Source organism: Aquirufa sp. (assembly GCF_044239315.1).
GTDB lineage: Bacteria > Bacteroidota > Bacteroidia > Cytophagales > Spirosomataceae > Aquirufa.
On record NZ_JBIIBQ010000008.1, the window covers coordinates 1 to 57,671 of the forward strand.

Below are 57,671 nucleotides of genomic sequence, written 5' to 3' on the forward strand. Positions count from 1 at the left end.
TTACCAAAAAGATTTGGAAATCATTGGTGTTGGTTACAAGGCCGCAAATCAAGGAAATATTTTAGAATTAAGCTTGGGTTACTCTCACGCGATTTTCATGGCTATTCCTGCTGAGGTTTCTATCGCAACTGCAATGGAAAAAGGTAAGAATCCAATGGTTACTTTAAAGTCAATTGATAAGCAATTGATTGGTCAAGTAGCTGCGAAAATCAAGTCTCTACGTCCAGTTGAACCATACAAAGGTAAAGGTGTTCGTTTCTTAGGAGAGCAAGTACGTCGTAAAGCTGGTAAAGCGGGCGGTAAAAAATAAATAATAAGCGTGGGCCGGAAATCCACACAAACAAGTTAACAAATGGCAACAACCAAAAATTTACGCAGAACCCGCATTAAACGTGCGATTCGTGCTAAGATCGCAGGAACAGCGGAACGTCCGCGTTTAAGTGTATATCGTTCTAATTCTGCAGTTTACGCGCAATTAGTTGATGATTTAGCTGGCAAGACTTTATTTGCTGCTACTTCATACAAGAAAGATAAAGTGAATAACAACATTGAAGCTGCGAAGACAGTAGGTTTAGCAATCGCTGCAAAAGCGAAGGCGGCTGGAATCGAGAAAGTAGTTTTTGACCGTAACGGTTATTTGTATCACGGAAGAATTAAATCATTAGCTGAAGGTGCTCGCGAGGGTGGCTTACAATTTTAAGAAATAGATATGTCGCATTTACAAGCAAAACCAATAAAGGTTAACGAAGGTGAGTTGAAGGAGAAAGTAGTAGCCATCAACCGTGTTGCAAAAGTAGTTAAAGGTGGTCGTCGTTTTAGTTTCTCAGCAATCGTTGTCGTAGGTGACGGTGCTGGTATCGTAGGATACGGTTTAGGAAAAGCAAACGAGGTAACTGACGCTATCACAAAAGGTATCGAAGACGCTAAGAAAAACTTATTCCAAATTCCTTTATTGAAGAACACGGTTCCTCACGAGCAATTAGGAAAATTCTCAGGTGGTTTCGTTTTAATTAAGCCAGCTGCTCCAGGTACAGGATTGATCGCCGGTGGTGCGATGCGTGCCGTGTTAGAATCAGTAGGTGTGCATGATGTCTTAGCTAAGTCTAAAGGATCATCTAACCCACACAACGTAGTGAAGGCAACCATCGATGCATTAGTAAAGATGAGAGCTCCACACACTGTAGCATTCCAACGTGGAATTTCTGTTGCTAAAGTATTTAATGGATAATCAGAGCGCGTAAGCCTCTCTAATAGAACATACAATGTCTAAAGTTAAAATTACTCAAGTTAAAAGTGCAATTAAGCGCCCGGAAGTACAGAAACGTACGATCCAAGCTTTAGGATTAGGTAAAATCCGTAAGAGTGTTGAGGTTGAATTGAATCCAGCGATTGCAGGTATGATTCGTGCCGTAAACCACTTAATTGTAGTTGAAAATATTTAATTAACATGCGAGTTGCTGGAAACAGCAGCGCTAAGCCCCAATTAGAATGAAATTATCATCATTAAAGCCTGCTGAAGGCTCAGTAAAAGTAAGAAAAAGAGTAGGTCGTGGTCAAGGTTCTGGATTAGGTGGAACTTCTGCTCGTGGTCACAAAGGTGCTCAATCACGTTCAGGTTATTCTCGTAAGAGAGGATTTGAAGGTGGTCAAATGCCATTACAACGTCGTGTTCCTAAGTTTGGTTTCAAGAATCACAACCGTGTGGAATATAAAGCAATCAACTTAGATACCTTGCAAGCATTAGCTGACGCAATCGGAACTAAGGTGATCACATTTGAAACACTTTACACGAATGGTCTTGTATCTAAGTCTGACTTAGTGAAGATTTTATCTCGTGGATCTGTAACAGCTGCTTTAGAAGTTACAGTGAAAGGTTTTTCAGGTGCTGCTAAAGCTGCTATTGAAGCAGCAGGCGGTAAAGCAATTGTTGGTTAATCCTCTATTCTAATCGAATGAACAAGTTAATAACAACTTTCAAGCATATTTTCTCCATCGAGGAGTTAAGAGGCCGTATTATTAATACGCTTCTTTTCATTGCTTTTTTCCGTTTAGGTTCTTATATCGTTTTGCCAGGTGTAGATGCGACTAAGTTAACACAAGCAGGAGAAGGCGGTCTTTTCGGCTTATTAAATATTTTTTCTGGCGGTGCTTTAAATAATGCTTCGGTATTTGCTTTAGGTATCATGCCCTACATTTCGGCTTCTATTGCGATTCAGTTATTAACCATTGCCCTTCCGTATTTCCAAAAAATGCAGAAAGATGGTGAGTCAGGTCGTAAGAAATTAAATCAAATCACGCGTATCTTAACCATCTTCGTAACAGCAGCACAGGCCTTTACTTATTTACAAGTTTCGATTCCAACTGATGCGATTATGGTAGATCCTTGGTTCTTCCGCTTATATGGCGTGGCTATTTTAATTGGAGGCACGATGTTAAGTATGTGGTTAGGGGAGAAGATTACAGACAAAGGTATCGGTAACGGTATTTCTATGTTGATCATGATTGGTATCGTTTCGCGTTTCCCAGCATTTATTTTACAAGAAGCAGATTCACGTGGAATGTCGGGTGCCTTGATGTTTATCATTGAAATTATAGCCTTGTTCTTTATCGTTATGGGTGCGATTATGGTAACACAAGCCGTTCGCCGTATACCAGTTCAATATGCGAAACAAGTAGTGGGTAGCAAAGCAACAACCGTAGGTGGCGAGCGTCAATACATCCCTTTGAAGTTAAACGCTTCAGGTGTAATGCCCATCATCTTTGCTCAAGCTTTAATGTTTATCCCAGGATTAGTAGCTCAGTCATTTGCTGACAAATCAGAATTTGCTTCTTCGGTTGCGTCTGCTTTTGGCGATTTCACGACTTGGCAGTACAACGTTTTGTTTGCTTTTTTAATTATTGTGTTCACATTCTTCTACACAGCTATCTCTATTAACCCGACTCAAATCTCTGATGATATGAAGCGTGGTGGAGGTTTTGTTCCAGGAGTGAAACCAGGAGAAGAAACGGCCGGTTTTATTGCAACGATTTTAGATCGTATTACCCTACCAGGAGCGGTGATGTTATCGTTAATTGCGGTGCTTCCTGCGGTCGCTAACTTGTTTGGCGTAACGAGAGGATTTGCTTCTTTCTTTGGAGGAACATCTCTTTTAATCCTAGTAGGAGTAGTATTAGATACATTGCAACAAATAGAAAGTTATTTGTTGATGCGTAAGTACGAAGGCTTAATGCAATCAGGAAGAGTGAAAGGTCGCTCTGAACTGATTAACCGTTAAGATGATTTACCTAAAGACACCAGCTGAATTAGCCATCATTCAACAGAATGGTGAAATTTTAGCGAAGTGTCACGCGGAAGTAGCGAAGGCGATTGAGCCGGGAGTAAGTACTTTGGCATTAGATAAAATTGCTTACGAGTATATTAAAGATAATGGAGCGCATCCATCCTTTTTGAACTACCAAGTAGGAAGCCAAAAGTATGCATACTCTTTGTGTATTTCGGTGAATGATGTGGTGGTTCACGGTTTACCTGGAGAATTGATCCTGAAAGAAGGGGATATTATCTCGATAGACGGAGGAGTTTATAAGAATGGCTACCACGCAGACAGCGCTTATACTTACGGTATTGGCAATGTAGCTGAAGATGTAGTTCAATTGCTACAACGGACGAAAGAGTCCTTGTATTTAGGTTTGAATCAAGCCACACCAGGCAAACGAGTAGGCGATATTGGTTTCGCTGTTCAATCCTACACGGAATCATTTGGTTACGGTGTTGTGAGAGAGCTAGTAGGTCACGGTGTAGGAAAAAAGCTCCATGAAAGCCCAGAAGTGCCTAATTATGGTCGCCGCGGGGAAGGAGCTAAGTTAAAAGAAGGAATGGTCATTGCGATCGAACCGATGATTAACTTAGGCAAGCGTCAAATCTCAGTGGATAAGGATGGTTGGACTATCCGGACACAAGATCGCAAACCAAGTGCTCACTTTGAACACACCGTAGGCGTAGGAAAAGAAGGCCCGATCATTTTGACGACCTTCGCTCCGATTGAAGAAGTGATTAAAACATCAACAGTATTGTTGAATATATAAATTAATAATTATGGCCAAACAGTCCTCGATAGAAGTAGACGGAATTATTTTGGAAGCTCTTTCGAACGCCATGTTTCGGGTAGAATTGGAAAATACGCACCAAGTCATTGCACACATTTCGGGCAAGATGCGGATGCACTACATCAAGATTTTACCAGGTGATAAGGTGAAGTTAGAGATGTCTCCTTATGATTTAAGTAAGGCGAGAATTGTTTACAGATACAAGTAATTTAAGGTTTGATTTTATAAATACAGTTAATATGAAAGTTAAAGCATCTATCAAGAAACGTAGTGCAGATTGCAAAGTAATCCGTCGTCACGGAAAGCTTTACGTAATCAACAAGAAGAATCCTAAGTTCAAACAAAGACAAGGATAATTCGACAGAATTTTAAATTGATTAATAACAACAATTAATTACCTATATGGCTCGTATTGCAGGGGTTGATATTCCCGACAAAAAAAGAGGAGAAATTGCATTGACTTATATCTTCGGTATAGGTCGTAGCACTGCTCAGAAAATTTTAACGAAAGCTGCGGTTTCGTTTGACAAGAAAGCTGGTGAGTGGAACGATACGGAGGCTAGCGCTATCCGTGCGATCATCGCTGCTGAATTCAAGACGGAAGGTCAGTTGAAATCTGAGGTTCAATTGAACATCAAGCGTTTGATGGACATCGGTTGTTACCGTGGATTACGTCACCGTAAAGGTCTTCCATTACGTGGTCAACGCACTAAGAACAACTCACGTACTCGTAAGGGTCGTAGAAAAACAGTTGCTAACAAGAAAAAAGTAACTAAATAATAACTAGAGGGTAACACCTCTTCGTATTTCATTTCAAATTATGGCACAAGCAAAAAGAAAAGATAAAGCGAAGAAGAGAGTAGTTGTCGTTGAACAAAACGGTCAAGTACACATCAAAGCTTCCTTTAACAACATTATTATCTCCATTACTAACTCAGCAGGTCAAGTGATCTCTTGGGCTTCAGCAGGAAAGATGGGTTTCCGTGGGTCTAAGAAAAACACACCTTACGCAGCTCAGATGGCAGCATCTAACTGTGCAGCGGTAGCTGTTGAAGCAGGAATGAAGAAAGCGGAGGTTTTCGTAAAAGGACCAGGAGCTGGACGTGAGTCGGCTATCCGTACTATCCAAAACTCAGGAATTGAAGTTTCTATCATCAAAGATATTACGCCAATGCCTCACAATGGATGTCGTCCTCCGAAGCGTCGTCGCGTTTAATAATTTTCATGCAGGAGTAATTAGTAATTATTTTCTCCCGCTTTTATTCACAATTTAATTACTTCATTGGGCATAAGAGGTCCAATGACTTTTAAGAAAAAATGGCTAGATACACAGGTCCCAAATCCAAGATTGCACGTCGTTTCGGTGAAGCAATTCTAGGTCCGAGCAAAGCATTAGCTCGTAAAAACTATGCACCAGGTATGCACGGTAAAGGAAAGCGTTCAAAGGTTTCTGAATACGCAGTGCAATTAAAAGAAAAGCAAAAGGTAAAATACACATACGGTATTTTAGAGCGCCAATTCGAAAACTTGTTCCACAAAGCTGCTGTTAAGGCAGGGATCACAGGTGAAAACTTGATCAAATTATGTGAAGCTCGTTTAGATAACGTAGTATATCGTTTAGGAATTGCTCCTACTCGTCGTGCAGCGCGTCAATTAGTTATTCACAAACACATCATTGTAGACGGTGAAGTAGTAAATGTGCCATCTTACTCTCTACGTCCAGGTCAATTAGTAGGTGTTCGTGCAAAATCGAAATCTCTAGAAGTAGTATCTAACTCACTAGCTGCTCGTTCTCCTAAGAACTTCAACTGGTTAGAGTGGGATGGTGTTGAATTGGTAGGTAAGTTTAATGCTATGCCAGAGAGAGATCAGATTCCTGAAAACTTCAACGAACAAGCAATTGTCGAATTATACTCTAAGTAATCTCCTAACGAGATTGCTAGAGTTTTTAAAGAGTACCAATAACGTTTTTTCAGTATCATTTTAAGCTACGAAATATGTCAATATTAGCATTCCAAATGCCCGAAAAAGTTGTGATGGAAAAAGCCACAGACTTCCACGGGTTATTTGAGTTCAAGCCACTCGAAAAAGGTTACGGTGTTACCATTGGTAACGCACTTCGTAGAATCTTACTTTCTTCTTTAGAAGGATATGCTATCACAAGCGTTAAGATTTCTGGTGTGTTACACGAATTTTCTGCCATTGAAGGCGTTCACGAAGATGTCTCTGAGATCATCTTGAACTTGAAAAAAATTCGTTTCAAGAAGACACAAGAAATTTTGGATAACAAAGTTTCTATGAAAATTAAAGGACAAACAGCCATCACTGCAGGTGACATCGCTAAGTTTACTCCTTACTTTCAGATTTTAAACCCTGAATTGGTTATTTGCAATTTAGATTCTTCGAAAGAAGTTGAAATTGATTTAGTAATCGAAAAGGGTCGTGGTTATGTACCAGCAGATGAGCCTCGTGCAAACGAGTTACCATTTGGTCACATCGCTATCGATGCGATCTACACTCCAATCAAGAATGTTAAGTTCAGCATTGAGAATACACGTGTAGAGCAAAAGACAGATTATGAGAAATTAGTTTTAGATATCGAGACGGATGGTTCAATCCACCCAGAAGATGCATTGAAAGGTGCTGCGTATATCTTGATCCAACACTTTATGTTGTTCTCTGATCAAACAATGACATTTGAAACTCCTAAAGCAGAAGAAGATAATGTAGTAGATGAGGAATTACTTCACATGCGCAAGTTGTTGAAGACTTCATTAGCTGACTTAGATTTATCTGTACGTGCTTACAACTGCTTGAAATCAGCTGACGTTCGCACATTAGGTGAATTAGCGAAATTAGAAATCTCTGATATGATGAAGTTCCGTAATTTTGGAAAGAAATCATTAACTGAATTAGAGCAATTGATCGAGGAAAAAGGGTTGACCTTTGGAATGGATGTTTCTAAATATCGTTTAGACGAAGATTAATTAATAATTTAAACAAAGTAATAGGTGGCTTGCCGTGAGGTAAACTAACCGCAGCTCTTAAGAGCTTTTAACTTACGAAATAACACAATGAGACACGGTAAAAAATTTAATCACCTAGGAAGAACAGCCTCTCACAGAGCAGCGTTGTTATCAAACATGGCGTCTTCTTTGATCTTACACAAGCGTATTCAAACGACTGTGGCTAAGGCAAAGGAATTACGTAAATACGTAGAGCCGATGATCACAAAGTCTAAAACAGATAGCACTAACAATCGTCGTGTGGTATTCTCTTATTTACAAAATAAGGATGCGATCAAAGAATTGTTCTCTATCGTTTCTGAGAAAGTAGCGAATCGTCCAGGTGGATATACACGTATTATCAAGTTAGGTAATCGTTTAGGTGATAACGCAGAGATCTGCTTCATTGAATTAGTTGACTTCAACGAAACAATGTTAGCTGCATCAGCGGAGAAAGCGGGTAAAACTCGTCGTAGCCGTCGTGGTGGTGCTGCAAAAGCTACTGAAGCTGCGGCTCCAGTAGCGGTAGCAGAAGCACCATCTGCAGAAGTTGTTGAAGAAGCTCCAGCAGCTGAGGTAGTAGCTGAAGAGGCTGCGCCAGAGGTAGCAGAAGTAGAAGCACCAGCAGAAGTTGTAGTGGAAGAAACTGCACCTGAAGTAGCTGAAGAAGCTGCTCCAGAAGCACCTGCAACTGAGGAGTCCACTGAAGAAAAAGGAGAAGACGCTTAATCTTTCTCTTGCAATTTTTTTAAAGGGCTTCAACTTTCCGTTGAAGCCCTTTTTTTAGGTAATGAGTATTTGACCCTTATTTTATAACAGCATATTATGAGATTTACCGAGTCCACACCAGCGGTTTTATTATTACAAGACGGAACTATATTCCACGGGAAAGCACTAGGAAAAATAGGAACTCACGGAGGTGAGATCTGTTTTAACACCGGTATGACGGGTTATCAAGAAATTTACACGGATCCGTCTTATGCGGGTCAAGTGATTATTAATACCACAGCTCACATTGGTAATTATGGTGTGATGCAAGAGAAAGAGGCAGAATCCAATAAGGTCCAAATCGCTGGAATGGTATGTAACGAATTTGCTAGCGTTCACTCGCGTGAAACAGCAGATGGTTCTTTGCAAGACTATTTAGCCAATGCGGGCATCGTAGGAATCTCAGGTATTGACACACGTGCTTTAGTACGTCACATTCGTACGAAAGGGGTGATGAACTGCCTGATTTCTTCGGAGATTTTTGATGAAACAGAATTAAAAGCTGCTTTGGATAAAATTCCATCTATGGAAGGATTAGAATTATCTTCTCAGGTATGTACGCAAGAAGCCTATTTTGTGGGGGATGAAAAAGTAGAGCGTAAAGTGGCTGTTTTAGATCTAGGCGTGAAAAGAAGCATTTTGTCTAACATTGCTGAGCGTGGATGCTATTTAAAAGTATTCCCAGCGAAAACCTCTTTTGCGGAAATCGCAGCTTGGAATCCAGATGGCTACTTTGTTTCAAACGGACCAGGGGATCCAGCGGTGATGTCCTACGCGATTGATACGGTCGCGGAATTCTTGAATAGTGACAAACCTGTTTTCGGCATCTGCTTAGGTCACCAAATCCTAGCGCAAGTGGTAGGTTTATCTACTTATAAAATGCACAACGGGCACCGTGGATTGAATCACCCCGTGAAGAATTTAATCTCAGGTCTATCTGAAATTACATCCCAAAACCACGGTTTTGCTGTAATGATGGATGAGTTAAAATCTTCCGATAAAGCAGAGTTGACACACATTAATTTGAACGATCAAACAGTCGAAGGTTTACGTGTAAAAGGTCGCAAAGCCTTCTCGGTACAACATCACCCAGAAGCTAGCCCTGGACCACATGATTCTCGTTACTTATTTGATCAGTTTATTGATCTAATGAAATAAAAAAAAGCCCTGAGAGATCAGGGCTTTTTTTGTTAAGCTTGATATCCAAAGAGCGAGTGCTCTTTGATCAATTTAGAGACAGATTTAGGAACCATGGGGATCCAATCTTCTCCGCCAGATTGAATCATTTCCAGTACCTTATCGGTCCGAATATGCATGAGTTTTTCATCGTATTTCTGAATTTCAGCTAACTTCTCATTATCAATTAAATAGGTGAATAAACCTTTTAAATGAGTCTCTGGCTGGAAATTCTTCAGGTGAATTATCTCTCCATTCTCTGAGATAGTAGGGTAGAGGTATAATTTAATGTTTTGGCCAAACAAACAGCCAAAAGCACTCATAATTCCGCCTGGCACCTCCTTATAATGCTTCTCCTCGAAAATGTATTCTAAGTTAGGCATACCCATTACTAAGGCCATTTTTAACTTCGAGAATTGACTTAAAAAGTCGACTAATTTGAAATATTCGTGGAAATTAGAAATTAACACGGTTTGGCCTAAAGAACATAAAATATCCACGCGATCTAAGAAATCTTTCTCATCGATCTTGTGTGTCTCATTCTCTAAGCTTTTTAGCGTTAACTCTGAAAGCACACAGATTTTATCATCGTCCACATCCGGCTCCTGCTCAAACTGTGCCACGCCCTTCTTTAACATATCAGAGAAGATATTCGTCACCGGGCGGAAACGACCGCGAACGGCCACAATGTGTTTTTTCGATAAGGCATCATAAGGTTGCATCACCTTGCCATCTGGCCCAAAAACCGCCGCCTGTGTATAGCCATGCTTCACAAGATACAATGACATTAATCGATTGTCCACCTCTTTAAAGTCCGGACCTTCAAAACGGATCATATCAATCTCGATACGGTCTTTATTCAAATCATCCAATAAGGATAACAACAATTTTTCTGGATCCTCATGGTAATGGTAGCAGCCATACAACAGATTAACACCAATTATACCGAGTGCCTGTTGCTGTAAGATATTGTCATTATCCAGCATATTCACGTGAATAACCACATCGTTAAACCCACCATTCGGAGTTAATTGGAAACGAAGTCCAATCCACCCGTGGGCATCATTTGTCTTTTGAAAATTCAAGGCAGAAACAGTATCTGCAAAGGCAAAAAAACGTTTCTCTGCTGCTGTTTCTGTTAATCGAACGTTCAATAATTTGAACTCTCGATTTAGCATCTTCATTAAACGCGTTTCGCACACATATTTCCCTGACGCCTCTTCGCCATAAATGGCATCCGAAAAAGCCATGTCGTAGGCAGAAATGGTTTTAGCAATGGTGCCTGAGGCTCCACCGGCTTTGAAGAAATTAGCCGCTACATCTTGACCTGCCCCGATCTCCGCGAAGGAGCCGTAGATACTGCGATCTAGATTGATTTGAAGTGCTTTTTGTTTAGTTCCTATGGATTTAATATGTGATGTCATAGGTAGTTTTTCTAGTTTGTTGACTTAGGCTTTTTAGAATTGCCGCAATTTACGAATTTATGGCCAAAACTCCCCCTTGTGATACAAGCAAAGTCCCGCCATAGGGCCCTCACTAATGTGACCAATGGGTAAACCATTTTTTTTCATGACTTGTTTCAAGATATCGGAATAATAGAAGGCTACTGAACCTGTGAAATGAAAAACGGGGGCCTCTTTATACCTCTTTAAATACAGGGAAATAAATGCTTCAAAGGATTGCTCGATCAATCCATAGCAGAATGCCTCTTTGCGGTGGTCAAATAAAAATTTCGAAAAGCTAGCAAACCACCGATTCGGAAAGGCTTGTTTATAGGCTTTATCTAAAATGGTCAACCGGTCAAATACCCCGTACCGCTTTTCGAAAATAGCACGTAAATCCGACGGCATTTGACCGTGCAAATAACTCAGCATTAAACTCTTGCCTAAATGTCCTCCGCTACCTTCATCCCCTAACCAAAATCCTAAAGGGGGAATTTGAGCTGAAATACGAGTTCCATCCCAATATCCGGAATTAGATCCTGTTCCTAAAATACATGCAATGCCCGCTTCTTTCCCACAAAGCGATCTTGCTGCTGCTATGAGGTCGTTTTGTATTTCAAGGGAACAATTAGTGGGGAAATAGGGCCTAAAGGCGGCAGCAATAACTTCGCATTGCGCATCCCCGGTTACGCCAGTGCCATAATAAAAAACGGCTGAAATGGGTAGCTCAGTAAACCCAGCTAAAACCGAATCCTGCGATGCTTTAATTTCCTCCGTCGTTTGGTAGTAGGGATTAATCCCAGAACTAGAGAAACTTTCATACGGTGCTGTGGGATCTTTTATGAGTCGCCATGCTGTCTTAGTCGAACCACTCTCAACAATTAAAATCATCTTATTCTAGTATCCCAATGGGCGTAAATTTTTCAAATACTTTTTCACTATGTGGGGCATCTGCAATCTCAGGAGTTAAATCTTGACCTGCCCAGTGTTCGTAATGCTTACCGTTTTTCCACAATTTGGAATTTGTCATATCATAGATGAGCCCCCGAAAGGCCACCCAAATCTCAGGCTTATCCTGCCCATTTCGTAGGGCTAATTGTCCGCGTGTGTAGGTCTTCATATTTTACACGAAGCTAAATAAAAAGGGTCAAACCCGATTTTTTTTCAGAAAGATTTTTAAATTTACATTGTAAATTAAATACCTATGAAACAATTCATTGTCTTTTTGTTTGCCATTTCAGTAATGGCTTGTAGTGGAGGAGGAGATCCTGCACCTGCGCCAATACCACAGCCACCTACCATAAATGTGGCAGACTTAGTGAAAAAAGTGTGGAGCGCTAGTTCTGCTCAATGGGATGGCGTAGCAAAATACGATAAATCAAGTACTTCTAACGTAGTACAGGGCTATTCTCAGTATAAATTAGATCTTTCTACAGCGGGTTCAGTTAAATTAACAGAATTTGATGGTAAAGTATTTACTGGAAACTATTCTGTTGCGACAGATGGGAAAACGTTAACCTTAAGTTCATTAACAAGTGCTGAAGGGGCTCCTACGGGAACAGGCGGGACGATCACGTTCACCATTTTAACAACCCCTACTGCTACTACATTAAGTTTACAACAAACGGCTGCCTATGTTAAGGCGAGCAGTGCGATAGTGAAACTAGCTTTAGTAAACCCATAATTAGATATTTTAAAATAAAAGCCGTCCTTGTGGCGGCTTTTTGCGTTATATATGGAAAAGAGAACTGAAATTGGAGAAATTGGTGAATTTGGATTAATTAATCACCTAGCTGCTCAATTAACAGAAAAACAAGACTGGACGGAAATAGGAATAGGAGATGATACGGCTGTTTTAGATCCGAAGGGAAATAAGGTAGTGACCACGACTGAATTGTTAATTGAAGGGGTTCATTTCGACTTAGCCTACACTCCATTGCAACATTTGGGATTTAAAGCCGTTTCAGTCGTACTTTCTGATATTGCTGCGATGAATGCTATCCCTACCCAGATTATGATCGGATTAGGATTATCAAATCGCTTTTCAGTGGAATCGGTAGATGCCCTGTATGAAGGTATTCGTTTAGCCTGCGAAGAATACAAAGTAGATGTGGTAGGAGGCGATACAACTTCAAGTCCGAACGGCCTGATTATCTCTATGACTGGAACAGGCGTGGTAGAGGCTAATAAATTAGTAAAGCGGGGAACAGCAAAAGCAAACGACGTTCTTTGTGTTTCCGGGGATCTTGGTGCCGCCTTGATGGGCTTACATTCCTTGGAAAGAGAAAAGCAAGTGTTTTTGGCTAATCCGGATATGCAGCCAGAATTAGAAGGAAAAAGTTATGTGGTATTACGTCAGCTGAAACCGATGGCCCGATTTGATATCATTCATGAATTAAGAGAATTAGGAGTGGTACCTACATCGATGATCGATTGTTCGGATGGATTAGCGTCTGAGATTATTCATTTATGTAACGCATCTGGCTTAGGGGCTCGTATTTTCGAAAAAAATATTCCTATTGATGATGAGACTTATCTCTCAGCAACAGAATTCAATGTGAGTCCTTTAACTGCCGCCTTAAATGGAGGTGAGGACTATGAGTTATTATTTACGGTTTCTCAAGAAGATTTTCCCAAAGTGGAAAAAATCGCAGATGTGACTGCCATTGGTTACATGACAAATGTAGGCAAAGAACGTGTTATGGTTATGAAATCGGATGCAATCGTCGATTTAACGGCTCCAGGCTTCGGTAAATCATAGTCCATTCGTCTACATTTTTCGCCGTTTAATAAATTTAGGTATACTTTCATGTTTTAATTTGTAATTTTGGACGTTGGCTAACTACCATCTAAGTTTTATAAGTTTGCCCGTGTTTTTGTACAATCTATTATGACGAAGTCTTCCTTCATTCGGAAATATTCGAATCGCTTTCTCTCGAGATGGCTCGTATTAGTTTTTGATTCACTGATTGTCATCTTCTCATTCTCCATTGCCACCCTATTGCGGATGAATTTCCAGTTGTCGGAAATTGATTTAAGCATATTTGCCTCCCAATTAGTTTTTGTTTTAGGATTGCGCTTACTAGCGTTTTTGTTTTTCCAATCCTATGCAGGTATTATTCGGCATACGAGTATTGAGGATGCCATACTTATTTTAAAGGCTGTTTTCACGGGTACATTAGGGGCAGTTGTAGTCTCCGGAGTGATTAGAAATACGTTAGGATTTGAACACGTATTTAATTTATCAGCCTCCATATTAATTATTGACTTTTTTATCTGCCTATTCTGGATGGTTATTCTTCGCTTTTTTGTGAAGAGTTTTTACGAATCATTCATTAATCAGTTTAAACCCACGATAGGCGTTCTAATTTATGGTGCAGGTTATACAGGGATGTTGACTAAGAATGTGTTCCAAACGGACCGTTCCACAAACTATAAAATTTTAGGTTTTATTGATGATAATGAATCTAAGATTGGTAAAACGATTGAAGGAATAAAGGTATTTAGTTTGCCAGAGGTATTAGATAAGTTTGTTGGCTCAAATGAGGGTTTGGAGGTTATTATGGCCATCAATAATATGTCAGCTAAATCGAAGCGCAAAATTTCTGATATTTTCTTAGATCGTGGCGTCGTAGTGAAAGCCTTACCTCCTGTTGATAAATGGGTGGAAGGGGAGTTTGCCATGAATCAGATTCATAATGTAAAGATTGAGGATCTATTGGGTCGTGAGGTGATCCAGATGAACAATAAAAGAATTGGTGAGGAGATTTCAGGTAAAGTTATCCTAGTGACTGGAGCTGCGGGATCCATTGGAAGTGAAATTGTGCGTCAACTCATCGCCTATTTCCCAGCTAAACTTGTACTAGTGGATCAGGCTGAGTCAGCTTTATATGATTTAGAGTATGAACTAGCAGGTAAAGTTCCCGCCAATGTTCAAATGATTGTAAATGTAGCCGATGTGTCAGATACGAGACGTATCAGTAAAATATTTAAGAACCATCGGCCTGATATTATCTTCCATGCGGCGGCCTATAAGCATGTACCCTTGATGGAAAATAACCCATATGAGGCAATTAAAACGAATGTCATCGGAACTCGGATTTTAGCTGAATTAGCGTCAGAACTCGGTGTTGATAAATTTGTGATGGTTTCTACGGACAAAGCAGTTAATCCGACAAACGTCATGGGGGCTACTAAGCGTTTAGCGGAGATGTATACCCAATCGATGAATCAATTGGAAGGGGTAAAAACGAAGTTTATTGCGACTCGTTTCGGTAACGTATTAGGATCTAATGGGTCAGTAATTCCTCTATTTAAGAAGCAAATTGAACGAGGTGGTCCGGTAACTGTTACACATCCAGAGATTACGCGGTACTTTATGACCATTCCTGAAGCGTGTGAGCTCGTACTAGAAGCGGCGACCATGGGACAAGGTGGAGAAGTATTTGTTTTTGATATGGGCGAATCTGTGAAGATTATAGATCTAGCTAAGAAAATGATTACCTTAAGTGGATTGAGAGTAGATAAAGATATTGAAATCAAGTATACGGGTTTGCGTCCTGGGGAAAAGCTATACGAAGAGTTATTAAATAACGATGAAAATACGCTACCTACTCACCACCCTAAGATCTTAATTGCCGAGGTAAATACGCCTTCTTATGCCTACATGGAAATAGCGACTAACGACTTAAATCATTTATTATCAAGTGGGAATAATAATTCAATTGTTGCGAAAATCAAGGAGATAATTCCGGAGTACAAATCAAACAATTCTGTGTTTGAGACGCTAGACAAGAAATCGCTTAAATAATTCCTGCTTTTTTAACAATCCAGATAGCTGCTAGGGTAAATACTGGTGCAGCAGCTATATCTAAACTATAATGCACGTGTTGTATAAGTAAGAGGGTCACGAGGATTATACTTAGTCCGATGGCAATTCTTCTTTCTCTCGCGGTAGGCAAAAAGTAGCACACAAAAACCATAGTGGCTGTATGTCCAGAGAAAAATAAGTCTTTCGTGATGGCCATATTCTCCCCATAGATGAAAATTTCCGCTAAAGGGTCATGTAAATCTACGAGGCCTGTTGGGGGATTTAAGGCCACCAAATAGATGCTTAAAAAACGGAAAGCAGTTTCAATATTGAAGGCCCAGGCGAACCAAAGGAATTTTTTCGGATCTTGTAATAACCGATATAACAAGTAGATAACCGAAAAATAAATGATACCAAAAATCGGATAGGAAACATTTAAGGCAGGAAGGAAGTTAAGTAGTGGATCGTTCCACTGAATGCCTTCGCGCAATTGAATCCATTGGAAATAATCATCCGCTTTAAAGGGGAAAATAAGAAACACAGCTAAGGCTCCTATCAACTTTAGGGTGAAGTTACGGTCAGTAAAAGCAGCTTTCCAGGATTGTTTCAAGTTTGAACGAAAATTGGGTAATTTGGGAAGCGAAATTAGTGCTAAAAAATAATATAAGATGAAAAAGATCTCAAAAATTACATTAATTGTGTTGAGCATCATCACAAGCGCTTTTCATTTTTCTTGTGGAAGCGCGGCAGAGCAAGGTGGGTCAATTCAAAAAAATCAAGCAAATAAGATGGATCAGAAATTAGAGAAAATTACGTTTGGAGCTGGATGCTTCTGGTGTGTTGAGGCTGTTTTTCAGCGTGTGAAAGGGGTTAAATTAGTTACATCTGGCTATATGGGTGGTAAGATGAAGAATCCAACCTACCGGGAGGTTTGTTCCGGACTTACAGGTCATGCGGAGGTTTGTCAATTAAGCTACGATCCGAGGGAAGTGAGTGTTGCGACCTTGTTGGAGATTTTTTGGCAGACACATGATCCTACTACTTTAAATAGACAAGGAGCAGATACGGGTACGCAATACCGAAGTGCGGTATTTTTCCATACTCCAGAACAGCAAAAAGAGGCAGAGTCCTGGAGGCAAAAACTAAATGATCAACGTGTTTTTCCTAATCCTATAGTAACCGAGATTACACCGGCGTCAGAATTTTATGTCGCTGAGGATTACCATCAGAATTATTTCAATGAGAATGGGACGGAACCTTACTGCCAAATCGTCATCAAACCTAAGATGGATAAATTCTTGAAAGCCTTTAAATCCAAGTTAAACTAGAATCCACCTTTGTCATAGAAGCTGCGTCTACGCGAAAGCTTTAAGTCTTGAAGCAGGGTTGATTTAACCCTCAGGTCAAATGAATAATTACTTGCACGCCCAAAGAATGGGCTAGCAATTGGGGTCCAGTTAAAATTCATCTCCCAGCAATGCAAGTCGCGGTGAACGGACATGTTTGTGTAGGTTAATCCTTTGTACTTAAAATCAAATCCAGAATTCATGGAGATTTTCCATTTTTCGGAAATACTGATGTCACCTTGGAAACTGAGACCACTAATATTTTGTGGGGAAGCTAACCCAGTCTTATTCATACTGAATTGATAGGAGAAAGAGAAATTCCAAGGCACATTCCAGTCGATAAAATCGTCTAGATTTCGGTTAATTTGATTCATCTGTGCATCACTAGCATTTTTATTTTCCTTCGGTTTAGGCTTTGTAGGTGAGAAGCGTCGACCTATAGAGAAATTAAATCCTTGCAAGCGCGCTAATCCTGCTCCTTGGCTGTACATTAAATCTGGAGTCCTTCTCCCGACATCAAAAAACAACGGATCCTTTACATATAAATAGGGATCAAAGCTACCACTCAAATTGATGTCAAACTCCTTCACCCTTGACGCTGCATTAAATCCAATGTTAGATAAGCCAAATTCTTTTGCCAATAAATTATAGCTTCCGCTGATACCGAAATTATCCAGAATTCTAACCTTCTCGGTGAGCATGCTTGCGGTATCCGACTTGGTCTTCAATTTCGCTTCTAACGTATTTTGAATACCAAAAGAAATGGCTCCTGAAGCCCCTCCATAACTTAATGTACGTGGATCAAATGTGCTTATGCGCCTAATATCACCTATTTGTTCTTTCCCTTCGGTATTAATGAATTTCCGGTTGTTGATTCTTACATCTTGGAAAAAGCCAAAATTAGGGTCTGAATAATCTGGGGTATAACTTAAACTAACAGCGGGAACCATCGTATGGCGAATGGCTTCTAAACGACCCTTTTTAAAACGCAAAGTTCCAAATAACCGGGTATTCATACCCGCTGAGTAGGAAATTTGGGAGTTAAATTTAGGTAAGCCACCTACTGTATCAATTCTGACTGTTGAATCTGCCGGCACGTAGGTGTATTTGTACGATCTTGTGTACATATTACCAGACAAGGCTACTCCTGGTGTTAGATTGATATGTTTCGTTAACTTCAAATTAGGCAAGGATAGTGGGATGCTATAATTAAATTTTGTCTGGGCTTTTTCCCAAAGAATCGGAAGCGTACTCGCATCCACAGGAATTACTCCAGCGGGTACATCATTCGCACCTGTTGGAATAAATGGTCTTTGGATGGTTCCCCTTAGCGAATTAGAAGAACGGGGAAATACATCGAATTCGTAGCGTGTATATGGATCACCTACCTGGTTAGTCATTGAAATACCACCAGAAAAGTCTAAACCGATTCGGAATTGATCAATGAAGCGATCTCCAAGTGAGTTTTTCTTTTTGAATGGCTGAATTTGGTTTAGGCCAAAGTTAAAATCAGTTCCTGCATCAAATACGCGCGTACTCGTGTTTTGGTTGATTCGAAGGCTGACACTTGTGCGAATTGTTTGACCAAAATTTTTGGAATATTGAACGGATGAACCAATTGTATTTGAAAGGTATTGCTGCGTATTAAATGAATTGAACTGGTTATAGGAATTAGAGGCAAGATTCACAGAGGCGGAAAAACTAGAATTTCCTAAGCTTCGTGGTGAGTGAGCCCATTGAAGTGCAAAGTCCGTTCTTTTTGTGGGATTAAATTCGTCCCCATTGGTATTTCGATTTAAAGCTAAATTAAAACTACCTGTATATCGATAGCGTTTATTGTATTGAGAATTAACGCCCAAGCCCCACCCACCTTTTGAGTATACTTGACCCGTAAATCGGATGCCAATATTTTCACTGGCTGCCCAGTAATAGCCACCATCTCGTAAATAAAAACCTCTACCAGTGGGCTCTTCACCATAGGTAGGCATAAGAATACCTGATTTTCCAGCCTCTTTTGGTTGGGAATAAGGGAAAAAGCCAAAGGGTAAACCGATGGGCAATGGGATATCATTTAGTTCAAAATGAAATGGTCCTGAAACGATCTCCTTCTTTCCCACCACTTTAATCTTATTCGCTTTAATGTGAAAGTGTGGATGGGTTAAATTACAAGTGGTATAAATGGCATTTCGGATGTAGAGATTTTCCTCTTCATCTTTTTTGACATTTTTTCCCTGAACAAATCCTTCGCCTTGTTGCGTGACAATTCCTTTAATAATGGCCCGTTTGGTTTTGAAATTATAGCGAATCTCGTCGGAATCGTATTTGTCGCTACCCTGTAAGAATACAGGTAGTCCAATCATTTTTTTCGTCAGTGTATCCTGTGTTCCAATGGCGTAAACCTCATTCTTAGCCCAATCTAGACGTATATAATTAGCCTCTAGAGAGATTTCACCGTATTTTACTTTGGCACCTCCATACAGATTAACGATTTGTTTTTCCGCATCTAATATTGTGGAGTCTAGCGCAGAATAGAAAACGGTAGTCTCTAATTTAGCGGCCGTGTCTTTAGGAATGGATTTTTGTAAAGTATCCGTCGAGATAATCCTTTGCGCTTTCACTTCTGAAATAGAGGCAAAAAGGACAAACAGCGTAATAAAAAGGTAATATGTGGATTTCTTTACCAAATGGAATTTAAAAATTATATTTGTACTTATTAAATACAAGCCTACAAAATTACATCTTTGCTTGTTATCAACGTGTAACAATTAGAAAATAATGTTTAATCAGATAAAATCTATCGTTTTAATTTTTTCGTTGGGTTTATTGCTGACTGCTTGGACACCTAGTGGTTTTCAGAAGGGGGACATTAAGAATCGAATTAAAGTTGTTTGTTTAGACGCTGGTCACGGAGGAAAAGATCCTGGTTGTTCTGGTCCTAAAGGCTCTCATGAGGGGATTGTGACATTAAAAATTATTCAGGAGTTAGGCAAAAAGTTAAAAGCTGCCCATCCTGATATAAAGATTGTCTATACACGCGATACGGATACCTTCATCGAATTAAATGAACGGGCTAATATCGCAAACCGCAATAAAGCTGATTTATTCATTTCAGTGCATTGCAATGCCGCGGTGAATAAAAATGCCTACGGAACAGAAACTTATACGATGGGTTTGCATAAAACAGATGGTAATTTAAATGTAGCGAAGCGAGAGAACTCGGTTATCTTGCAGGAGAAGGATTACCAGAAGACCTATGATGGTTTTGATCCTAGTTCTCCATTAGCTCATATTATGATGGCAAATTACCAGAGTGCATTCATGGCAAGTTCGGTAAAATTTGCTTCGAAAGTTGAGGAACAATTTTCCAAGACCTATCAACGTAAGAGTTTTGGGGTAAAACAAGCTGGATTTTTAGTAATTTGGCGTACGGCAATGCCCAGTGTATTAGTAGAGACGGGATTTTTAACGAACCCGGAGGAAGAGACTTATTTAGCTTCTGAGAAAGGACAAGGCGAGGTAGCCACTGCGATTGCCACTGCGTTTAAAGCATACAAAGAAGAAATCGAAAAATAGATACAATGTTCAAAAGCAATGAATTAAAAGTAGGGTTTTTGGCATTATTAGCCTTCTTAATCCTCTATTTCGGATTTAATTTTCTAAAAGGGAACGACGTATTCTCCTCAGCTCGTATCTATTACGTAGAATATGAAAATGTAGATGGATTGATGGTTTCAAACCAGGTAATGGTAAATGGAATTGAAGTAGGGAAGGTGAAGAAAGTCGAGATTCAACCCACTAAGGCAAATAAAATTCTCGTTACGCTGCGATTTAGTCAGGACATCGTCATCCCAGATAAAACAGTGGCTGTACTTTCAGATGGAGCCTTATTAGGAGGTAAAATTATTCGTTTGCGATTAGAGGGGAAAGGCAATTTGCCTGAAGATTCTTTCTTGAAAGGTGAAACAGAGGTAGGAGTAACATCCTTGTTAAAAGAACGGGCTATTCCTGTGATTGCAAATGCGGACTCTTTATTAGTTTCTTTCCGCCAAATCTCCACTAAGTTTGATAATACTGGAACGTATTTGAATACCTTGTTGAAAACATCTAATGAGACGGTTTCTAATATCAATGGTTCCGTAAATGGAATCGTAGCTGATAACCGCGCAAATGTGGCGCAAATCTCTGCTAATATGAAAATATTATCTGCAGATTTGATGGAGACAGAGAAGCAATTACGTCCTTTATTGACGAAATTCAATACAGTAGCGGACTCTTTACAGGCTTTAAGAATTGGCAAAACGTTAAGAGAAGTGGATTTGGCCGTCGTTTCATTGAAGAAAATTGTGCAAGGTTTAGAACGAGGAGAAGGAACTGCGGGTAAATTAATCAAGAACGATAGTTTATATGTAGGATTAAACAAAACACTAGTGGATCTAGACAAGCTCTTGCTTGATTTTAGATTGCAACCTAAGCGCTATATCGGTATTTCTGTTTTCGGAAAGAAAAATACGCCCCCTTCTAATTAATTTCTATGTCTACGATTCAAGTGAAAATTACAGCCAGTCCTGAGCTGTCTGATATTTTAGTCGCTGAGCTAGGCGAAATTCAATTCGATATATTTGAAGATTCCGATACCGGTGTGGTTGCCTATTGCCCGGAGGTAGATTTTTCTGAAGAAGCCTTGACAGAAATCATGTCTCGCTATGGTTTAATGACCTACGAAACGAATCGCATCGAGAAGCAAAATTGGAATGAGGTGTGGGAGAGCAATTATGATCCCATTCGAATTGAAGATTTAGTCTTAATTCGCGCGAGTTTTCATCCTTCTGAACCAGGATTTCAAATGGAGGTGGTGATTAATCCCAAAATGTCATTTGGCACTGGTCACCACGAAACAACTTCGTTGATGACTGCAGCACTATTTGATTTCGATTTGGCTGGTAAAAGTGTGTTAGATGCTGGAACGGGAACCGGGTTGTTGGCTTTTGTGGCAAAGAAGCGTGGTGCTGGTTTCGTGCGTGGTTTTGACATTGACGAATGGTCAGTCGAGAATTCGTTGGAGAATGCGGGATTAAATGACTGTGAAGAAATTCCTTTTGGACTGGGCACTATCGTGGACGAAGATGACACACAATACGATGTTCTTTTAGCTAATATCAATCGCAATATCTTACTTGCTGAAATGGCTGAATATGCCGTTCGCATTAAGCCCGACGGCCTACTATTTTTGAGTGGTTTCTATACCGAAGACATTCCACTTTTACTGGAATCCGCTGAAAAGCAGCAACTTAATTTTATAGCACAGGCATCAAAAAACAACTGGGCTTGCTTGCAATTGAGAAAAAAACCTTAATTTTAAAGGTTTGACTCTTGTAATCCGAGAAATCGGGTGTTTTAAAAATGAAAATCTCCCCTAACAAACCTTTCCAGGTTGTTTATTCTTTGTTGTCTCACGAATGCCTTGGATATTTGTTCGAAGTCTTTGTGGTGCAATTAAATGAAAAGAGTCAGTTGACATGGGAGTACCAAACGCTTACTTCCCGGAATTTTCACGAATTTGAACATGCGCTAGATGACCGTGATCGCACGGCCGTAGGTTTGATCGAGAGCATGAAACCCGTAGCCGTTTTCGAAAAGTTCAATACCTCGAAGCGGAAGACGATGGAGGAATTCTTTTTGAAGACTTGGGATGCGGAGAAAGGGGAGAAAGAGATTCAAGAGGCGGTGATGTCCGTGATTGAGAAAAAAAGAGGTCAAGTTTTTGGATTAATCTGTCCAGATAAGACGCTTTTCATCATGGGAAATGATGGAAATCCGATGCGTCAAGCCGTGCAAATCGAAGCGGAGGCGGTAGATGTCTTGTTTCACTTCATGCGTAATGAGGAGAATACACATTATTTTCCTACGCTTAAGTACCTAGGTAATAAGCTCGAGTTCCAGTACAAAGACGCGGTCGTTTTATGCGATGAGCCGGCTTGGATGCTGATGAACCAAAAATTATACCACTTCAATCCAGAATTAGAGGGCAAAAAATTGCGCCCATTCTTAAATAAGAAATTCGTTGCGATTCCCAAGAACATGGAAGAAGATTACTTCCGCAAATTTGTGAAGGCAATGGTAGCTCGTTATCCGGTGCATGCAAAAGGGTTCGAGATTACGAATACAGAAAAACCGGTTCAATTCTTACTTTCTTATGGTCCTTTGGCGCCTAAGCTAGAAGAGTCAGAGTTGATGAAAAAGAAGGCAGCCCTAGAAGCAGCAGATCGCTGGTATTTTGTGCTCTCCTTTCAATATGGCAATAACCGCTTTCCTTGGGATGGATTATCCTCTGAGGCTAACGTACTTTTTGAGAAGAAAGCGGATAGTTTTGCCTTCCAAAAGATCATGCGTTCACACGTAAAGGAAAAACGCGCTTTTCAACAACTGAAGACCTTAGGTCTAAAGATGGAGAACGATGGACGTGCCTTTATGCAACGTGGTGAGGCGGTTCAGTGGTTAACGGCGAACAAAGAAGCTTTGGATCAAGCAGCATTTGTGGTGCAGTTCAAAGGGGATGGTCAAGCTCCCCGCTATTTCTTAGGAAAGCCAGAAATCAATATTCGCATTGGTGAAAAACTAGACTGGTTTGACATTCAAGCCATTATTTCGTTTGGGGAGTTCCAAATTCCCTTCTTGAAAATTCGTCAGTTGATCTTACAAAAGAAGAAAGAATTCCATCTGCCGGACGGGTCCATTGCGATGATTCCGGATAATTGGTTCCATGATTACCAAGATCTATTCTATTTCTCCGAGACACGTCCCGGAGAAGAAGGCGTGTTCTTGCGTCGTCAACATTACCAGCTAGTTCAAGAGTGGGAGAATCAGGATCTAGTGAAGACAGCCTTGCGCTCGAAAACGGTGAACGATTTAGCGCTCGAAGCGAAAGAATATCCTGTACCTAAGAACTTTAAAGGAACTTTACGTCCTTATCAATTGGAAGGCTACCGTTGGATGCGCACGCGTCAGGCGGCTGGCTTAGGGGCTTGTTTAGCGGATGATATGGGTCTTGGAAAAACGGTGCAGACCCTATGTTTATTACAGAGCCTGAAGGAACAAGGCGAGACCTTGCCTACTTTGCTCGTGATGCCTACTTCTCTTTTATATAACTGGGAGATGGAGGCGAAGAAATTTACACCGCAGTTACGCGTTTTAGTCTATAGCGGGCCACAAAGAGAGAAATTGCAGGCGCAAATCGGAAAGGTTGACCTACTATTGTGCTCATTCGGTATGGTGCGTTCGGACATTGAATGGTTCGAAAAGCAAGCCTTCTCGTACGTGATATTAGATGAGTCCCAGGCGATAAAGAATCCTTTAGCGAATATTACCAAAGCCGTTCAGAAATTAAATGCGAAATTCCGCCTTGTCATGACGGGAACTCCGTTAGAGAATTCGACGATGGATCTTTGGTCCCAAATGAATTTCGTGAATACCGGATTACTCGGAACCCAACGTTATTTCAAGGACCATTTCCAATTGCCTATCGAGAAGAAGGCTGATATGGAGAAGAAAAAGCGTCTATATTTCTTAATTAAGCCTTATTTATTACGTCGCGAAAAACGTCAGGTAGCGGCTGATTTACCTGAGAAAATGGAATCGGTGACGTATTGCTCGATGACCGAGGAGCAGGAGCGCTTATACGATAAGACGAAATCGTTCTACCGTGACGTATTATTGAAGCAGATTAAGGACGAAGGTTTACAAAAATCGCGCTTCTCTGTCTTGCAGGGTTTGACAAAATTGCGTCAGCTTGCGAACCATCCATCGCTGTGCGAGGAAGGCTATACTGGCGATTCAGGAAAAATGGAAGCCGTTTTAGAAAAATTAGAGACGGTCTTAGAGCAGCACCATAAGGTGTTAATCTTTAGTCAATTTGTGCAGCACTTGAACTTGATCAAAGCGGCCCTAGAAGAACGTGGAATTGCCTATGCGTACCTAGATGGTAGTACGGTAGACCGGAAGGGTCAAGTAGAAAGTTTCCAAAAGGATGATGGGCAATCCGTTTTCTTAATCTCCTTAAAGGCAGGTGGGGTAGGATTGAACTTAACCGCGGCAGATTACGTGTTCTTGTTAGATCCGTGGTGGAATCCAGCAGCGGAGGCTCAGGCCATTGACCGTGCACACCGTATAGGCCAAAAGAAAACCGTATTCACCTATAAGTTCATTTCGAAAGAAACGGTGGAAGAGAAGATTCTGGCGTTACAACAACGCAAAAAGGATTTAGCTTCAGAGCTTGTGACATCCGATGAGAGTATCCTACGCGCTTTGAGCGAAGACGAGGTACTCGATTTATTAAGCTAAGATTTTTACGAGGATATTTTTCGCCACTTCATGACTAATGAAAATGGGAGCTGTGTCGTTAATCGAAACGAAGATAGATCGGTCGAATTCGTTGATCTCTTTTATGTCTAACTTTGCCCCTAAATTCAGATTTAATTTAGTTAATAACTGAAGGAATACGGCTGAATCTTGTGCCACCCCCATCAGTTTACAGGTTTTAGTTGCCTTGATATCAGATAGATGAGAATAGGCTAATTCAGGTAGAATTCCGTCCTTGTTTGGGATGGGATCGCCGTGTGGATCCGTCTTAGGGAAACCGAGGTATTCATCTAATTTGTTTACTAATTGATCTGATTCGATGTGCTCGAGTTGTTCTGCAATTTCGTGCACCTCATCCCAATTAAAGCCCATTTTGTCTACTAAGAAGACTTCCCAAAGTCGGTGCTTTCGTACAATCGACAACGCAATTTTTTCGCCCTCTGCACTTAGACGAACCCCTTGGTATTTTTGGTAATTCACCCAGCCTTTATCGGCAAGTTTACGCAACATATCCGTCACCGATGCGGCTTTCGTCTGCATTAACTCTGCGACTGCGTTCGTTGAAATGTCCTCAGAAGTTGCCTCTGAGAGCCTGTGAATAACCTTTAAGTAGTTTTCCTCTGTGAATGAAATTGCCATGCGGTAAAGATAGCAAATTAAATTTTTAGGTTAATCTAAAAATTATTTTTAAATTGTACAAAATTTTGAGTTATGTCGAGTCCATGGCGTTCTAGTCCTAAAATGAAATCCCTCTCCGAAGTGTTTGGGACGATTCCCGTGCCTACGGGGAATGGATTTTGGAAGAATTTACGTGCATTCATGGGACCGGGCTTTTTAGTTGCGGTAGGCTATATGGATCCGGGTAACTGGGCGACGGATTTAGCAGGAGGAGCCTCCTTCGGATATACGTTGTTATCTGTCATCCTTATTTCAAGCATTTTTGCGATTGTTTTACAGCATTTAGCCTTAAAGTTAGGGGTCGCTTCAGGTCGCGATTTAGCTCAGGCTTGTGGGGATGCCTTTTCTAAACCGGTGGCTATTTTTCTCTGGGTGGTCTGTGAAATTGCCATTGCAGCTTGCGATTTAGCCGAAGTTATCGGGTCAGCATTAGCGTTGCAATTGCTCTTCGGAATCCCGATTCTGGCCGGTATTGTCATCACAATATTAGATGTTTTTCTGATTTTATACTTCCAAAACAAGGGCTTCAAAGTCATCGAATCCATCGTTTTATCCTTGCTCATTGTCATCGTCTGCTGCTTTGCCTATGAGTTGTTTATTTCTCAGCCTTCTATTTCGGGCATAATGGCAGGCCTTGTTCCGCAATCCTCCGTCGTGATGAATCCAAGCCAACTCTACGTGGCGATTGGTATTTTAGGTGCGACAGTGATGCCTCATAACTTGTATTTACACTCGAGTATCGTCCAAACCAGGGCCATCAAGGACACGGAAGAGGATAAGGAGAAAGCCATTAAATATGCTACCTGGGATTCGACGATTTCCTTAGGTTTAGCCTTTTTTATTAATGCGGGGATATTAATCTTAGCGGCAGCTGCTTTCCACGGGAACAATTTGACGCACGTTGCTGATATTCGGGATGCCTATCAATTATTGGATCCAGTATTAGGTAGTCAGCTCGCTAGTATCCTGTTCGCTGTAGCCCTTTTAGCTTCAGGCCAAAACGCTACCCTCACCGGAACCCTAGCCGGCCAAATCGTCATGGAAGGTTTCCTAGATCTACGGATTGCCCCTTGGTTAAGGCGTTTGATTACGCGTTTGATTGCTATCATTCCGGCCTTTTTCATTACCTGGATTTACGGTGAATCGAAGATAGGGGAGCTGTTGGTTTTCTCTCAGGTCATCTTATCAATGCAGTTGAGCTTTGCGGTAATTCCGCTAGTCATGTTTACTGGGGATAAACAGAAGATGGGTAAGTTCGCAAATTCACCTCTGTTACAAGGAATCGTTTGGGTGATCACTGCGATTATTCTGGGCTTGAATATGTACTTGCTGGGGCAGGTTTTAGGACTGCTTTAAACCAGGTATCATCCCCTAGGTAATCGATCGCTCGCCATTTCACAGGTAGTTTCGGCTCAGGAATTCCTTCATTTAATGATTTAGGACTTCTTATTTTCCAAATCTCATCCACAATACCCTCCACAAACAATCTTTCCATCGTCTTCGCTCCTCCTTCTACTAGGATTGATTGAATTCCAAGCTGTGGTATTTCCGAAGTGGACTTTAAAACACGTGTTTCCCCGCCATCCTGTAGGACTTTTGCCGTTGAGGGTATTCTGCCAGACGGATCTAAGACGATTCGGATGGGATTCGTACCAGCCACCAAACGAGTGGTTAAAGAAGGATTATCGTTGATGATCGTTTGAACGCCTACTAAAATTCCTTGGTGCTCTGCTCGCATTTGATGTACGCGAATGGCTGAAAGTTCAGTAGATATTTGAACGGGGACACCCGATGGGCCTGCGATGAAGCCATCGGAACTAACCGCGTATTTGAAGGTAATATAGGGCCTTCTTAGTCGATGGAAGGTGAAGAAATGGCGATTCATCCATTCACCTGTTTCGGCCAGTAGTCCGATATGGCAGGTGATACCCGCCGCCTCTAGTTTCTCTACTCCTTTACCCGCTACGAGTGGATTAGGATCCAAGTTTGCGATGTAGACTCTAGCGATGCCAGATTGAATCAATAAATCTGCACAGGGGGGTGTTTTGCCAAAATGCGAGCAAGGTTCTAAAGTCACAAAGGCTGTCGCGCCTTCAACTGATTCGCTAGCGTTATGAATCGCATTCACTTCAGCATGTGGACCTCCAAACTGTTGGTGATAACCTTCACCTATGATGTGCTCGTCTTTAACGATTACACAGCCTACTAAAGGATTAGGTGCAACACGCCCTGAGCCTAATAGGGCTAGGTCAAAGGCGCGTTGCATCCAAATTTCTTTATTCGGCATGTACTGGTTTGCGGTTACTCGATAAATAACTGTAAATCGCTGGAATGATGTACAAGGTTAAGGTTGTAGAGAATAACATGCCACCTACTACCGCGATACCCATAGAAACTCTACTTTGAGATCCTGAACCTAGAGCTAAGGCAATTGGCAAAATACCTAAGATGGTACAAAGCGAGGTCATGATAATCGGACGGAAACGAGCAACTGCCGCTTCTTGAACCGCTTTTGTTTTCTCTGAACCGGTCTCCTTCCGCTGGTTCGCGAACTCCACGATCAAGATACCATTTTTGGTTACTAGACCGATGAGGACGATGATACCAATTTGGGAGAAAATATTCAATGTTTGGCTAAAGTCCCAAAGCGTTAATAAGGCACCTGCCACTGCTAATGGAACGGTAAACAAGATGATAAATGGATCGATAAAGCTTTCGAATTGGGCAGAAAGGATTAAATAGATCAATAAAATCGCTAAAGCAAAGGCGAAAAGAAGGGAAGAGCTAGACTCTTTGAATTCCTTACTTTGGCCATCATAAGCAGTAGAGAAAGATACGTCAAAAGTCTCCTTCGCTAATTTATCCATCTCGTTTAGGGCTTCCCCTAAGGTTACCCCTTTCGCCATTTGCGCGGTCACCGTAGCGGCCACGTAGCGGTTATAGCGGAAAAGTTGCGGCGGCGTACTTTGCTCCGTAATCTTTACTAAATTGTCCAATTGGATCAAATCACCCCGGTTATTTTTCACATAAAGTGACTTTAAATCGGTCACATCATTCCGCATCGGACGGTCGATCTGACCGATGATTTGGTATTGTTTACCATCCATCACGAAGTAGCCAAAACGTCTACCAGATAAACCTAATTGTAAGGTTGTCGCCACATCTTGAATGGAAATCCCCAAATTTTGCGCTTTATCTCGGTTGATTTCTAGACGTAATTCTGGCTTAGTAAAACGTAGGTTGACATCTGCCACCTCGAACTTCGAACTCTCGCGTACTTTAGCCATGAACAAGGGGATGTTCTTTTTCAAGCTTTCGAAGGTTGATGCTTGAATAACGAAAGCCACCGGCAGACCGCCACCTCCACGCTGACCTGTAGAAAGGGTAGGTTCTTGAATTAAAGTAGCACGCGCACCCGTAAATTTCTTAATCTTTGGCTGAATTTCTTCCGCAATTTGTTGCTGCGTTCTGCGACCTTCCGGATCAGCTAAAATCACTCTCATAGTTCCTGTATTCGAACCACCACTTCCAAAAGGAGGGGAGGTAATCGAATAAACAGCATAGCGTTCTTTAGCAGGGATGGCGGTCATTAAGAATTTGGCCATCTCATCCGTGTAGTTCAGCATATATTCAAAGGTTGCCCCTTCTGGAGCCACCGCATTTACACGAAGACCACCTCGATCCTCTAACGGAGCTAATTCCGATGGAATCGCTTCGTATTTAAATAGGGCAAAAATAATGCCAAACAGGGAGAACATAATCACCCAAGCCATCCAGCGAATCTTAATAAAGGCGGCTAGCGAATCTTGATATCCTTTTGTTAAAGCAACAAAGAAGGGTTCGGTTACGGTATAGAACCAGGGTTTCGTATGGTTTCCTTTTAATAAACGCGAGCTTAACATCGGGGTTAAGGTCAAGGAAACAAAGGCAGAAATAATCACAGAACCTGCCACCACAATTCCGAATTCACGGAATAAACGCCCCGTAATTCCTTGCAAGAAAATCACCGGTAAGAATACCGCAGCAAGGGTTACAGTCGTCGAAATGACAGCAAAATAGATCTCTTTCGACCCTTCGACCGCGGCTTCCCACGGGCTAAGGCCCTCTTCAATTTTGGTATAAATATTCTCTAATACCACAATCGCATCATCCACTACGAGTCCAATCGAAAGTACGATACCTAATAAGGTCAATACGTTGATAGAGAAGCCTGCTAAATACATAAAGAAGAATACCCCGATCAAACTGACCGGAATAGCGGTTAATGGGATGATGGTTGATCTCCAGTCACGCAGGAACAAGAAGATAATGATGGTCACCAATAAAATCGCCGTCAAGATAGTCTCTTCCACCTCTTCAATTGATTTGCGAACATATTTCGTATTATCAAAACCTTCCTTCATTTCCACATCAGCTGGCAAAGTCAAGCGAATTTGTTCTACTTTTTTATGGATGGCATCAACGATTTGAATTTGGTTTGAGCCTGGCTGTGGAATAACGGCGATGGAAATCATCGGCTTTAAATCACGCTTAAAAAAGGTTTTATTGTTTTCTGGCGATAATTCTGCTCTACCTACGTCCGAGAATTTCACCGAGCGATCGCCTTCCTCCTTGATAATCAAATTATTGAAATCCTCCTCTGTGGTCATTCGACCTTGCGTTCTCACAGTTAATTCTGTATTCGCCCCTTCGATACTACCTGAAGGCAATTCGATGTTTTGTTTTGCCAAAGCATTCACAATATCAGGTGCAGTCAAACGGAACGAAGCTAAGCGTTCTGGATCGATGTGCAAACGCATGGCATATTTCTGCTCTCCCCATAATTGGACAGAGCTTACGCCAGGAATCGTTTGAAACTTTTCCTTAATATTACGCGTAGCTAATTCATTTAATGACAGCAAGTTACGCGTAGAAGAGAATACGTTAATGTTATAAATAGGGTTAGCGTCCGCATCGGCTTTCGCTACGATAGGTGGATCTACGTCCTTAGGCAATTGCCCCATCGAGCGAGATACCCGGTCACGTACGTCGTTCGCTGCATCTTCGATGTTAACCGACAAGTCAAACTCGACGGTGATACTGGAACGTCCATCCCGGCTCGAGCTGGAAAGGGTACGAATACCAGCGATACCATTGATGGACTCCTCTAAAGGCTCCGTGATTTGGGATTCAATAATATCTGCATTTGCTCCAGTATAGGACGTTTGCACGTTTACCACTGGCGGATCTACGGAAGGATATTCCCGAACACCTAAATAGGTATATCCGATGATACCAAATACAATGATCGTGATGGACATCACAATCGCAAGTACCGGTCTTTTTATGCTAATCTCTGAGAAAGATGCCATAGTTAGTTTATTTTACGACTTCTTTAATTTCTACATCCCCATCTGGTTTCACTTGAATGATACCGTTCGTTATCAAGGTATCTCCGATAGCTAAACCATCTAAGATTTCCACTGTCTTGTCTCCACGCGTCCCTAATGTCACTTTCGTAGAAATAGCTTTACCATTTTTAACGACAAAAACTTTGTTTCCTTTTGCCTCAGGAATGATGGATTCGGTCGGTATTAGAATGGCCGATCCTTTTGTTTTTAAGATCAAATTCACTTTTGCAAAGGCTCCCGGAACTAATTGATTTCCAGGATTGGGTGCTTGCGCACGAATTTGCAAGGTTCTTGTTTGTGGGTCTATCTTCGGGTCGATGGCATATACTCGACCGGTAAAGGTCTTCTCCTCGTTCTCCGTTAAAAACTCGATGGTTCCACCATTTTTAACCTGAGTCGCATATTTCGCAGGGATGGAGAATTCGATTTTTGCGGGATTCGTATTAGTCAAGGTCGCAATTTGTGTGCTAGGTGAGATATAACTTCCCATACTCACATAACGGAATCCGATTCTTCCCGCAAAAGGAGCTCGGATTGTTGACTTTAAAATTTGCGCTTTTAAGTCTTCGATGTCTGCCGAAATGGTATTGACCGAGTTCACGGCAATATCATATTCACGTTGAGAGATGGCTTCTTTTTGAAGTAGTACTTTTTGGCGGGCCTCATTATCTTCTGCTAATTTCTTATTAAAACCAAGTTTGCGAAGACGAGCCTGCAAATCATCATCGTTGATGCGTAGTAAAACAGTGCCTTTTGCTACTATATCACCTTCTTTAATGTTAAGTAAAATGATACGTCCAGCGATTTCTGAACGAATTTCGACCTCTTCATTAGGTAAAATAGACCCTGTCGAACTAATCATGTCATCTAAACGAGTCGATTTTACTACGGTCACAATCACGGCTGTTTTGCCTCCTTTGCCACCTGGGCCCCCTTTTTCTTTCCCTTTTTCTTTGGTTTCAGCAGTGAAAAAAGTCTTTTTGATCTTCGGATAAAACGCCAAACCTAAGATCAAGGCAATGGTCAATACCGACAAGATAGTCTTTGTAATTTTATTCATAGTAATAGGTTTTCATACTAAGGTAATCAAATCCGAGGAAAAGTTTACCCTAACTTATAGGCTTAATTGGTTAAAGAATTTGAAATCCAAGGCATAAAGTGCTCATTTTCTACTTCGTTCATGACGAAATGGCTCTGTGCATTGCCAATATTTTTTATGCTCGCTAATTTGTGCAAAATGAATTCACGGTATTCGTCCATGTCTGCAACCACAATTTTTAGAAGAAAATCGCTTTGGCCTGAGACGCAATAGCATTCCGCAACTTCTTCTAGGTTCATTACATCCTTTTCGAATTGGTTCAAATAAGCTGCGGCATGTTCTTTTAAGGAGATATCACAAAAAACGGTTAATGTTTTCCCCAGTTTAGCTGGATTGATCATTGCACGATATCCCGTGATGACACCTTCTTTTTCCATTCGTTTAATACGTTCATGGATAGGAGTGGCACTCATTCCTAGTCGTTGCGCCATCTCTTTATTAGAAAGAAACGCATCTTCGTGTAGAAACGAGAGGATTTTTTTATCGATATCGTCTATTTTTGCCATGCTAGTTTTTTTCTAAAAGCAGTCCAATCGAAACCATTCCTGCTAGTGTATCTACCCGCATCGATTGTTCAATTTGGATTTTATAGGCCCCTTTTTTAGGAAATTTTAAGGACGGATATACTAAGAATTTTTTCTCATAGATATCGCCAAAGCCAGCGCCTTTCGGTTTTCCCGTTTTCGGGTCATATAAAATGGCTTCGGCTAATCCTCTCTGTAGTGTTTTGCCGCTTTCATCTAATATGCTTGGACTGAAATATAAATTGTAAAAAGGGTAGGCGTTATTTTGGCGCACCACCACATAGAGGGCATAACTTGCGGAATCTGCTGGAATAGTCACATTATACTGCAGAGGCTGTTTTTGTATCCACCCAGATGCAGAAAAGTTACGAGACTCATCAATAAGTACACCGGAATCACTACAGGCAAAAAACAACAGCTCCAACAGGAAAATGAATCCTAGACTAAGCTTCAGGGGTAGGCGCTGCACCATCTCTCGGAGGTCTTGGTTTAAACTTCTTTTTCTTCTTGAATGGTTTAGGTGTAGCCGATCCACCTTCAGATGCTGGCACTGCTCCGTCTGGGCGATTTTGCCCTTCCGGTCTTGGTCCGCGGTTCTCACCTTCTGGTCTTGGAGGGCGCGGTCCACGTTCTGGACGAGGTCCTCTATTCTGGCCTTCCGGTTTTGGTCCACGGTTTTCACCTTCCGGTCTTGGAGGGCGCGGTCCGCGATCAGGACGTGGTCCGCGATTTCCACCGTCACGATTTCCGCGGTTGTTTCTGTTATTACGATTGCCTGATTTCGCAGCACCACCGTATTTCTTATCCATCCGCTCTAAATCAGAGTTTAATTCGGATAATGTAGGTTTTTCCACCGCAGGAGCATCTGGATTTAGATCCTCAAACGACTCTGGAATGATTCCTTTCTTATTTAGATCAACAATTTCCGCTACGCGATCACAGCTCACTGGAATCCAGATTGCCTCTTCGCCCACAATCCCAAACCACATCATTCTTTTGAAGATATCGGTCTTCTGTAAGACGGCCTCGCCACGTTTAGTTTTCAAGCGCCCCTCGATCGTAGGGATATTCTTTAGAGCATCCATATAGGTCTCTAACTCGTAGTTCAAACAGCATTTCAAACGACCACATTGTCCACTTAGTTTGACAGGATTCAGTGACAAGTTTTGATAACGAGCCGCTGAGGTGGTCACATTTTTGAAGTCAGTTAACCAGGTCGAGCAACATAATTCGCGCCCGCAAACCCCGATTCCGCCTAATCTTCCCGCCTCTTGGCGAAGGGAAATCTGTTTCATCTCGACGCGAATCTTGAATTCGGTCGCGAGTAACTTGATTAATTCACGGAAATCGACGCGGTCTTCTGATGAATAATAGAAGATTGCTTTCATGCCATCGGATTGAAATTCGACATCCGAAAGCTTCATATTTAGCTTTAAATCACTAATGATTTGACGACCGCGGTACATCGTAGGCAGGTCGCGTGCCATGGCTTGCTCATGCTTTTCGATATCTTTATCTGTCGCTAAGCGGAATATATTTTTGACCTTATCATCGTCTTTAATGTTCTTCTTTAACAATTGAAGTCGAACAAGTTCACCCTGAAGGGAAACGACGCCTAGCTGGGTTCCGCTGCTCGAATCGACCATGACGGAGTCCCCTGTATGTAGTTCTAATTGATCTACATTGCGGAAATATTCTTTTCTACCTCCTTTGAACTTCACTTCCACGATGTGGTAGCGTTGAAAAGAAGGGACGTCTAAGTCTGACAACCAGTCAAAAACGTTCATTTTATTGCAACCACCTGAGCCACAACCGCCATTACTTTGACAGCCTTTTACCTCTCCGCTAGTGCTGGTAGAGCCACATGACCCACTGGAACACGATTTACATGCCATATCTTAATACATCTAATCCGATGTCTCTTCTAAAGTTTTTACCTTCGAATTGAATGGTTTGGGCGGCCTTCTGTGATTTTTGGATCGCTCTCTCCAAGGTATTCGAAGTTCCAGTTAAGGCCATAACTCGACCGCCACTGGTACTAATTTCGCCGTCTTTTGACGTCGTTCCTGCGTGGAAAACAATCGCGTCTTCCACTTTTTCTAGACCCGATAACACATCGCCTTTGCGGTATTCCTCTGGATATCCGCCCGCCACTAACATAGTCGTTACGGCGTATTGGTCCAAAATGGAAATTTTTTGTTCGCTCAGCGTGCCATTCGAGGCCGCAATTAGCAAAGATAGGAAATCTGATTCGATTCTAGGTAAAACCACTTCCGTTTCCGGATCTCCCATTCTTGCGTTATATTCGATGACGTAAGGCTCGCCTTCATGGTTCATTAATCCGATGAAGATGAATCCTTTGTAGTCAATATTTTCTGATTTTAAACCTTTCACTGTCGGTTCTATCACTTTCACGCGAACCACTTCCATAAACTTCGCGTTTGCGAAAGGAACGGGAGAAACTGCTCCCATACCGCCGGTATTTAAACCTTCGTCGTTTTCTCCAATGCGTTTGTAATCTTTCGCCTCAGGTAAAACCACATAGTTTTCGCCATCGGTTAACACAAATACGGATAATTCAATTCCACGAAGGAATTGCTCGATGACCACTTTAGAACTTGCGTCACCGAATTTGGCATCTAACAGCATTTCATTCAAGGCGGTCTCTGCTTCTGCTAAAGTCAAGGCAATTATTACGCCTTTCCCTGCTGCTAAGCCGTCTGCTTTTAAAACAATCGGTAAGGATTGTGTCTGTAAATAGGCTAAACCGTCCGCGATCGTGTCTTTGGTAAAGGTTTGGGAAGCGGCAGTTGGGATGCCATACTTGTGCATAAAATTCTTTGAGAAATCTTTGCTGCCTTCGATTTGGGCACCTTCCGCACCTGGACCTACGATTCCTACGTGTTTCAGATCTTCCTGTGATTCAATGAAATCACGAACCCCTTTCACTAGGGGCTCCTCTGGCCCTACGACCACTAATCCGATATCATGTGTGCGAATCGCCGCGGCGATCCCTTCAAAATCCGTTATGCTAATCGCTAAATTCGTTCCGCATTGTGCGGTACCTGGATTACCAGGTGCAATGTAAAGCTTACCTAGGATAGGGCTTTGGCTAATCTTCCAAGAAAATGCGTGTTCACGGCCTCCAGCACCTAAAATTAAAACGTTCATATGTTGATTAATTGGCTAATTCACTCAAAAATTTAATGCGCATTAAACGAAGTTCTTCCTCTGTTACGTCTTCAATATCACAATTTTCTAAGGCCTCTACGATATCATCCGTGTCCGCTGACATAAAGTATTCGTAGATTTCTTCTTGTTTATCAAGCTCTATAACTTGATTAATATAGTAATCGAGGTTTAATTTCGTTCCCGAGAAGCAAATGGTCTCAATCTCTTCGATTAATTCTGCCATGCTTACCTCTTTCTGTTCGGCGATCAGGTCTAAATCGATTTTGCGATCGACTTGTTGGATGATGTAAATCTTGATTTTAGACTTGTTAACAGTGGATTTTACCACTACCTCTTTCGCCGTCTCAATCTCGTTTTCTTCCACGTAGCGATTAATCACATCTAGGAAAGGCTTACCGAATTTCACGACCTTACCCATTCCCACACCGTTGATTTGGGCCATTTCATCCTGTGTAGTCGGATAAGTGGTGGCCATTTCTTCCAAAGATGGATCTTGGAAAATCACGTAAGGCGGTAAATTTTTCTCCTTCGCGATCTTCTTGCGCAAGGTTTTTAATATATCAAAGAGGGCATCATCGTAGGCTTTGGCCCCTAAAGCAGCCCCTTCGTCTTCATTTTCAGCTGGCTCCGCCTCTTTTTCGTAATCATGGTCTTTGTAGAAAGTCACCGGGAAGGATTGCTGTAAGAAAGCTGCGCCTGCTTCGGAAATCTTTAGAACTCCATAATTCTCGATATCCTTATCGAGTAGCCCGAAAATGGCCATCTGCTTAATGAATGAAATCCAAGCCGATTTTTCATCTTCGATGGGTACCGGTTTCGATGCTGTTTTTCGCATCTTGGACTTCTTAGGTGTGTCCTCATCTCCATCTTCATCCTCGTCGTCATCGTCCTCTTCATCTATTTCTGGAGAGATCCAAGAAACCGTTTTCCCTGTACCGAACAAAGATAATTTCTCCTGCTCGTGGCTTTGAATAAAGGAATTTGATTTACCTTCTAAGAAGTCGGCAATATGCTCCGCATCGAATTGCTCGCCGGTTTGTTGCACCGCTTTTAGGACAAGGCTTACCTCGTCTTCCGCCTTAAATGTAGGTGTAGGGTGCATACAATTATCGCAGAAACCACAGTTTTCTGCCATATGCTCCCCAAAATAATGGAGTAATTGCTTTCGGCGACAAACACCAATATTTGTATAATACACCATTTCAGAAAGGAGGATTTTCGCATTCTCCTTCTCAGTTACGGCTTTATCTTTATTAAACTTGTCTAATTTCAGGATATCATCGTAGGTGTAGAAAAGAATACACGTACCATCCAAACCATCGCGCCCTGCACGCCCAGTTTCCTGATAATAGCCCTCGAGGGACTTAGGGGCATCATAGTGAATCACAAAACGCACATCTGGTTTGTCTATTCCCATTCCAAAGGCAATGGTCGCCACCATCACATCTACTTCCTCATTCAAGAAGGCTTCTTGGTTCGCCATACGCACTTGCGGCTCAAGACCTGCGTGGTAGGGAAGGGCTTTCACGCTATTTACGTGCAATAATTCAGCAATTTCCTCTACGCGCTTTCTCGAAAGGCAATAAATGATACCCGCCTTGCCGTTGTGCGATTTAATAAAACGAATTAATTGTTTATCGATATCCTTCTTCGAGCGAATCTCATAATACAGATTCTTACGGTTGAATGATGATTTGAAAACGGTCGCATCTTCCAGATTCAGGGTCTTTTGGATGTCGATTTGCACTTTAGGTGTAGCTGTTGCTGTTAAAGCAATTATAGGCATTTTCTCATCGATGCTCTCGATGATCGTGCGTATTTTACGGTATTCAGGTCTGAAATCGTGCCCCCATTCGGAGATACAGTGGGCCTCGTCGATCGCTACAAATGAGATTTTAGCCTGTTTTAAGAAGTTTAGGTTCTCTTGTTTATTCAGTGATTCCGGGGCGATGTACAATAATTTTACGGCTCCTGAGATTACTTCGGCTTTTACGCGATTGATTTCTGCGCGCGTTAAAGAGGAATTTAAGAATTGGGCATTAATACCAAACGCCACCATTTGATCCACTTGATTCTTCATCAAAGCAATCAAAGGCGAGATGACAATCGCCGTTCCTTCCATCACAATCGCAGGCAATTGATAGCAAAGTGACTTGCCAGCGCCAGTAGGCATTAATACAAAGCTGTTTTTACCTTGGATGGTATTCAGAATGATGGCTTCTTGCTCTCCCCGAAATTGGCTAAATCCAAAGGTTTTTTTTAGCTGTTCCTTTAAGCTATCGATGGTCATTGGATGGGGCATATATTGTTTGATGTGTTGTTTCGGCGATTGTTACAGTCTGAGGGCTTCTACTTATCTTTGCCCTACAAATTCTTCTAACATTGAAATTAAGCAAAAATATCCAATCCACAGCAAAAAAAGTTTTAACACAAGAAGCTGAGGCTATTCTGCAAGTGAGCGCCGGAATTAATTCGGATTTTGAGGCCTGTGTGGAACATTTGTTGAGTATTCCCGGGCGTATTGTGTTCACGGGAATCGGTAAGTCAGCCATTATTGCGCAGAAAATTGTAGCTACGATGAATTCCACGGGGACGCCAGCCTTGTTTATGCACGCGGCGGATGCGATTCATGGGGATTTGGGAATGATTCAGGAGGGGGATGCGGTGATTTGTATTTCGAAATCAGGAGATACGCCGGAAATTAAGGTGTTAGTGCCTTTGATAAAGCGCTTGAAAGTAAAGTTAATTGGGATGGTGTCGAATAAGAATTCTTATTTGGGACAGCAATCTGACTATATATTACATGCATTGGCAGACCAGGAGGCAGATATGTTGAACCTGGCGCCTACCACGTCTACTACAGTAGCACTGGCTTTAGGCGATGCTTTAGCCGTTTGTTTGTTAGAGTGTAAAGGATTTACAGCGCAGGATTTTGCCAAATACCATCCAGGCGGCGCCCTAGGTAAACGGCTCTATTTAAAAGTGGGTGATATTTACCCGACCCACGATTTTCCTGCCATAGTAGAAACGGCCACCATTCAAGAGGCCATCCATGAGATCTCTTCGAAGCGTTTAGGCGCGACGGCGGTGCTAGATCCGAAAGGCGATTTAGTAGGAATCATTACCGACGGAGACGTTCGTCGTACCTTAGAGAATTCAAAGGATTGGTCTGCGATTTCGCTAGTTCAGATGATGAATACGACGCCGAAGACGATAGATGCGGAGGCATTTGCCACGGAGGCTTTGGCCATCATGCAAAGTAAAAATATCACACAACTGGTCGTGACGGCAAATAAAAAGGCCGTGGGATTTGTACATCTCCACGACCTATTGAAAGAGGGTATCGTCTAAAATCTAGCTTAGCGCATTCTGTTCGACGATTGCACTAACATCTCATCCTTGCGGATCAAACGGTTCGCAATCATATTCGCTAAAAGTGAAACCACTAAAGCGTAGAATCCATAGCCATATTTTCCTTGAATTTCTGGTTCAAATGTAGGCATGGCCTCCTTGAAAATCACCCAAAAAGCATAGCCCATCGCTCCCGCTAAAACTAGGGAATTGACCAAGCCTAACATCATTTGACGCATGCGGTTTTTGAAAGAGAAAATCGTTATTAGCGTGATAACCGTCGATAAAGTCACTAAAAGAGCGATCGCGATGTTGCTGTGTGCGGCTACTTCTTTACCATTTTGGAATAATTGCCATTGGTTGGAGAAAAGCTCCACTTTTTGGCCTGAGGTGCCTATTTTTTGCCAAATAGAAATGCCTGACGTCGCGATGGCATTGCCAATAATCGCTAAGGCTAAGAAAAGGGTTTGTGGTCTTTGAATCATAATTATATATCAATGAATAGGCGAAATTACGCATTTTCTGCAAAAAGCTTCGCCGCAATTTTTGCCGAAGATAAACAAAGCGGAATTCCACCGCCGGGATGAACGCTACCGCCTACCCAATAGAGGTTTTTGATGGCTTTTCGGTAATTCGGATGACGTAAAAAGGCCGCAAAGCGGTTGTTAGAGGCATTTCCATACAAAGCTCCCCCAGCTGACGAAGTTCTGGCCTCGATGCTGCGTGGGTCTAATAGGTCCTCGGCGACGATGTGTTTCTCGATGTCTACGCCTAAGTTACGCGATAATTTTGCAATCACATTTTTGCGCATTTTCGCGACCAAGGCATCCCAGTCCTGTCCCTCATTCGCAGGAACATTCATGAGGATAAACCAGTTTTCGCCGCCTTCCGGGGCATCCGCTTTCTCCACTTTCGAAGAGATGTGCAGGTAAATCGTGGGGTCGTCGTTGATGGTTTTGTCTTCGAAGATCGCTTTGAATTCGCCCTGATAATCGTCTGAAAAGAAGATATTGTGCACCCCTAATTCGTCGAAACTGCGGTCCATTCCCCAGTAGAAGATGATGCCGGAGCTGGATTTGGGCTGGTTTAATAGCTTCTTGGGTGCCGGTTCTTGGGTTAGTAATTTCTCGTAACTCGGCCGAATATCCGCGTTGCTGGCAATGTAATCGAAGTCATACGAGCCTTTATCGGTCGCAAGACCGGTGGCGGTATTATTCGATGTGGTGATTTGAGATACCTTTTCTCCTAACTGAAACTTCACGCCTAATTCCGTCGCTAGTTTGTGCAGGGCACGCGGAATGCTGATGATGCCTCCTTTTGGGAAAAAGGCGCCTATGTTGTATTCTAAGTGCGGAATGATCGATAATGTCGCGGGCGTTTGGTAAGGATCAGAGCCATTATAGGTCGCATAGCGGTCGAATAATTGCACCGTTTTCGGATTTTTAAAGCGCTTTTCGTGCGAGCGGTGCATCGTGCTGAATAAGCCAAGACGCGGGATATTGAGGTAACCTTTGAGGGCTTTTGGCCCTGTCCAGGTGGACAAGGAATGCAAAGAGTTGTCTAAAAACAGTTCGCTGATGATGTGGTAGTTTTCTCCGATCTCGCGTAAAAAGGCGGACACGTTTTCGGCTGATTCGCCCAATTGAGAAGCAATCGCCGCCGCTGTTTCTGCGGGTGCGGCATTCGTCTGCAATCGCGTGCCATCTTCCCAAAAGTAGCGGCAAATCTCCGGCAATCGCTCATAGCTGAAATAGTCACGGGGATTTTTGCCTGCTAGCGTGAAGAGTTCATCTACTAAAAGAGGCATCGTGAAGAGGGAAGGACCGGCATCAAAACGGAAGCCGTCTTTTTCAATCTGAGCAAGCTTGCCGCCCACGTAGGGATTCGCCTCAAAGACAGTCACTTCATGTCCTGCCACCGCGCTGCGAATCGCTAGACCTAGACCGCCCATTCCTGAACCAACAATTCCGATTTTGCTCATGTTCAAAATTAAGTAAAAAAGAATAAAGCCCTAAATGTTTTTCACTCCCTGACCTTTTCCGTAATTTTGCCCGAATTTTAATATTTACTATGCTACGTACACATACAAATGGCGAATTGCGCATCGAGCACGCCGGCACCGAGGTAACTCTTTGTGGCTGGGTTCAGCGTTCACGAGATAAAGGGGGGATGATTTGGGTGGATCTTCGAGATCGTTACGGGGTTACTCAATTGATGTTAGAGGAAGGGAAATCGTCTGCGGAGGCTTTGGCATTAGCAAGAGGTTTAGGTCGTGAATTCGTTGTAGAAGCAAAAGGTACAGTGGTAGAGCGTTTGTCTAAAAATGACAAGATGCCTACCGGCGATATTGAAATCAAAGTGAGTGAGTTACGCGTATTGAATCCCGCTAAATTGCCTCCTTTTTTAATCGAAGACGAGACAGATGGCGGTGATGATATCCGCATGAAATACCGCTATTTAGACTTGCGTCGTAATCCGATTCGCGAGAGTTTGCAGTTGCGTCACCACGTAGGTCGTGAAGTGCGTAACTACTTAGATAAGCAAGATTTTATAGAGGTAGAAACGCCCGTTTTAATCAAATCAACGCCAGAAGGTGCGCGCGATTTCGTGGTGCCTTCTCGCATGAATCCAGGTGAATTTTATGCTTTGCCTCAGTCTCCACAGACCTTCAAGCAATTATTGATGGTATCCGGTTTTGACCGTTACTACCAAATTGTGAAGTGTTTCCGTGACGAAGATTTACGTGCAGATCGCCAGCCAGAATTTACGCAGATCGACTGTGAGATGTCCTTCGTGGAGCAAGAAGATGTCTTGAATATGTTTGAAGGATTAATTCGTCATTTGTTCCAAAACGTAAAAGGCCTTGACATCGGCCAAGTGCCTCGCATGACTTACGCGGATGCGATGAAAAACTACGGTTCGGACAAGCCTGACATTCGTTTTGATATGAAATTCGTGGAATTGAAAGGCGATGGCGTTGACTTGACATCTGGCAAAGATTTCCAAGTTTTCGATGCAGCGGACACGGTAGTTGGTATTTGCGTGAAGGGTGCAGCCGAATATACCCGCAAGCAAATCGATGAATTAACTGATTTCGTTCGTCGACCACAAATTGGTGCAAAAGGATTGATTTATGCGCGTGTTCAAGCGGATGGCGTAGTGAAATCATCCGTAGATAAATTTTACTCAGAAGAAGATTTAGCGAAATGGGCTGCAGCGTTTAATGCAAAGCCAGGCGACTTGATCCTTGTGCTTTCTGGAGAAGGAGATAAAGTACGCAAGCAATTGAATGAATTACGTTTAGAAATGGGAACGCGTATGGGATTGCGTGATCCGAATAACTATAAAGTACACTGGGTAGTGGATTTCCCACTATTAGAATACGGTGAGGAAGAAGATCGCTGGTTCGCGATGCACCATCCATTTACGAGCCCGAAGCCGGAGGATATTCCATTGATGTTAGCGGGGGAATTCGGTAAAGTGCGTGCGAACGCCTACGATTTAGTCGTGAATGGCGTGGAAGTAGGAGGAGGTTCGATTCGTATCTTCCAAAAAGACCTGCAATCGAAAATGTTTGAAGTCCTTGGATTTACTCCAGAGGAGGCGCAATCACAATTCGGCTTCTTATTAGATGCCTTTGAATATGGAGCGCCGCCACACGGTGGATTGGCTTTTGGATTTGACCGCCTCTGCTCGCTTTTCGGAGGAACAGATTCGATCCGAGATTACATCGCATTCCCTAAGAACAATGCTGGGCGTGATGTGATGATTGATTCTCCATCTCCACTGGCGCAAGCGCAGTTAGATGAATTGAAAATCAAGACGACAGTCTAGTTATTAGAAAATAAGTAAATAGGGGGCCGCGCAGCGGCCCCCTATTTTTGTTAAAAATCGTAATGGAAAACGGGGCTTGTCCATTCGCCCGCGTTGATATTGATGATTTCCTTGATTTCGCCATGGTGAATATCAAATACCCATCCGTGCAAGTGCGGTAATTGTCTATTTGACCAGGCCTTTTGGACGATGGTCGTTTTGGCCAAATTCTGAATCTGTTCTGCCACGTTCAATTCCACTAGTTTATTAAATCGAGCGGTCTCATCCGTGATGTCATGTAGATCTTCGTAGTGTTTCTCGTAGACTTCCTTGATATTCCGTAGCCACTTGTTGATTAGCCCGAAATCATGGTTTGTCATGGCTGCCTTTACCCCACCACAATTATAATGGCCACACACAATAATGTGTTTTACCTCTAAAACTTCTACGGCATATTGCAAGACGGACAACAGATTGATATCCGTATGCACGACCATGTTTGCCACATTTCGGTGTACGAAAATATCACCGGGATCCGCATGCGTGATTTCCTCAGCTGGAACCCGGCTATCGGCACATCCGATCCATAGGAACAGCGGGTTTTGTTCTTTCGATAAATTATCAAAATAGGTTGAGTCTAATTCTAGACGCTCGCTTGCCCAAGCTTTATTGCTCAGTAGTAATTTTTTATATTCATTCATGTTATTTCTTTTTTAGATCGACTCCTATGCCGCGTTCGTTTGCTGTACTCATAAACTCTTGGATCAGAAGATTGATATCGTGATCCATAAAATGAACCTTAGTTGCATCAATAAATACTTCTGAACCTGCTGGTATTTTTCGTAAGGTCTCTTTTAATGACATTTTGTGTAGGAATGTCACATCCTTCTGGAATTTAATTAGAATATCATTCCCATTTTTGAATACCGTAAATACCGACGAATAATTAGTAATGATCACAAATGCCAAACCTACTAATGTCCCTATGAAAATTCCCCACAATAAATCTACTCCTACCACCACAGCTACGGTGACTAAAAAGGGGACATATTGTTTCCAGCCTTCTGCAAATACTTTTTTGAATTCCTTAGGATGAGCCAGTTTATAGCCTGTGTATAACAGGATACTGGCCAGGCAGGCGAGTGGGATTTTGTTTAAATAAAACGGCAAAAGCATGACCGCCACGATTAATAAAATACCGTGAAAGAATCCGGACATACGACTTTTTCCTCCCGAATATACGTTAGTTGAGGAGCGTACAATAACTGAAGTAATAGGCAGCCCGCCCAGCAATCCACTCACGATATTCCCTGCTCCCTGGGCAAGTAATTCTCTATCTGGAGAGGATATTCTTTTTAAGGGATCTAAGGAATCAGTCGCCTCCAGTGATAAAAGTGATTCTAAAGTCGCGACTATGGCCAGAGTTATTGCGATGGAATAGACCTTCGGGTTACTTAAAAAGCTCCAGTCAGGAGAGATGAGTCCTGCAAAGATTTCGCTGGTGGACGCAAAGATGGGAAGGTTAACCATGTGATCCTTCGAATCTCCTAAGTACCAGTCCGGGTTCCAACTAGCTAGTCCTTCATTGATTCCTACCCCAGCTAACACGACAAAAAGGGAGGCAGGTAGGGCATTCATCCAAGTGAATTTTTGGCCTAGTTTCGTCCAAGAAAATAAAATGACGAGTCCAATAAATGAGATGATTAAAGCCCCTATTTTAATGTCTGCGAGCGATTTCAAAATCTCCGTAAAGGTATTTTCTCCATCTTTTTGGTCAAATTCAAACTCTCCAATAAAGTCCAAATCATCCCCAATCGCATGCGGGATCTGTTTTAAAATAATGACAATTCCTATAGCCACTAACATGCCTCGAATGACTGAGGAAGGAAAAAATCCGCCTATCTTTCCCATTTTCAATAAGCCTAAAGCTACCTGAAATAAGCCAGCGATAATCACGGCAACTAAAAATCCAGGGAAAGAACCTAAGTCACCAATTGCCGTTGCGACAATAATGGTTAGACCAGCCGCTGGACCACTTACAGATAGTTCTGATCCAGATAAAAGAGAGACAAGTGTTCCTCCTACTATTCCAGCCACTAAGCCGGCCAATAAGGGGGCTCCTGATGCGAGAGCAATGCCTAAGCAAAGGGGCAATGCGACTAAAAAGACAGCAATGCCTGATTTCCAATCCCCTTTGATGAAGGATTGAATGTATTCTGATTGTTTCATAAGCTTGTTTAATTAATGAACGTATTATTGCAATTAAACAGGAGCTTCAGGGGGAGTTAGCGGGGTACAAAAATATCCAGAAGATAAAATAAATTGTAGTTCAGTTATTTTATTTTTGGAAGGGATATTTGTAAACACAAAAATAGGATGAGAGCGAACAATCCCTGCTTCTTGGGAAAGGTCATCCTCTTCGGAATCTTCGTCATCCGAGTTTAACGGAGGAATGTTTGCCGGTTTGTGTTGTGAAATGGGTTCCTTGGTTTGGTAAATAATTTTAGACTGCTGATCTCGTTCTTGAATTAAAATAGGATCCGCTGTATCAAATTTATCTGCTTTGTATTTCCATTCTTTTTTAAGGCGGCCACCAGAACCTACCTCATGGTATTCACGCCAAATCCCCACCTTAACACTGTCATCTAATTTGCCCGCTTCTTTTAAATTACCATTCGAATAAAAAGACTGATAGGTACCTCTAACTTTCCCATATTGTCGGGGTACAACCTCTTTTATTTTCTTTTTTGAGGCATCATAATACTGAAAGTAGGAGCCCTTTAAAAATCCTTTTTCATAATAAACCTTATTCTCTAATTCATTTTCTGGACCGTAATTTTCCCATCGGCCATCTTTAACTCCCATAAAATAGAAGCCTTCTTCCACGAGTTTTTGATTGACATATTTTTTAAATGGACCATGGCAAATCTGCGCGTTTTTTGCCTCTTTTAATGGGATCGAAATTACGCGGGATTGTGCAGGATCGAAAATGAAAATTTCTTGCAAATAAGGACTTAGGGCCTCGTCCTCCACATATTTTACGACATGGGCTTCCTCTGCAGTCATGCGTATACCACTACCATAGCTGCCTAATCTGACTTCCGTTTTGATACCCGCATATTCATCTTTTGGCTGCAGTTTCTTTTTCGCGGTTTTAACAATTTTTTTCCCCAAATCCTTTACACCTAGACTTTCAATAAAGGCTTTGCTGTCCTCTTTGAATTTTTTAGCCTCTTTAACTTTTTCTTCTAGTCCCGTGGAGAGCCTACCATTAAATAATCCGTTTTCGTGAACGCTCGTATCTATCAGCGGCTTATTGGTAGAAATTACCCGATTCTGTGCTTGAGAAGTTAAGCACAGACTTATAAGTAGACCAAAAATTAGAAAGCGAGAAAGCATTAATTTGCTTGAAAATATTTCTTAAAACTACGAATTAAACTTATTACCTGAGAGACTTTATGTATTTTTGCAAGGATTATTTTATAGCCTTAGTTGAATCATTCATTGGAAAAACAAGCAAAAATATATGTAGCCGGGCACCGAGGTATGGTGGGGTCGGCTATCGTTCGGAAGTTACAAAGTGTAGGTTACACGAATTTGTTGTTAAAAACCTCAGCGGAATTAGACCTACGTGATCAGGTAAAAGTAGCCGAATTCTTCGCCACTGAAAAACCAGATTATGTGTTTTTAGCGGCAGCTAAAGTGGGTGGGATTGTGGCAAACAACACTTATCGCGCTGATTTTTTATATGAGAATTTGGCCATCCAAAACAACATCATTCATGCTTCTTTCGTCAATAAAGTGAAGAAATTGCAGTTCTTAGGCTCTTCCTGTATTTACCCTAAATTAGCACCTCAACCCCTGAAAGAGTCCTATTTGCTAAGCGGTTATTTGGAGGAAACAAATGAGCCATATGCCATCGCAAAGATCGCTGGCATCAAGATGTGTGAAGCCTATCGGGCACAATATGGGTGTGATTTTATTTCCGTGATGCCTACGAATTTGTATGGACCTAACGATAATTATGATTTAGAAAACTCCCATGTCTTGCCAGCAATGATTCGTAAGTTTCAAGAGGCTAAAGAACGCGGAGATGCTTCGTTGACACTTTGGGGAAGTGGTGCACCCATGCGTGAATTCTTACATGCAGATGATTTAGCGGAGGCCTGTGTTTATTTGATGGAAACCTACAGCGATGCTGAACTTGTGAATATAGGAACTGGAATCGATGTAACGATTAAAGAATTAGCTGAAACTGTGAAAGAAATAGTAGGCTTTAGTGGTGTTATCCAATGGGATCGCACAAGACCTGATGGCACTCCGCGGAAGTTAATGGATGTATCTAAATTACATTCTTTAGGCTGGAAACATAAAATCGAATTAAAAGAGGGTATTTCACTGGCCTACCAAGATTTCTTAACGAATGTAAGTATTCGCAAATAATGGAGGGAAAGGAGTGGTTTAGTACCTGGTTTGATTCCCCTTATTATCATATTCTCTATGCGAAACGAGATGAAAGTGAAGCAGCAAAATTTATTGCCTCCTTACAGCAAAAATTAAACTTAGCTTCTGGTTCTCGTGTATTGGATGCAGCCTGTGGCAAGGGTAGGCACGCGATTACATTAAGTCAATTAGGTTTTTCGGTGGATGCATTCGATCTTTCACCTACTAATATTGAGGCCGCTCAAGTTTTTGAAACTCCAGACCTTCTTTTTTTTGTACATGATATTCGGGAGGCTTTACCGCTCCAAAATGAATACGATGCCATTTTTAATTTCTTCACCAGTTTCGGTTATTTTGACAATCGAATGGATAATCAGAAAGCCTTTAACACATTCGCTGGGGGCTTGAAAAAAGGGGGAATACTCGTTCTTGATTTCTTTAATCCCACCTATGTTTTATCAAATTTAGTCTCCTCAGAAACGGTTGATCGTCAGGGGATAGCATTTCAAATCAAACGTTGGTCAGACGCTGGCTACCTGTATAAATCGATTGATTTTACAGACAAGGGTACAGCCTATTCCTTTGTTGAAAAAGTGGAGTTAGTCTCTAAAAACGATTTTCTAGCGTATGCTGCCCAAGCGGGACTTCAACTTGTTGATTTCAAAGGAAGCTATTCGCTAACTTCCTTTGATGAAATCAACTCGCCTAGAATGATTTTTATTTGGTCAAAAAACTAGTTTTTTGTGAATTTGATGGAAACCGATTCCTCTAATTCCGGAAAGCTAAGCACATAGTTTCCTCTATTCAGTTTTGAGACATCTAATTTGATTGCAAAATTCTCCACAACAATCGTTTCTTCTTGGATGATCCTTCCTTGAAAATCACTAATGCGTATTCGGTAGTTCGATGCTACATAATTTTTAGGGAGACCTACTGTTAATAAATGATGGGTCGGGTTTGGATAAGCATACATATTCGAATTAGGATTATCCAAAGTGGTAGCTAAAATAATTACCCCCAACGAAGCTGAGGTGAGGCAACCATTCGCATCTTTCAATCTAACTTTATAGGTTCCATTTGCAGTGGGCTTATACGTAGTTGTGGTGGCACCCGTAATGGCAACATCGTTAAAAAACCATTGAATTTCTGTTCCTGCTGAAGACGTCAAAATACCTTTATCAAAGGAAATTGTTGGCTCCACTGGAGTGGTTGTTGTAATGGCGCTCACGGCTGAAACAACTGGACACGTCCCATTAAAGCTGGCATTTACTTGGTAATTTCCTGAAGTGCTAACCTCTAATTTATTGGTAGTTTCTCCACTGATAGTTACACCATTTTTCAACCATTGATACGTTGGATTTCCAGAGGCAGCTGTTGCCGTAATTGTTAATTTTTCCCCGACACATAATTTCGAAGCACCCGTTGGGCTAACGGTAATTACTGGGCTAGTTCCCGTGGTAACAGCCACCTGAACTCTAGGGCTTGGACAGGCATATGATTTGAATTTCATGCCATATAAATAGTAATAGCCTGATTGAATTTCACCATCATTAAATAGAGCTCCTGTTAAAGTTAAGACTCCAGGAATCGTGTAGGGATAACCAATATTTGTAACAGCATTTACCGTGTCGGCCTTTGTTCGATTACTTCTAAAAATAGAAGCCCCATTTGAACAGACATGTGATAAAATGTAGTTTCCTGCTTTAGGGAATGGTAAATTGAGGACAACGGTTTGGCCAGGGTCTGTTTTATCGTCAATTAATTGGCTGTTCACAGTAGTGGAATTAGATTGGGTTCTAGTGGCGACCAAATCTTTACTAATTGAGGCAATTAATTCCCCCGTGTCTTTATTAAAAATACCGAAAGTGACCGTTCCCGAAGTTCCAATGTATACTGTCGCACTTTCAAGAATAGTAGGTTGTGATACTACAAAGATGGGTTCTGGTCCAAAATTCGAATAATAAGTACCACCACCAAAATCTGATTTTGTTGCTGGACCTACTGTTCCGCTAAAGTTGTTAAATGCAGCAAAGAAGGTACCAGAGTTTGTCGTTTTCAAGGTTGATCCTGAGCCAATTAAATTAGTACCATTATACCATAATGGGCTACCATTCGTAGCAGAAAGTGTTATTTCTGTTGAATTAGCACAAATGGTGCCCGTAACAACAGGAGGCGCTGGACTACTTATGGTAACGGAGCTCGTGACAAGGTCGTTCGTTGCATTTTGATCGCCTGTCAGTTGGCTGCTTAGTTGAAGCGAGTACGTACTGCCAGCTACCAAGGTCATATTTCCTGATAAGATAACATCTGCTTCTCGATTGGAAGCCAAAGCACTGACAACACCTGTAGCTGTGCCTACTAAAGTAGTACCATTTTTGACCTCTAATTTGACAGAAACATTTGTTTGAGTTGCAGAACCTACATTCTTAATTCGTGCATTGAAGGTAGTATTCCCTGCACTTGCGCAAAAACTTTCTGTTGATTGTGATACTGAAATAGCACTGAAATCTTTAGATGCTTGTACGATTTGAATGGAATAATCTTTTGTTTCACCTGAGCTAATAGTGCCACAAGATGGAGCTAAATTAGATCCTGATCCATTTTCAATTACCCAGCGTAAACGGTAGAAATCATCTTGTTTTAAAGTGCTTGGAATTTTAATATTGCCAGTTGCGCTTGCAACAGAGGTGTTTTGTGAGTTATATAATTCCTCTCCACTATCCGCAAAATCTCCATCTTGATTCCAATCAGCGAATAGCTTAACCTGCCTAGCACTCGTATTTTTAAAATTAAATCTAGCGGCGATATTCTCACCTAGCTCAGCTTTAAAAACAGGATTAAGTCCTGTAGAGTCTTTAGCAGTACCTAAGCTAAACGTTTGTAAGTTACTTGTGCTAGTGGTTGGAGCAAGGTTGCAATAAGATGAACCTCCTATTCCAGACACCACTACTCCAAAGCTCTGAGGAATATTGTTTTTTAATACTCCTTTTTGACTAACCGTTAAAGTGAAACTTTGACCTGGTAATGGATTATTTATCAAGATTTGTTCCACATTGTCACGGATATTATCAGCAGCAACAGGCAATGCCTCAGGGGTGGCAGGGTTTAGTGTAAAGGGGAAGAAAGTGGACGTACCACTTGTTAATCGAATATCTAGATCGTTTACCAGTCGAGGAGTTCTGTCATTTAATTGAGATGAAGTGCTAGCCTCTGGATCTGTCCAAGCGAGGGTGGCTTTCAATGGTCCCTTACCCGAACTAATTAGCGTATATGTTTTTGTCTGACCTTGAATCAAACTACTTTCAGTCAATAAATGCGATCCACTTTTATTTTGAACAACCTCGGCTGCTTTATCTATCTGTATTAATCCATAGCCTGTTTTATAGTCAGGGCCAGGGGTTTCCATGTCTAATGCGGTATGAATAGCAATCGCTTTCAATGTAGAGGAAAGCATAAAGGTATTTTTATTTAGACGATTGTATAATTGTTGAATTAAATAAAGAGATCCAGCTGCCTGAGGAGTAGCCATGGAGGTTCCACCTTTTGTTGAATAAGCTTGGTCGTTTGCAACACCTGTAGAAAACATATTTGTTCCGATGGCCATGACATCGGGTTTAATTCTACCGTCGTCTGTGGGTCCCCAACTTGTAAAATTTGAAATGCTCACTTCAGATGCCTTCGTAGGGATTAATGAACTTAGGTTTGCAGCCCCTACGGTTAAGATATTTTTGGCAGTTCCGCTTGTAGAAATAATATCATAGCCATCATTTTTTGCTCTGGCTACATTAGAAGAGTCAGTGGTGGATGTTTTCAAGAAATAATATTCTCCCGCGGCAGGTCCATTTTCACTTCTACTATTTCCGGCAGACTTGAAGATTAAATAGTTAGGGCTATTGTACGCAATTTTGTCCCAGGCTTGTGCGTTTGTTTCATAGAGGCCAAATTTGACATCCTCAAAAGTGCTTACCGCATCATTTCCCCACCATTGCCATTTTTTCTTCGTTTCATCGTACGTCCAACCTGCCTGATAGCCATAGGAGTGATTACTTATTAATAAAGGAGATGAAGAGGAAGCTGTACTCATTTCGGAATTATCGTTCGTAAAATCCCAAACCTTTAAATCAGCTTCATAGGCCATTCCTTTTGCATTTGGGCTAATTCCCGCTGCCACCAAAGTTCCTGCTACGTGCGTGGCATGATCACTCGTTCCAGAACTAGTCTGATTAGGTTGCATACTCGCACGTCCTCCAAATTCCTGATGCGTTGTTAATATGGCTCCTCCATCCCACATGCCTAGTTTGCCTTTGAGTGAATCTGATTTACCTGTTAACCCTAAAGAAAGACTTCCACCGGGGTAAAGCAGATTTGTTTTGGTCATTTTAGCCGCTTGGCTATTTGATTCTGTGCGTATATAAAGGGCTTCGCCAATTTCTGAAAAACCCTGGAAAGTAAGAACTTTACCTTCTCCTAGTGTTCGAGTAAGTGGTATTCCTCTTTTTTTAGCTATCTCTTGCGAGGCATGGTAAATAGAATCCTGTTCTCTACCAAATCGCAAAGCGCGCTCCTTTCTGAAGTCATCTTGTGCGAAGGTGGAGAAACTCAAAAGAAAAATGAGTAATATGTGAAATTTCATATTAGCGAATTTACAGAATTATTTTATTTCTACTTTAAACGTTTTTCGATGTAAAATTGTTAAACCTTTTTCTAATATGGCTTTTCGATGTTGCAGTGTGGGATAGCCAGCATTTTTTTCCCAGCCATAGCCGGGGTGTTCTTGAGCCGCTTTTTCCATGAGTTCATCGCGGTGGGTTTTAGCTAAAATGGAGGCAGCCGCAATAGAAAAGTATTTTGAATCCCCCTTTACAATGCACGTATGTGGAATGAGTGGGTAGCTATAAAATCGGTTGCCATCCACTAATAAATGTTCAGGACGATGTGTAAGTTGATCCACCGCTAAGTGCATCGCTAGAATACTAGATTTTAAAATATTGATTTCATCAATTTTTTCAGCACCTACCTCCGCTACAGCATAATCGATCGCATATTCCTTTACCAATCTTTTTAATTCATTGCGCTGGCGCAAGCTCATTTGCTTCGAATCCGTTAAAAAAGGGTGATGAAAATCTTTAGGTAAAATAACGGCTGCAGCCACTACTGGACCGGCTAAACATCCTCTTCCGGCTTCATCTAAGCCGGCTTCTAGTCCTATTGGAGAATAAAAGGGTAGTAGAGCTGACATTTATCTTTCAAACAATACTCTTTTTCCTTTAACGGACTCATTGAATACACCTTTTGAATAAGCTAAATGCCCTGATACAAATGTATGTTCAATCGAAGCGGATAAGGTTTGCCCTTCTAGGGGAGACCAGCCGCATTGGTAAAGGATATTATCCTTCGACACGGTCGTAGGTTTGTTTAAATCTAGAATGGCTAAATCCGCCCAATACCCTTCACGGATGTATCCACGTTCTAGTATTTGGAAACAATCTGCGACAGCATGTGCCGTTTTTTCGGCGATAAGTTCGAGGCTTAAATGACCTTCTTTGGCCAAATCAATCATCAACAACAAAGGATGCTGCACTAAGGGCAAACCAGAAGGCGCTTTCCAAAACTCTTGTGATTTCTCTTCCCAGGTATGCGGCGCATGATCCGTTGCAATTATATCTAATTCCCCAGAAATCAATGCTTTGCGCAAAGCCGTCTTGTGACGCGCGTCTTTAATGGCGGGATTGCACTTAATCTGATTTCCTAACGTATCGTATTGTGCCGCATCGAACCATAAATGGTGGACACAAACTTCTGCGGTAATGCGTTTGTCTTTCACTGCTTTACCCGTCTCAAACAAAGCTAATTCCTCCTCCGTCGAGATGTGAAGAATATGCAAACGGGTATTGTTTTTCTTGGCTAAATCTATTGCCATTGAAGAGGACAAGTAACAAGCTTCCTCATTGCGGACCAATGGATGAATATAAGCGGGGGCATTTTCTGGGTATTTTTCTTTGAAAAGTTCTGTTCGTGCACGAACGGTTGCTTCATCTTCGCAGTGCGTTGCGATTAACATTTCGCAGCTAGAGAATAATTTCTCCAAGGTCTGCGCATTATCAACAAGCATATTTCCTGTGGAGGATCCCATGAAGATTTTCACTCCGCATACATCACGGGGATTTGTCTTTAAAACTTCCTCTAAATTATCGTTTCCAGCCCCCATGAAGAAGGAGTAGTTTGCCAAAGATCCGGCTGCCGCAATCGCGTATTTATCTGCTAATAATTCCTGTGTTAATGCATTGGGAACGGTATTGGGCATCTCCATAAAACTAGTCACACCCCCAGCTACTGCTGCGCGTGCTTCGCTCGCAATCGTTGCTTTATGCGTTAAGCCAGGCTCTCTGAAATGCACCTGATCATCTATCATACCAGGGAAAATATGCTTTCCACTGAGATCTAAGATGAACTCATCTGGCAGAGGAGTCATGTCAGGAGCGATTTTTGAAATTCGTCCGTTTTCTATCCTAAGATCTGAATGTATTATCTTGCCTTCGTTGACGATTTGGCCATTCTTTAAGAGAAATTTAGTCATTGAGATCTGTGATTTTAAATTCTGTTCGGCGGTTTTCTTGGTGCGCCTCTTCACTACAATCAACCCCATCGGTACAGCCATTGATTAATTGTGATTCTCCATACCCTTTAGCTTTGATTCTATTGGCGCTTATTCCGTGATCGATGATGTATTTCACAGCAGAGTCAGCTCTTCTTTGGGATAATTTTAGGTTATAGGATGCAGAAGCGCGTGAATCTGTATGTGATCCAAGTTCGATGGAGATTTCTGGATTATCTTGTAAAACTTGAACAATTTTATCTAGTTCCAGTGCTGCATCCGGTCGAATAACAGCCTTATCTAAGTCGTAATAGATAGGATTAACTCCAAACATAGCTCCTAATTCTTCTCCTATTTCTGCAACTCCCAAGGTGATTTTATGGTCAAATGTGGTATCCGTTAATTCTTTTTTCAAAAGCTGTTTAGGAATCTCTTTTCCATCTAACAAAAACTCACTCCGTTTAGTCAAGAATTTTTCTTTACTCGCATTAAAACTGATTTGGTCAGCGGGGTTTAAGTCGATGATGGGTAAAAATCCTTTGGCATCACTATACAGTACAGGCTGAATCTCCCCATTGCGTTTAATTCCCACCTTTGCGTTCGCAATAGGCTTGTTTCGGCTGTTTAGAATTTGTGTTCGCAAGTGGTATAAAGCTACTTTAACTGGCTCCTTGCTCTCTACAATAGCGGTTTCATTTGACCACCAACGATCCTCAGAATTAGTTGATTGAAAGAAATAAATATCATCATCTCCTTTTCCCCCGGTTCTATTTGAGCTAAAATAGCCTTGGTTGGTATCAGATAAAAATAGGCCAAAATCATCTCCAGAAGAATTCATAGGAACACCTAAATGTTCAACTTGAATCTCGTCATCACTACGCGTGGCAACAAAAATATCTAGGCCACCTAAACTAGGATGCCCATCTGAAGAGAAAAAGAGCTTGCCATCCTCTGATACATAAGGGAATATTTCGTTTCCACGTGTGTTGATACTAGAACCTAAATTAATAGGCTTTCCGAACCGACCCGAGTTATCCATTGGAGCCCTATATAAATCCAAGCCACCTTTTCCTCCTCTGCGATTCGAACTAAAATAGAGGGATTTCCCATCGCGCGAAAATGACGGGCTTCCGTCCCAACCTAAGGAGTCAGAAATAGGCAGACGCTCTGGTACTGACCATGTTCCGTCTCTTAAAGACGATATATACAGATCTACATCAGGGGAAGGGTCTTTACTTTTTCCGGAGTTTCCTCTAGCAAATACCATCGTTTTTCCATCTTTCGAAAAGGCAGGCGTACCCTCATTGGCATTGTCATCTAAAAGAGTAGAGCTAAATACCTCTAATTGTTCAATTTCAGTAGGACTTTTTAATTTAGCCTTGTACAAACCTAGATAAGGGAGCCCATTGTTTTTGTAAATCAATGGTTTTTTTGAACTAGTTATTATAAGTTCCTCCCCATTTTTTATCGGGCCAAATTCTGCCTGTTTCGTATTCCCGACCAAGCCCTGAATTTTAACTGGGCTAGGATTTTTAGTGTATTCCTCGACAGAGGAAAGGTTTTCTAATTCAATTTCTGCTTTGATAGCATATTCACGGGAACTTGGTTTACTGGCAATAAAGTCCTGTAGGTATTTTTTGGTTTCGGCGTATTTGCCGTTTGCTTTAGCGGAATAGGCTAAATGTAAATTAAGAAGTGGATCTTGATTCCCCTTTTCCTTTGCTATCAAATAGTAAGGCCCTGCAAATTGAATGCGATTCGAGAGACGATACGATTCCGCCACCAAATAATTCGTTTCTGCTATCCTGTAATTTCGATCTGCTAGCGGTTTTACATCTCGAATTGTCCATTCATATTCTCCTAATTCGAAATTTTCTATGGCTGTTTTAAATAATCGGGCATCAGAATTACAGGCATTTAGCAGTCCCACTATCAGGAAAAGATAGAGGTAAGTGGTTGGTTTAAATGGCTTTATGTGGTTCATAGCTGAGTAAGCGAATATAAAAATAAATACAAAACCGATTATATTCTGTACCTTTGCCTAAATTTCGACAATCGAAAGCAAGATGACAAACGTTCGTCGTCTTTTATTCCAGCAGTGATGTTGTACAACCATGAGAAAAAGAATTTCAAACGACGATAACCGTCGTGACAGCCGACCATCAGAAGGTCGTGCATCCACAGGAAGATCTGAATTTAGATCTACTGGCAGATCAGAAGGCAGATCTTCAGGAGGCCGTGATTTTAACGGCCCACGTAATGACTCAGGAGCTCCTCGCGAGTTCAGAGGGCCTCGTAATGATTCAGGTGCCCCACGTGCACCACGTTCAGAATCATCCAATCGTTTTTCATCAGATCGCAAGCCATACAATTCAGAAGGTGGAGAGCGCAAGCCTTATCAAGGAGGAGATCGTAAACCATTCAATCGCGATAACCGCGAGGGTGGCGAACGCCGTTCATTCGGAGACCGCAAGCCATTTGATGGAGAGAGAAAACCTTATCAAGGAGGTGAGCGAAAGCCTTATCAGGGTGGCGAAAGAAAACCATTCAATCGTGATAACCGCGAGGGTGGCGAACGCCGTTCATTCGGAGACCGCAAACCATTTGATGGAGAGAGAAAACCCTATCAAGGTGGAGAGCGCAAGCCTTTTGGCAGAACTGAAAATCCAACACGTACACCGTATAAAGGAGATAATCGCTGGGATCGCAATGCTGCTCCTAAGGTAGAGGGGTCGGAAGAATCGACTACGCCGCGCGATGAGAATCCAACAGCACGCATTGAGCGTCGCTACGAGGAGCGCACAGAGCGTTCTGCAGAGCGTGGCGAACATCCAGAGGGCAACCGTAATCCACGTTATTCAGACCGCGAGACCTTTAAAAGTCGTTCGCGTTTCGATGCAGGTCCTGCATTCGAACCTCAATATAAATTAGATCGCTACAAGGAGCGTGCTCCGGCCAAGATCCAAAAGAAAATCGCTCAAACCGATCGTCGTTCAGATGAAATACGTTTGAATCGCTACATTGCAAACGCGGGAATTTGTTCTCGTCGTGATGCGGATAAATTAATCGAAGCGGGTGAAATCAAGGTTAATAACAAGGTGATCACAGAAATGGGATACCAGGTGAAGCCGACGGACATCGTGAAATACGGTAACCGTAAATTGAACCGCGAAAAACCCGTTTACTTATTATTAAATAAGCCAAAAGACTTCTTAACAACTACCGACGACCCGAACGATCGCAAGACCGTAATGGAACTCGTAAAGAATGCAACAGAATCGCGCATTTACCCGGTGGGACGTTTGGATAGAAATACAACCGGTTTATTGTTATTAACCAATGATGGCGAATTAGCTGATAAATTAACCCACCCATCTAACGAAATCGAGAAGATTTACCAGGCGGAATTAGACAAGCCTTTGACAGATGAAGATTTCGAAAAAATCAAGGAGGGTTTAACCTTAGAGGATGGTGAAATTAAAGTAGATGATATTGCCAAAGTCACTCCAGACGGTTATGTCATCGGTGTTAAAATTCACTCCGGCAAAAACCGAATTGTTCGTCGTATTTTCGAACACCT

At 41.7% G+C, this 57,671-nt stretch carries 52 protein-coding genes (1 of these 52 running past the window's edge); 29 read left to right on the forward strand and 23 right to left on the reverse strand.

All coding sequences use genetic code 11. The features are described from left to right. The 15 genes from ACILP5_RS04220 to carA form a co-directional block, all read left to right on the forward strand. Nucleotides 1-310 (forward strand): 50S ribosomal protein L6 (locus ACILP5_RS04220; RefSeq protein ID WP_395617415.1); only part of this gene is annotated, 310 nt, incomplete at its 5' end. 42 nt (nucleotides 311-352) lie between these two features. Next, nucleotides 353-700 (forward strand): 50S ribosomal protein L18, encoded by a 348-nt coding sequence (gene rplR, locus ACILP5_RS04225; protein WP_395617416.1) that lies wholly within the window; start codon nucleotides 353-355, stop codon nucleotides 698-700. Between the two features lie 9 nt (nucleotides 701-709). Beyond that, nucleotides 710-1,228 (forward strand): 30S ribosomal protein S5, encoded by a 519-nt coding sequence (gene rpsE / locus ACILP5_RS04230; protein WP_377978499.1) that lies wholly within the window; start codon nucleotides 710-712, stop codon nucleotides 1,226-1,228. A 34-nt stretch (nucleotides 1,229-1,262) separates the two neighbouring features. Further along, the gene (rpmD, locus tag ACILP5_RS04235) at nucleotides 1,263-1,442 is read left to right on the forward strand and encodes a 50S ribosomal protein L30 (protein WP_205753085.1); all 180 of its coding nucleotides are present in this window, start codon (nucleotides 1,263-1,265) and stop codon (nucleotides 1,440-1,442) included. A 46-nt stretch (nucleotides 1,443-1,488) separates the two neighbouring features. Continuing rightward, nucleotides 1,489-1,935: a 50S ribosomal protein L15 gene (gene rplO, locus ACILP5_RS04240; protein WP_395617417.1), complete on the forward strand. Its 447-nt coding sequence runs from the start codon at nucleotides 1,489-1,491 to the stop codon at nucleotides 1,933-1,935. A gap of 17 nt (nucleotides 1,936-1,952) precedes the next feature. Further along, entirely contained in the window at nucleotides 1,953-3,275 is a 1,323-nt protein-coding gene (secY, locus tag ACILP5_RS04245) for a preprotein translocase subunit SecY (protein ID WP_395617418.1), read from the forward strand. Nucleotide 3,276: 1 nt separating this feature from the next. After that, nucleotides 3,277-4,083, forward strand: coding sequence for a type I methionyl aminopeptidase (gene map, locus ACILP5_RS04250; protein WP_395617419.1), 807 nt, complete (start codon nucleotides 3,277-3,279; stop codon nucleotides 4,081-4,083). Between the two features lie 10 nt (nucleotides 4,084-4,093). Continuing rightward, entirely contained in the window at nucleotides 4,094-4,312 is a 219-nt protein-coding gene (gene infA / locus ACILP5_RS04255; protein WP_127803117.1) for a translation initiation factor IF-1, read from the forward strand. Nucleotides 4,313-4,343: 31 nt separating this feature from the next. Continuing rightward, nucleotides 4,344-4,460 (forward strand): type B 50S ribosomal protein L36, encoded by a 117-nt coding sequence (gene ykgO, locus ACILP5_RS04260; RefSeq protein WP_130895424.1) that lies wholly within the window; start codon nucleotides 4,344-4,346, stop codon nucleotides 4,458-4,460. A 46-nt stretch (nucleotides 4,461-4,506) separates the two neighbouring features. After that, entirely contained in the window at nucleotides 4,507-4,884 is a 378-nt protein-coding gene (gene rpsM, locus ACILP5_RS04265) for a 30S ribosomal protein S13 (RefSeq protein WP_130895423.1), read from the forward strand. Nucleotides 4,885-4,924: 40 nt separating this feature from the next. Further along, on the forward strand, nucleotides 4,925-5,320 hold the full coding sequence (gene rpsK / locus ACILP5_RS04270; protein ID WP_130895422.1) for a 30S ribosomal protein S11: 396 nt from the start codon (nucleotides 4,925-4,927) through the stop codon (nucleotides 5,318-5,320). A 101-nt stretch (nucleotides 5,321-5,421) separates the two neighbouring features. Next, nucleotides 5,422-6,027, forward strand: a complete 606-nt coding sequence (gene rpsD, locus ACILP5_RS04275) for a 30S ribosomal protein S4 (RefSeq protein ID WP_395617420.1) — start codon at nucleotides 5,422-5,424, stop codon at nucleotides 6,025-6,027. 74 nt (nucleotides 6,028-6,101) lie between these two features. Further along, on the forward strand, nucleotides 6,102-7,091 hold the full coding sequence (locus ACILP5_RS04280; RefSeq protein ID WP_377980620.1) for a DNA-directed RNA polymerase subunit alpha: 990 nt from the start codon (nucleotides 6,102-6,104) through the stop codon (nucleotides 7,089-7,091). A gap of 87 nt (nucleotides 7,092-7,178) precedes the next feature. Further along, entirely contained in the window at nucleotides 7,179-7,838 is a 660-nt protein-coding gene (rplQ, locus tag ACILP5_RS04285; protein ID WP_395617421.1) for a 50S ribosomal protein L17, read from the forward strand. A 96-nt stretch (nucleotides 7,839-7,934) separates the two neighbouring features. Beyond that, complete coding sequence (gene carA / locus ACILP5_RS04290) at nucleotides 7,935-9,035, forward strand: glutamine-hydrolyzing carbamoyl-phosphate synthase small subunit (protein ID WP_395617422.1); 1,101 nt, start codon at nucleotides 7,935-7,937, stop codon at nucleotides 9,033-9,035. Between the two features lie 32 nt (nucleotides 9,036-9,067). Here carA and ACILP5_RS04295 read toward each other — a convergent pair whose 3' ends face one another. The 3 genes from ACILP5_RS04295 to ACILP5_RS04305 are packed head-to-tail and all read right to left on the reverse strand — an operon-like array spanning nucleotide 9,068 to nucleotide 11,615. Next, nucleotides 9,068-10,477 carry a TonB-dependent receptor gene (locus tag ACILP5_RS04295; RefSeq protein WP_395617423.1) on the reverse strand — a complete coding sequence of 470 codons (1,410 nt, stop codon included), beginning with the start codon at nucleotides 10,475-10,477 and terminating at the stop codon, nucleotides 9,068-9,070. 57 nt (nucleotides 10,478-10,534) lie between these two features. Then, the gene (locus ACILP5_RS04300) at nucleotides 10,535-11,386 is read right to left on the reverse strand and encodes an N-acetylglucosamine kinase (protein WP_395617424.1); all 852 of its coding nucleotides are present in this window, start codon (nucleotides 11,384-11,386) and stop codon (nucleotides 10,535-10,537) included. A 1-nt stretch (nucleotide 11,387) separates the two neighbouring features. Next, entirely contained in the window at nucleotides 11,388-11,615 is a 228-nt protein-coding gene (locus ACILP5_RS04305) for a cytochrome b5 domain-containing protein (protein WP_395617425.1), read from the reverse strand. Nucleotides 11,616-11,699: 84 nt separating this feature from the next. Between ACILP5_RS04305 and ACILP5_RS04310 the strand changes: the two genes are divergently transcribed. The 3 genes from ACILP5_RS04310 to ACILP5_RS04320 all read left to right on the forward strand — a co-directional run bounded on the left by ACILP5_RS04310 (nucleotide 11,700) and on the right by ACILP5_RS04320 (nucleotide 15,305). Next, on the forward strand, nucleotides 11,700-12,179 hold the full coding sequence (locus tag ACILP5_RS04310; protein ID WP_395617426.1) for a hypothetical protein: 480 nt from the start codon (nucleotides 11,700-11,702) through the stop codon (nucleotides 12,177-12,179). Nucleotides 12,180-12,230: 51 nt separating this feature from the next. Further along, complete coding sequence (thiL, locus tag ACILP5_RS04315; RefSeq protein ID WP_395617427.1) at nucleotides 12,231-13,256, forward strand: thiamine-phosphate kinase; 1,026 nt, start codon at nucleotides 12,231-12,233, stop codon at nucleotides 13,254-13,256. A gap of 129 nt (nucleotides 13,257-13,385) precedes the next feature. After that, nucleotides 13,386-15,305, forward strand: a complete 1,920-nt coding sequence (locus tag ACILP5_RS04320; protein ID WP_395617428.1) for a polysaccharide biosynthesis protein — start codon at nucleotides 13,386-13,388, stop codon at nucleotides 15,303-15,305. Here the strand turns inward: ACILP5_RS04320 and ACILP5_RS04325 are convergent. After that, nucleotides 15,298-15,915, reverse strand: coding sequence for a phosphatase PAP2-related protein (locus tag ACILP5_RS04325; RefSeq protein ID WP_395617429.1), 618 nt, complete (start codon nucleotides 15,913-15,915; stop codon nucleotides 15,298-15,300). The two genes, ACILP5_RS04320 and ACILP5_RS04325, sit on opposite strands and share 8 nt — an antisense overlap. 58 nt (nucleotides 15,916-15,973) lie before the next feature. Here ACILP5_RS04325 and msrA point away from each other — a divergent pair, with 58 nt between their 5' ends. Continuing rightward, nucleotides 15,974-16,633 carry a peptide-methionine (S)-S-oxide reductase MsrA gene (msrA, locus tag ACILP5_RS04330; protein ID WP_395617430.1) on the forward strand — a complete coding sequence of 220 codons (660 nt, stop codon included), beginning with the start codon at nucleotides 15,974-15,976 and terminating at the stop codon, nucleotides 16,631-16,633. On the opposite strand, the gene ACILP5_RS04335 is transcribed toward msrA, so the two are convergent. Then, a complete protein-coding gene (locus ACILP5_RS04335; RefSeq protein ID WP_395617431.1) occupies nucleotides 16,630-19,335 on the reverse strand; it encodes a putative LPS assembly protein LptD in 2,706 nt (901 codons plus the stop codon). The two genes, msrA and ACILP5_RS04335, sit on opposite strands and share 4 nt — an antisense overlap. A 91-nt stretch (nucleotides 19,336-19,426) precedes the next feature. Here ACILP5_RS04335 and ACILP5_RS04340 point away from each other — a divergent pair, with 91 nt between their 5' ends. From ACILP5_RS04340 to ACILP5_RS04355, 4 genes are read left to right on the forward strand one after another with little or no spacing between them, the layout of a single operon-like run. Continuing rightward, complete coding sequence (locus ACILP5_RS04340) at nucleotides 19,427-20,224, forward strand: N-acetylmuramoyl-L-alanine amidase (RefSeq protein ID WP_395617432.1); 798 nt, start codon at nucleotides 19,427-19,429, stop codon at nucleotides 20,222-20,224. A 5-nt stretch (nucleotides 20,225-20,229) separates the two neighbouring features. Next, a complete protein-coding gene (locus ACILP5_RS04345; RefSeq protein WP_395617433.1) occupies nucleotides 20,230-21,177 on the forward strand; it encodes an MlaD family protein in 948 nt (315 codons plus the stop codon). Nucleotides 21,178-21,182: 5 nt separating this feature from the next. Then, nucleotides 21,183-22,004, forward strand: coding sequence for a 50S ribosomal protein L11 methyltransferase (gene prmA, locus ACILP5_RS04350; protein ID WP_395617434.1), 822 nt, complete (start codon nucleotides 21,183-21,185; stop codon nucleotides 22,002-22,004). 47 nt (nucleotides 22,005-22,051) lie between these two features. Continuing rightward, nucleotides 22,052-24,988 carry a DEAD/DEAH box helicase gene (locus ACILP5_RS04355; protein ID WP_395617435.1) on the forward strand — a complete coding sequence of 979 codons (2,937 nt, stop codon included), beginning with the start codon at nucleotides 22,052-22,054 and terminating at the stop codon, nucleotides 24,986-24,988. Here the strand turns inward: ACILP5_RS04355 and ACILP5_RS04360 are convergent. After that, nucleotides 24,980-25,645, reverse strand: coding sequence for a metal-dependent transcriptional regulator (locus ACILP5_RS04360; protein WP_395617436.1), 666 nt, complete (start codon nucleotides 25,643-25,645; stop codon nucleotides 24,980-24,982). The genes ACILP5_RS04355 and ACILP5_RS04360 overlap by 9 nt on opposite strands. 72 nt (nucleotides 25,646-25,717) lie before the next feature. Here ACILP5_RS04360 and ACILP5_RS04365 point away from each other — a divergent pair, with 72 nt between their 5' ends. Further along, on the forward strand, nucleotides 25,718-27,040 hold the full coding sequence (locus ACILP5_RS04365) for an Nramp family divalent metal transporter (RefSeq protein WP_395617437.1): 1,323 nt from the start codon (nucleotides 25,718-25,720) through the stop codon (nucleotides 27,038-27,040). Here ACILP5_RS04365 and ribD read toward each other — a convergent pair. From ribD to ACILP5_RS04405, 8 genes are all read right to left on the reverse strand, one after another. Continuing rightward, nucleotides 26,988-27,971 (reverse strand): bifunctional diaminohydroxyphosphoribosylaminopyrimidine deaminase/5-amino-6-(5-phosphoribosylamino)uracil reductase RibD, encoded by a 984-nt coding sequence (ribD, locus tag ACILP5_RS04370; protein ID WP_395617438.1) that lies wholly within the window; start codon nucleotides 27,969-27,971, stop codon nucleotides 26,988-26,990. The genes ACILP5_RS04365 and ribD overlap by 53 nt on opposite strands. Next, on the reverse strand, nucleotides 27,961-31,035 hold the full coding sequence (locus tag ACILP5_RS04375) for an efflux RND transporter permease subunit (protein WP_395617439.1): 3,075 nt from the start codon (nucleotides 31,033-31,035) through the stop codon (nucleotides 27,961-27,963). Before ACILP5_RS04375 ends, ribD begins: the two co-directional genes overlap by 11 nt. A 7-nt stretch (nucleotides 31,036-31,042) precedes the next feature. Further along, the gene (locus ACILP5_RS04380) at nucleotides 31,043-32,134 is read right to left on the reverse strand and encodes an efflux RND transporter periplasmic adaptor subunit (protein ID WP_395617440.1); all 1,092 of its coding nucleotides are present in this window, start codon (nucleotides 32,132-32,134) and stop codon (nucleotides 31,043-31,045) included. 62 nt (nucleotides 32,135-32,196) lie between these two features. Beyond that, entirely contained in the window at nucleotides 32,197-32,679 is a 483-nt protein-coding gene (locus ACILP5_RS04385) for an Lrp/AsnC family transcriptional regulator (RefSeq protein WP_395617441.1), read from the reverse strand. Between the two features lies 1 nt (nucleotide 32,680). Next, a complete protein-coding gene (locus ACILP5_RS04390; protein WP_395617442.1) occupies nucleotides 32,681-33,169 on the reverse strand; it encodes a gliding motility lipoprotein GldH in 489 nt (162 codons plus the stop codon). Beyond that, complete coding sequence (locus tag ACILP5_RS04395; RefSeq protein ID WP_395617443.1) at nucleotides 33,141-34,592, reverse strand: stage 0 sporulation family protein; 1,452 nt, start codon at nucleotides 34,590-34,592, stop codon at nucleotides 33,141-33,143. The genes ACILP5_RS04390 and ACILP5_RS04395 overlap by 29 nt, the downstream gene beginning before the upstream one ends. Continuing rightward, nucleotides 34,582-35,868, reverse strand: coding sequence for a phosphoribosylamine--glycine ligase (gene purD, locus ACILP5_RS04400; protein ID WP_395617444.1), 1,287 nt, complete (start codon nucleotides 35,866-35,868; stop codon nucleotides 34,582-34,584). The genes ACILP5_RS04395 and purD overlap by 11 nt, the downstream gene beginning before the upstream one ends. 7 nt (nucleotides 35,869-35,875) lie before the next feature. Further along, the gene (locus ACILP5_RS04405; protein WP_395617445.1) at nucleotides 35,876-38,191 is read right to left on the reverse strand and encodes a RecQ family ATP-dependent DNA helicase; all 2,316 of its coding nucleotides are present in this window, start codon (nucleotides 38,189-38,191) and stop codon (nucleotides 35,876-35,878) included. A gap of 80 nt (nucleotides 38,192-38,271) precedes the next feature. Here ACILP5_RS04405 and ACILP5_RS04410 point away from each other — a divergent pair, with 80 nt between their 5' ends. Continuing rightward, entirely contained in the window at nucleotides 38,272-39,240 is a 969-nt protein-coding gene (locus ACILP5_RS04410) for an SIS domain-containing protein (protein ID WP_395617446.1), read from the forward strand. An 8-nt stretch (nucleotides 39,241-39,248) separates the two neighbouring features. Here ACILP5_RS04410 and ACILP5_RS04415 read toward each other — a convergent pair whose 3' ends face one another. Continuing rightward, the gene (locus tag ACILP5_RS04415; protein WP_395617447.1) at nucleotides 39,249-39,725 is read right to left on the reverse strand and encodes a DUF4293 domain-containing protein; all 477 of its coding nucleotides are present in this window, start codon (nucleotides 39,723-39,725) and stop codon (nucleotides 39,249-39,251) included. Nucleotides 39,726-39,751: 26 nt separating this feature from the next. Beyond that, nucleotides 39,752-41,221: a 1-hydroxycarotenoid 3,4-desaturase CrtD gene (gene crtD / locus ACILP5_RS04420; RefSeq protein WP_395617448.1), complete on the reverse strand. Its 1,470-nt coding sequence runs from the start codon at nucleotides 41,219-41,221 to the stop codon at nucleotides 39,752-39,754. A gap of 89 nt (nucleotides 41,222-41,310) precedes the next feature. On the opposite strand from crtD, the gene aspS reads away from it, so the two are divergent. Continuing rightward, nucleotides 41,311-43,074, forward strand: a complete 1,764-nt coding sequence (gene aspS / locus ACILP5_RS04425) for an aspartate--tRNA ligase (RefSeq protein WP_395617449.1) — start codon at nucleotides 41,311-41,313, stop codon at nucleotides 43,072-43,074. A gap of 50 nt (nucleotides 43,075-43,124) precedes the next feature. Here the strand turns inward: aspS and ACILP5_RS04430 are convergent, their stop codons facing one another. From ACILP5_RS04430 to ACILP5_RS04440, 3 genes are read right to left on the reverse strand one after another with little or no spacing between them, the layout of a single operon-like run. Continuing rightward, nucleotides 43,125-43,754, reverse strand: a complete 630-nt coding sequence (locus ACILP5_RS04430) for a carbonic anhydrase (RefSeq protein WP_395617450.1) — start codon at nucleotides 43,752-43,754, stop codon at nucleotides 43,125-43,127. Between the two features lies 1 nt (nucleotide 43,755). Further along, nucleotides 43,756-45,282, reverse strand: a complete 1,527-nt coding sequence (locus ACILP5_RS04435) for a SulP family inorganic anion transporter (protein ID WP_395617451.1) — start codon at nucleotides 45,280-45,282, stop codon at nucleotides 43,756-43,758. 33 nt (nucleotides 45,283-45,315) lie between these two features. Then, a complete protein-coding gene (locus ACILP5_RS04440) occupies nucleotides 45,316-46,452 on the reverse strand; it encodes a toxin-antitoxin system YwqK family antitoxin (protein WP_395617452.1) in 1,137 nt (378 codons plus the stop codon). Nucleotides 46,453-46,557: 105 nt separating this feature from the next. On the opposite strand from ACILP5_RS04440, the gene ACILP5_RS04445 reads away from it, so the two are divergent. Next, nucleotides 46,558-47,496, forward strand: a complete 939-nt coding sequence (locus tag ACILP5_RS04445) for a GDP-L-fucose synthase family protein (RefSeq protein WP_395617493.1) — start codon at nucleotides 46,558-46,560, stop codon at nucleotides 47,494-47,496. Beyond that, on the forward strand, nucleotides 47,496-48,233 hold the full coding sequence (locus ACILP5_RS04450) for a class I SAM-dependent methyltransferase (RefSeq protein ID WP_395617453.1): 738 nt from the start codon (nucleotides 47,496-47,498) through the stop codon (nucleotides 48,231-48,233). Before ACILP5_RS04445 ends, ACILP5_RS04450 begins: the two co-directional genes overlap by 1 nt. Here the strand turns inward: ACILP5_RS04450 and ACILP5_RS04455 are convergent. From ACILP5_RS04455 to ACILP5_RS04470, 4 genes are read right to left on the reverse strand one after another with little or no spacing between them, the layout of a single operon-like run. Further along, entirely contained in the window at nucleotides 48,230-52,129 is a 3,900-nt protein-coding gene (locus ACILP5_RS04455; RefSeq protein WP_395617454.1) for a S8 family serine peptidase, read from the reverse strand. The genes ACILP5_RS04450 and ACILP5_RS04455 overlap by 4 nt on opposite strands. 18 nt (nucleotides 52,130-52,147) lie before the next feature. Continuing rightward, entirely contained in the window at nucleotides 52,148-52,735 is a 588-nt protein-coding gene (locus tag ACILP5_RS04460; RefSeq protein ID WP_395617455.1) for a ribonuclease HII, read from the reverse strand. Next, nucleotides 52,736-54,073: a dihydroorotase gene (locus ACILP5_RS04465; RefSeq protein WP_395617456.1), complete on the reverse strand. Its 1,338-nt coding sequence runs from the start codon at nucleotides 54,071-54,073 to the stop codon at nucleotides 52,736-52,738. It lies immediately after the preceding gene. Then, complete coding sequence (locus tag ACILP5_RS04470; RefSeq protein WP_395617457.1) at nucleotides 54,066-56,075, reverse strand: OmpA family protein; 2,010 nt, start codon at nucleotides 56,073-56,075, stop codon at nucleotides 54,066-54,068. The genes ACILP5_RS04465 and ACILP5_RS04470 overlap by 8 nt, the downstream gene beginning before the upstream one ends. 130 nt (nucleotides 56,076-56,205) lie before the next feature. On the opposite strand from ACILP5_RS04470, the gene ACILP5_RS04475 reads away from it, so the two are divergent. Beyond that, nucleotides 56,206-57,671 carry the 5' portion of a pseudouridine synthase gene (locus ACILP5_RS04475; protein ID WP_395617458.1) on the forward strand. 124 nt of this gene lie beyond the right edge of the window, so the window shows 1,466 of its 1,590 coding nt (coding positions 1-1,466); its start codon is at nucleotides 56,206-56,208; its stop codon lies off the right edge, out of view.

Excerpts from the sequence above, each read along its gene's own strand:
- ACILP5_RS04395 (WP_395617443.1), bottom strand. The coding sequence starts at position 34,592 with ATGGCATGTAAATCGTGTTCCAGTGGGTCATGTGGCTCTACCAGCACT.
- aspS (WP_395617449.1), top strand. The coding sequence starts at position 41,311 with ATGCTACGTACACATACAAATGGCGAATTGCGCATCGAGCACGCCGGC.
- ACILP5_RS04455 (WP_395617454.1), bottom strand. The coding sequence starts at position 52,129 with ATGAAATTTCACATATTACTCATTTTTCTTTTGAGTTTCTCCACCTTC.
- ACILP5_RS04440 (WP_395617452.1), bottom strand. The coding sequence starts at position 46,452 with ATGCTTTCTCGCTTTCTAATTTTTGGTCTACTTATAAGTCTGTGCTTA.
- infA (WP_127803117.1), top strand. The coding sequence starts at position 4,094 with ATGGCCAAACAGTCCTCGATAGAAGTAGACGGAATTATTTTGGAAGCT.
- ACILP5_RS04365 (WP_395617437.1), top strand. The coding sequence starts at position 25,718 with ATGTCGAGTCCATGGCGTTCTAGTCCTAAAATGAAATCCCTCTCCGAA.
- ACILP5_RS04280 (WP_377980620.1), top strand. The coding sequence starts at position 6,102 with ATGTCAATATTAGCATTCCAAATGCCCGAAAAAGTTGTGATGGAAAAA.
- rpsK (WP_130895422.1), top strand. The coding sequence starts at position 4,925 with ATGGCACAAGCAAAAAGAAAAGATAAAGCGAAGAAGAGAGTAGTTGTC.
- ACILP5_RS04405 (WP_395617445.1), bottom strand. The coding sequence starts at position 38,191 with ATGCCCCATCCAATGACCATCGATAGCTTAAAGGAACAGCTAAAAAAA.
- rpsM (WP_130895423.1), top strand. The coding sequence starts at position 4,507 with ATGGCTCGTATTGCAGGGGTTGATATTCCCGACAAAAAAAGAGGAGAA.
- purD (WP_395617444.1), bottom strand. The coding sequence starts at position 35,868 with ATGAACGTTTTAATTTTAGGTGCTGGAGGCCGTGAACACGCATTTTCT.
- ACILP5_RS04305 (WP_395617425.1), bottom strand. The coding sequence starts at position 11,615 with ATGAAGACCTACACACGCGGACAATTAGCCCTACGAAATGGGCAGGAT.
- ACILP5_RS04415 (WP_395617447.1), bottom strand. The coding sequence starts at position 39,725 with ATGATTCAAAGACCACAAACCCTTTTCTTAGCCTTAGCGATTATTGGC.
- ACILP5_RS04390 (WP_395617442.1), bottom strand. The coding sequence starts at position 33,169 with ATGGTGCAGCGCCTACCCCTGAAGCTTAGTCTAGGATTCATTTTCCTG.
- crtD (WP_395617448.1), bottom strand. The coding sequence starts at position 41,221 with ATGAGCAAAATCGGAATTGTTGGTTCAGGAATGGGCGGTCTAGGTCTA.
- ACILP5_RS04295 (WP_395617423.1), bottom strand. The coding sequence starts at position 10,477 with ATGACATCACATATTAAATCCATAGGAACTAAACAAAAAGCACTTCAA.
- secY (WP_395617418.1), top strand. The coding sequence starts at position 1,953 with ATGAACAAGTTAATAACAACTTTCAAGCATATTTTCTCCATCGAGGAG.
- rplQ (WP_395617421.1), top strand. The coding sequence starts at position 7,179 with ATGAGACACGGTAAAAAATTTAATCACCTAGGAAGAACAGCCTCTCAC.
- ACILP5_RS04380 (WP_395617440.1), bottom strand. The coding sequence starts at position 32,134 with ATGAATAAAATTACAAAGACTATCTTGTCGGTATTGACCATTGCCTTG.
- thiL (WP_395617427.1), top strand. The coding sequence starts at position 12,231 with ATGGAAAAGAGAACTGAAATTGGAGAAATTGGTGAATTTGGATTAATT.
- ACILP5_RS04470 (WP_395617457.1), bottom strand. The coding sequence starts at position 56,075 with ATGAACCACATAAAGCCATTTAAACCAACCACTTACCTCTATCTTTTC.
- ACILP5_RS04310 (WP_395617426.1), top strand. The coding sequence starts at position 11,700 with ATGAAACAATTCATTGTCTTTTTGTTTGCCATTTCAGTAATGGCTTGT.
- ACILP5_RS04465 (WP_395617456.1), bottom strand. The coding sequence starts at position 54,073 with ATGACTAAATTTCTCTTAAAGAATGGCCAAATCGTCAACGAAGGCAAG.
- rplR (WP_395617416.1), top strand. The coding sequence starts at position 353 with ATGGCAACAACCAAAAATTTACGCAGAACCCGCATTAAACGTGCGATT.
- prmA (WP_395617434.1), top strand. The coding sequence starts at position 21,183 with ATGTCTACGATTCAAGTGAAAATTACAGCCAGTCCTGAGCTGTCTGAT.
- ACILP5_RS04345 (WP_395617433.1), top strand. The coding sequence starts at position 20,230 with ATGTTCAAAAGCAATGAATTAAAAGTAGGGTTTTTGGCATTATTAGCC.
- ribD (WP_395617438.1), bottom strand. The coding sequence starts at position 27,971 with ATGCCGAATAAAGAAATTTGGATGCAACGCGCCTTTGACCTAGCCCTA.
- rpsD (WP_395617420.1), top strand. The coding sequence starts at position 5,422 with ATGGCTAGATACACAGGTCCCAAATCCAAGATTGCACGTCGTTTCGGT.
- ACILP5_RS04355 (WP_395617435.1), top strand. The coding sequence starts at position 22,052 with ATGAAAATCTCCCCTAACAAACCTTTCCAGGTTGTTTATTCTTTGTTG.
- ACILP5_RS04360 (WP_395617436.1), bottom strand. The coding sequence starts at position 25,645 with ATGGCAATTTCATTCACAGAGGAAAACTACTTAAAGGTTATTCACAGG.
- rpsE (WP_377978499.1), top strand. The coding sequence starts at position 710 with ATGTCGCATTTACAAGCAAAACCAATAAAGGTTAACGAAGGTGAGTTG.
- ACILP5_RS04430 (WP_395617450.1), bottom strand. The coding sequence starts at position 43,754 with ATGAATGAATATAAAAAATTACTACTGAGCAATAAAGCTTGGGCAAGC.
- ACILP5_RS04435 (WP_395617451.1), bottom strand. The coding sequence starts at position 45,282 with ATGAAACAATCAGAATACATTCAATCCTTCATCAAAGGGGATTGGAAA.
- ACILP5_RS04385 (WP_395617441.1), bottom strand. The coding sequence starts at position 32,679 with ATGGCAAAAATAGACGATATCGATAAAAAAATCCTCTCGTTTCTACAC.
- ACILP5_RS04450 (WP_395617453.1), top strand. The coding sequence starts at position 47,496 with ATGGAGGGAAAGGAGTGGTTTAGTACCTGGTTTGATTCCCCTTATTAT.
- msrA (WP_395617430.1), top strand. The coding sequence starts at position 15,974 with ATGAAAAAGATCTCAAAAATTACATTAATTGTGTTGAGCATCATCACA.
- ACILP5_RS04340 (WP_395617432.1), top strand. The coding sequence starts at position 19,427 with ATGTTTAATCAGATAAAATCTATCGTTTTAATTTTTTCGTTGGGTTTA.
- rplO (WP_395617417.1), top strand. The coding sequence starts at position 1,489 with ATGAAATTATCATCATTAAAGCCTGCTGAAGGCTCAGTAAAAGTAAGA.
- map (WP_395617419.1), top strand. The coding sequence starts at position 3,277 with ATGATTTACCTAAAGACACCAGCTGAATTAGCCATCATTCAACAGAAT.
- ykgO (WP_130895424.1), top strand. The coding sequence starts at position 4,344 with ATGAAAGTTAAAGCATCTATCAAGAAACGTAGTGCAGATTGCAAAGTA.
- ACILP5_RS04300 (WP_395617424.1), bottom strand. The coding sequence starts at position 11,386 with ATGATTTTAATTGTTGAGAGTGGTTCGACTAAGACAGCATGGCGACTC.
- rpmD (WP_205753085.1), top strand. The coding sequence starts at position 1,263 with ATGTCTAAAGTTAAAATTACTCAAGTTAAAAGTGCAATTAAGCGCCCG.
- ACILP5_RS04375 (WP_395617439.1), bottom strand. The coding sequence starts at position 31,035 with ATGGCATCTTTCTCAGAGATTAGCATAAAAAGACCGGTACTTGCGATT.
- carA (WP_395617422.1), top strand. The coding sequence starts at position 7,935 with ATGAGATTTACCGAGTCCACACCAGCGGTTTTATTATTACAAGACGGA.
- ACILP5_RS04320 (WP_395617428.1), top strand. The coding sequence starts at position 13,386 with ATGACGAAGTCTTCCTTCATTCGGAAATATTCGAATCGCTTTCTCTCG.
- ACILP5_RS04460 (WP_395617455.1), bottom strand. The coding sequence starts at position 52,735 with ATGTCAGCTCTACTACCCTTTTATTCTCCAATAGGACTAGAAGCCGGC.